Origin of the sequence: uncultured Shewanella sp., assembly GCF_947495455.1 — a bacterium.
GTDB lineage: Bacteria > Pseudomonadota > Gammaproteobacteria > Enterobacterales > Shewanellaceae > Shewanella.
Genome location: NZ_CANLZC010000031.1, coordinates 1 through 50,249 on the forward strand (window position 1 = coordinate 1; position 50,249 = coordinate 50,249).

The following is a 50,249-nucleotide window of genomic DNA, read 5'->3' on the forward strand; positions in this document are numbered from 1 at the left end:
AGTCGGGGATTTTTTATTTTCCCCCTTTAAAAAGACAAATAGTTTTACCAGAGTAGCTGGATCGGTGAACACAAGGGATTTTGTATCCCCCGCACTCTTGTTATAAAGAGCGCGTGCCAGTTCAAGTCTGGCCTCGGGTACCATCTCATTAAAGCCCTAGCATAAGCTAGGGCTTTTTTGTTTTAACTCTATAAAAAGACTAATAATTTTCTTGAGTGGTGGCATAATTAGACACAAGGGATTTAACATCCCTCGTCTCTTGCTTTTAAGAGGGGCATGCCAGTGCTTTTAAGAGGGGCATGCCAGTTCAAGTCTGGCCTCGGGCACCATTATTTCTAATAAAGAGTATCAAACCCTAGCATAAGTCGGGGATTTTTTATTTTCCCCCTTTAAAAAGACAAATAGTTTTACCAGAGTAGCTGGATCGGTGAACACAAGGGGTTTAATACCCCTTGCACTCTTGTTTTAAAGTGTGCGTGCCAGTTCAAGTCTGGCCTCGGGTACCATTATTTTTAATAAAGAGTATCAAGCCCTAGCATAAGCCGGGGATTTTTTGTGTCTGTTAATTGTGTAATACCAAATTGAGTAAATAGTAGCTCACATTCGAGTGATCGGATCGGTAGGCATAAGGGATTTAACATGCCTCGCATTCTTCGTTTTCATTAGGCCCAATGGCTGTCAGATCGGCTTTAATAACACAGGCAAAGTTTTTTGTCTTGGGTACGCAGATTTAATGATGGAGTTAGTGTCCCTTATTTTTGTTCACTTCGACGTATTATTACTCTCTGAATACTGAGTCCTTAGTGTTGGGTTTTTAGTATTGAGTCCTTAGCATTGGGTATTGGTTCTTTAGCTTACGATAAATGTGAGTTATTGATTTATCGCTTGTTATGTTAAAATCCCTCTGTTTTAACAACAAGGAAAGTATATAAAAATGAAAACAGTCAGTTTGTCAGAAAAAGTTGATACCCATTCACCGGCTGGTGCAGAAGTGCGTTTTATGGTGGAAGGGGCTACTGGTGGAATGATCCATTGTACTTTGCCTCCATTTCAAGTTAATAAGGCGGTTATTCATGCGACAGTCAATGAATTTTGGTATGTATTGAGCGGTCATGGAGAGATATGGCGTGATAATGGGATTGACAGCTCTGTAACAAAACTGAGTGCTGGAATGTCAATTAATATTTTGCCTGATACTGTTTTTCAGTATCGCAGTGTTTCTGATGAAGCATTAACCTTTATTTGCATTACTATGCCGCCATGGCCTAGTGATACAGAAGCAAGTTTTGTGGATAAAGGAAAGTGGGTACCGACAGTCTAATTTTTGTTTAGCCTTCTATCATTATGTTACTCGCTGCTGATCTAATAGCATTACTTTTCCGTCATTGATATTGAAACTCATTTTAAAAAGACAAAGAGTTTTTCCCGAGTGATGGGATCGGTGAACACAAGGGGTTTAATACCCCTTGCACTCTTGTTTTAAAGTGTGCGTGCCCGTTCAAGTCTGGCCTCGAGTACCATTATTTCTAATAAAGAGTATCAAACCCTAGCATAAGTCGGGGATTTTTGTGTCTGTTAATTATGTAATACCATATTGAGTAAATAGTGGCTCACATTTGAGTGATGGACTCGGGTATAATCTTTATAGTAACACCTGTCTAGTAAAGAGTATCTAAACCATTAATTTGGCTCCAATCAATGATTATCAGTGGATTGACTTGGCCTCGACATAAAGTCGGGGCTTTTTTGTTTTTTTCGTTTGGGCTGGCTATTATCGCAATTTCTTGTCGTTAAGACGTCACTGATATTGAAACTCATTCTAAAAAGACAAAGAGTTTTGCTTGAGTGATGGAAGTGGTGAATATAAGAGATTTAACACTCCTCACGCTCTTTTTTTACAGAGCGCTTTGACTGCGAGGGGATTCAGGCTCTAATTCCTTGAGGGTATAAATGCTGGGATTCTTACCTTTATCAGCCTCATTTTATACTACTTTTAAGTAACACTAGAAATTCGTATTCATATTAAGTTCAAACGTCAATCAGGGAATGTTTTAACCATATAATTTTTAAGTTATTTGTGAGAGTACCATGATGACATTACTGCCTAATTCGAATATTTTGAAATATTATCCGCTTCACTTAGCACAAGAAAATATTTATTTTGAATCCATTATTCTAGAGCATCATGAAAGGTATAATATTGGTGCTTATCAGTTTATCAATGAGCCATTGGATATTACTGTTCTACGTTTGGCGTTAGGTCATCTTATTGAAAATATCGATAGCCTACGTTTACAGTTATGCGTCGATAGTGAGGGAGTGCCGCGTCAGCAAATACGATTAGCCAAGAATGTTAGTCAAGACGTCGAATTTATCGACTTTTCAAATGAGAATGAAATAATCGCTCATGATCTTGCTATGGACTGGATGAATGCACAATACAAACGAGCGTTTGATCTTGACAGTGGAAAGCACTTTCAACTTGCTTTGTTAAGACTTTCATCCAAACGGTATTATTTATATTCGCGTTTTCATCATTTATTTAATGATGGCATAGGTGTCTCTATCTTTGGCGAGTATCTTCATCGAACCTATCATGATTTACTGAATCAAAATAGCCTAGACTGGCTGAAAGAGATCCCCCCTTATCGAACGCAAGTCGAGCAATCGGCCATATATCTCGCCTCAAAAAGATATCAGCGTGATAAAGATTATTGGTTGAATTTTATCAATGAACATGCTGCATTAAAGCTGAATAGAAAAGATAAAAAAAGTGATGAAAAGACGGTTTCTGTGGTTTTTCCTAAAGCAATCGGCCATTCATTAAGACATTTTTGTCAGAGTCATCACATGAGTTTGCTTTCTGTGCTCATGGCAACTTCCGCCTTATATTTCTCTGAGGTGTTAAACGTCAATGAGGTGGTTATTGCGACGCCTGTACATGGCCGTAGAGGTAAAGCAGGGGTTAACGTTGTCGGTATGCATTCAAATGTGATTTTTATTGCTTTGCCAATCAATCATCATCTTTCTTTTTTTCAATTTTGTCTTGAGGTTGAAAAGGCTTTTAAAAAAGGGGCGAAGCATGCACAGTTTCCCTTCAGCCATTTATCTCGCTTAAAAAAGGAGAGCTTTCATTCATTAAGCGATATACATGTGATTTATGATCCTCATCCGAAAGTTGAAAATGTATTTGAATCCCATTATTTAAGTGGTGATGAAAGTACAACGCCGATAACCATAAGGTTAATTGATTTTTTTGGGGATGCTCAATTAACCCTGAGGATCAATTATCTCACGTCATATTATAGTGAAACTGAGATCCATAGATTAGCTCAGACTTTTATCACCTTAATGCAGGGGTTCACAGAGGATTCTTCTCAGTTGCTTGACAATGTAGAACTCGTGTCTAAAGAGGAAAAACACACCTTATTGTATGAGTGGAATCAAACAGAGCAGCCCTATCCTAAAGATAAAACGCTGCAACAATTGTTTGAAGCGCAAGTGGAGAAAACACCTCAACATATCGCCCTCGTGTTTAATAATCAGTTTGAAGATAAGCAACTCACCTATAATGAGTTAAATAAACGAGCCAACCAACTAGCCCATCATATACGCGGTCAGTATCAAGCAAAATATCAAATGTCATTGCAGCCAGATACCTTAATTGCACTGTATTTTGATCGCAGCCTAGAAATGGTCATCAGCATTTTAGCTGTGTTGAAAGCGGGTGGCGCCTATGTGCCCATAGCGCCGGAATACCCAAAGGCTCGCACGGTATTTATACTTAAAGACACTAACGCGCCTTTTATGATAACCCAGTCGCACTATGTTAACCGATTAAGTCGCTGGGTCAATGAAGCAAGGCTTAACACCTGTTTGATACAGGCCGATGATGAGAGATTAGCATTACAAGCCATAAACAATTTAACCTTGGTGAACCAAGCGACAGATTTAGCCTATGTGATTTACACTTCGGGCACGACAGGTCAACCCAAAGGCGTGATGATTGAACATAGTGTTAGTGCGATACGAAACATCGCGATGTCCGTGATAAGCGGGACACAGGGAAATGTGTATTTATTTAAAACCAATTATACCTTTGATGCATCTGTTGCTGAGATTTTTAGTCATTTGTTTGGTGGTGCAAAATTAGTCATTACGCGTGATTGTTTCGATTTAGATGAAATCACGAGCTTAGTGGATAAATATGATATTAATGCCTGTCACCTTGTGCCTTCGCAGTTGCCTTTACTTCTAGAAAATAACGTTTTTGATATAGAAAACATAAAGCAACTTTATTTTAGTGGAGAAGCACTGACACAGAAGTTGTTGGGTTTACTGGATGTTAATTTGAACCGAGTGATTAATTATTACGGTCCGACAGAGGCTGGGGAGGCAACCTATTGTGAAGTGACAGAAAACATCAAAAGCAATAATCATTCTGTGATAGGCAAGCCCTTAGCTGAAGTCTCTGCATTTGTATTATCATCCCATCAGGTATTGCTGCCCATAGGGGCACTTGGTGAGCTTTATATCGGCGGCGCAGGTCTTGCTCGAGGTTATTTAAATCGGCCTGAATTAACGGTTGAGCGTTTTATTACTCATCCTTTTGCGACGGATGAGGACATTGAAAAGGGAGATAACCGTTTATACAGAACTGGTGATTTAGTGCGTTACCTACCTGATGGCAATCTGGAGTATTTCGGCCGCTTAGATAGTCAGGTAAAAGTTCGCGGTTACCGTATTGAATTAGGTGAGATAGAAAGTGCGCTGTGTCAGCTTGAAGGTATTAAACAAGCGATTGTGATAGATAAAGTAAGCGATAATGGCAAGTATCTAGCGGCTTATTACGTTCCCGTTCACGGTACCGATAATAGAGAAGCAGCACTTGATGATGACACTTTGCGGGTTCAGTTATTAAAGGCACTGCCGGATTACATGGTGCCAATGAGCTTTACGCTAATCGATGCTGTGCCGTTAACTTTAAATGGTAAGTTGAACCGTGAGGCGCTACCTGAGCCGAAGTTTATCAGAGCGGATGAATATGTGGCACCGCGTACTGAGTTGGAATCTCAGTTGTGTGACATTTGGCAAGCGGTGCTGTTTCCAGAAAAGCAAGGTCTTGAACGGATAGGCGTTCACGATAACTTCTTTCACATAGGTGGTGATTCCATCATTGCGATTCGGTTAAATGCTAAAGCGAGGCACCTGGCCAATATCGACATCCCTTTGGCACAGCTGTTTGCCTATCCAACCATTGCCCAGCTGGCAAGGGTATTGAATGAAGTCAGTGCCATAGACATTCCTTCTCGGACTGAGTGCGATAGACAATGTCTCTCTTTTGCTCAGGAACGCTTATGGTTTATTGAGCGTTTTGAGAGGGGCAGTGATGCTTATAATATGCCGTATTTTGTTAAACTTAAAGCGGAGGCGGATGAAGAAAGGTTATTGCGAAGTATCAATGTCATAGCTAAGCGCCACCCCATATTAATCAGCACTTACCATGAAACGATTCAGGGAGAAGGTTACACACAGGTATTAGCGCAAATGTTGGAACAAGGGTTTGAATATGATTCTCATCAGTTATCTGCTCAAGATGAAGCCGCAGAGGGCCGACAAAATGCACTTGACGTCTTAGTGAGTCAGCATATCCACCAACCCTTTAATTTAGTCAATGAGCCGCCACTGCGCTTACATCGATATGATGTGAGTACAGCGGGTGGAGGGTGTGAACGTTATTTGTTGTTCGTTTTGCACCATATTGCCTTTGATGGCTGGTCAATAGGGGTATTTGCTAAAGAGCTCTTTGAAAGCTATGCCGCGTTGGCTGAAGGCAAGCAATCAAATTTACCCAACTTATCGATAAGCTACAGTGATTATGCCCATTGGCAACGGGATTATTTGCAAGGCGAGGTATTAGCAGTAGAGCTTAACTACTGGCGTGAGAGGCTAGCTGGATATGAGACTCTGCAGTTGCCGACAGATTTTCCAAGGCCAAAGCAGATGGATTACCGTGGTGGGCAATTAACCCAAGGGCTCACGTCAGACTTATCAGGCCAGTTACGCGCATTGGCTCAGCAGCATGACACTACCCTTTATACTGTGATGCTCAGTGGTTTTTATGTGCTGTTAAGTCAGCTGAGTAATCAAAATGATCTTATCATTGGTACACCGTCGGATAATCGGCATCATCCTCAGACCCAGAATTTAATCGGCTTTTTTGTGAATAGCTTAGCGCTACGGGTGCAGCTTGAGCCAGAATTAAATATACAAGGCTTGATAAAGCGTGTGCATGAGTGCGTACAAGAGGCCAAGGTACATCAAGAATTGCCGTTTGGAAAGTTAGTGAGCGAGCTCAATATTGAGCGAGAATTATCAAGGCATTCACTATTTCAGGTGATGTTTAGTGTACAGAGGTTTGGCAGCGATGAGGCAGCGGTACAGGCCGCAGAGGCTTTATTTGAGCCCGTTGATACGGAGAATGTATTATTCACGCCAGCGAAATTTGATCTGAGTGTGTTTATTGATGACAGTGGCGAGTTATTAAAAATAACATGGGACTATGCCACAAGCTTGTTCAGTGAGCAGAGTATTCAGCGCTTCAGTGATATGTTTCAGCGAGCGTTAAGGGGGTTACTAATACCTTCGCAAACTGTGGGGGGGATGTGTTTACTATCAAAAAAAGAAAAGCACAGATTATTGCATGAGTGGAATCAAACAGAGCAGCCCTATCCTAAAGACAAAATGCTGCAACAATTGTTTGAAGAACAAGTGGAGCGCACGCCGAACAATATTGCACTGGTGTTTAATAATCAGTTTGAAGATGAGCAACTTACCTATAATGAGTTGAATAAGCGAGCAAATCAATTAGCCCATTATCTGCGCAGTCAATATCAAGCCAAATTCCAACAGCCGCTACAACCAGATACCTTAATCGCCCTATATTTAGATCGTAATTTAGAGATGATCATCAGTATTTTGGCAGTGTTAAAGGCGGGTGGAGCTTATGTGCCCATTGCCCCCGAATATCCCCAAATGCGAACGATATTCATGCTTGAAGACACGACGGCGGCTTTTGTTATTACGCAAGGGTATTATCGAACTCAGTTGGGTGACTGGATTGCTGACACTGAGCTAAGAACAGATGTGCTTGAGGTTGATGATGTGCTTTTAGCTTCTCAACTCGATACTAATCCAATGGTCATCAATCAGGCTTCAGACTTAGCTTATGTGATTTACACCTCAGGCACGACGGATCTGCCTAAAGGAGTGATGGTTGAGCATAAAAGTGTGGTTAATTTAGTCCATTTTATTGCGGATACTCATAAAATAATACGAGAAACTCGGGCTTTATTTTTTTCTAATTATATTTTTGATGCTTCTGTTTATGAGATATTTCCTTGTTTTTACGCAGGCGCCACCATGACGATAGTACCAAAGGAAATGCAAGGGGATACGGATAAATTACTGGCGTTGATTAACAATAATAGCATTACTAAAGCGTTTATTCCTACATCCATTGTTAACTTGATCGCTGAAGGTTTAGCTCACTCAAGTTTAGCAGTTCTTCACACAGGGGGAGAGGTGTTGGATCCTTTGCCCTGTTTACCGGCAGCATTAGTCTTTAATCAATATGGCCCTACAGAAGCTACAGTATGTGCGAGTCAAAAAGTGATTAGTGATCCTCAATGTGTAGGTATTGGGCATGCTATTGCGAATACTTTTCTTGTTATTTTGAATAAACAAAAAGCGTTAACTGCGATTGGATCACAAGGAGAGCTTCATATCGGTGGTGCAGGTCTTGCTAGAGGATATTTAAATCGCCCCGAGTTAACGGCTGAGTGCTTTATTAATAACCCCTTTGCTAGTCAAGAAGATATTGCTAATGGTTATACTCGCTTGTATAAAACAGGTGATTTAGTCAGGTACTTGTCAGATGGTGAGCTGGAGTATTTAGGTCGCTTAGACCGTCAGGTTAAAATTCGTGGATTTAAGATTGAGCTGGGAGAAATCGAAAGCGCATTGTGTCAGCTTGAGGGCATTAAACAAGCGGTTGTGATCGATAAAGAGAGCGCCAAAGCAATGGATAAGGGCAAATATCTTGCGGCCTATTACGTTCCAGCTCACGGTACTGATAATAGAGAAACTGTACTCGATAATGACACTTTGAGGACTCAGTTGTTAAAGATGCTGCCTGATTATATGGTGCCAATGAGCTTTACGCCAATCGATGCCGTGCCTTTAACGCTAAATGGTAAGTTAGATCGGCACGCTTTACCTGAGCCTGATTTGATTGATAAAAATGCCTATGTGGCGCCGCGCACTGAATTAGAAGCTCAGTTGTGTGACATTTGGCAAGCAGTGCTGTTTCCTGAAAAGCAAGGTCTTGAACGGATAGGTGTTCACGATAATTTTTTTCACATCGGTGGTGATTCCATCATTGCGATTCGGTTAAATGCTAAAGCGAGGTATCTCGCCAATATCGACATCCCTTTGGCACAGCTGTTTGCCTATCCAACCATTGCCCAGTTGGCAATGGTATTGAATGAAGTCAATGCCATAGTCATTCCTTCTCTGACTGAGTGCGATAGGCAATGTCTTTCTTTTGCTCAGGAGCGCTTATGGTTTATTGAGCGTTTTGAGAGGGGAAGCGATGTTTATCATATGCCTTATTTTGTCAAGCTTAAAGCGGATGTGGATGAAGGAAGGTTACTGCAAAGTATCAATGTCATAGCTAAGCGTCATCCTATATTAATAAGCACTTATCATGAAACAGTTGAAGGGGAAGGCTATACACAGGTATTAGCACAAATGTTGGAGCAAGGCCTGGAATATGATTATCATTCGTTATCGGTTCAAGGTGAAGCCGTAGAGGGGAGTAATAATGAGCTTGAAACCTTAGTTGAACAACATATTCGTCACCCCTTTGATTTAACTAATGAGCCATCAATTAAGCTTTACCGATATGATGTGAGTACAGCGGATGGAGGATGTGAACGTTATCTGTTGATCCTTCTGCACCATATTGCCTTTGATGGCTGGTCAATAGGGGTATTTGCTAAGGAGCTCATTGAAAGCTATGCCGCGCTGTTAGAGGGTAGAAAGCCTGATTTACCCAACTTATCGATAAGCTACAGTGATTATGCACATTGGCAGCGTGAGTATTTACAAGGTGAGCGATTAGCAGTAGAGCTGAACTACTGGCGTGAGAGGCTAGTTGAATGTGAGACTCTGCAGTTGCCGATGGATTTTCCAAGGCCGAGCCAGTTTGATTACCGTGGCGAGCAATTAACACAAAGGCTCACGCCAGCGTTATCAGGACAGCTACGAGCGTTGGCAAAACAGTATAACACTACCCTTTATACTGTGATGCTTAGTGGGTTTTATGTGCTGTTAAATCAGCTGAGTCATCAAAGTGACATTATTGTTGGAATGCATTCCGATAATCGTCATCATCCTCAGACACAAGACTTAATTGGTTTCTTTGTGAATACATTACCTTTAAGGGTGGAAGTTGACTTGTCGATGACAATTCATGAATTTATCTTAAAGGTCAATCAGTGCATTAGAATGGCTAAAGTGCATCAGGAACCCTTGTTTGACAAACTCATGACTGCGCTGAATATTGAGCGTGATATGTCACGACATCCCTTGTTTCAAGTGGTGTTTAGTGTACAGCAATTTGGTTCAGAAGAGGAGGTAAAGCAGTCGATAAATCAGTTAGTTGAGCCTGTAGTAAAAAGTGATAATGTCATTTTTTCGCCTGTTCAATATGATTTGAGGGTTATTGCCAATGACAGTGAGGAGTCTGTGTCAATTGAATGGGGCTATGCCACAAGCTTATTTCGAGAGCAGAGCATCCAGCGGTTTAGTGACATGTACCAGCGAGCGTTAATGGCGTTGTTGGTGCCATCGAAAATAGTTGGGGAGGTGTGTTTATTGTCGAAAGAAGAAAAACACATGCTATTACATGAATGGAATCAAACGCAGTTGCCAGCTTTTAATAATAAGAAGGTGAAAGATAAGAGGTTACAACAACTGTTTGAAGAACAGGTTGAAAGAACGCCGGATAATATAGCCCTTGTTTTTGAAGGCATTGAGCTGACTTATTATGAATTAAACCAAAGAGCAAATCAGCTGGCGCATTATCTACGCGGTCAGTATCAAGAAAAGTATCACATCCCCCTTAAGCCTGACACTCTCATTGCGTTATATTTAGACCGCTCATTTGAGATGGTCATCAGTATGTTAGCGGTATTGAAGGCGGGTGGCGCCTATGTGCCCATAGCACCAGAGTATCCCAAGGCTCGCACTGTGTTTATGCTTAATGATACAAATGCTCCTTTTGTGATAACCCAAGTACATTACCAAACTAAATTAAGTGAGTGGATCAGTGAAGCACAACTTAGCACTAGTTTGATACAGGCCGATGATGAGGGATTGGCGTCACAAGCCTTAGACAATTTAACCTTGATGAGCCAGGCAAGTGATTTAGCCTATGTCATTTACACCTCGGGTACCACTGGTCAGCCTAAAGGGGTGATGGTGGAACATCAATGTATTGTGAATCTTACTTTGCATAATTCAGTTTATTATAATATTTCAGACTTTGAGTCTGTTCTATTATTGAGCCAATATGTTTTTGATACATCAATTGAACAAATTGCACTTGCTCTGTATTCCGGTTCTCGATTAGTTTTACTCAACGCTTCTTCAGCTCATCTTTTAGATGATATACCAAAGTTAATTGAACAATTTCATATTACTCATATGGATGCTTCGGCTAGTTTATTACAAGGATTAACGTTAGATACAAACAATTCACTTAAACGTATCATTTCCGGAGGAGAAGTCACACCCTATGATTTGGCTAAAAAATTTGAGAGTAAATTAATAAATGAATATGGACCAACAGAAATCACAGTTGCAAGCCATCAGTTTAAATGCATTGATTTAACATATTATGAAATTAACACGACGCCAATTGGGCGGAATATCGCTAACATCTGTAGCTATATTCTCGATGAATGTAAGCAGCTTGTTCCTATTGGCACACTGGGTGAGCTTTATATTGGTGGGGCCGGATTAGCTAGGGGGTATTTAAACCGACCTGAGTTAACGGCTGAGCATTTTATCGATAACCCTTTTGCGACCGATGAGGATATAAAGAAAGGTTATACTCGCTTGTATAAAACAGGCGATGCTGTGCGTCATTTACATGATGGTAATTTGGAATATTTAGGCCGCTTGGACAGCCAAGTGAAAATTCGCGGCTACCGTATTGAATTAGGCGAGATAGAAAGTGCGCTGTGTCAGCTTGAGGGCATTAAGCAAGCGGTTGTGATAGATCAAGAGAGCGATAGAGGGAGTGAAAACGATAAGGGTAAATATCTAGCGGCTTATTATGTTCCAGCTCACGGTACCGATAATATAAAAATAGCACTCGATGATGACACTTTAAGGGATCAGTTGTTAAAGATCCTGCCAAATTACATGGTGCCGATGAGTTTTACTCAAATTGACCGTATTCCATTGACTTTAAATGGTAAGCTAGATCGCAAAGCATTACCCGAGCCAGAGTTTATTAGCAGTGAGACTTATGTGGCACCGCGCAATGAGCTTGAAGCTCAGCTGTGTGAGATTTGGCGGCAAGTGCTGTTTCCTGAAAAGCAAGGCCTTGAGCGAGTGGGGATCCATGATAATTTCTTTCGTATTGGTGGTGATTCCATCAGTGCCATACGCTTGAGCGCACAGGCCAGAGCTGTGACTAATATGGATATCCCTTTGGCGTTATTATTTCGCGCCCCTACCATAGCGCAGTTATCCCCATTATTAAATCAGGCCAATAGTGTCATCATTCCTCACTTGCCAGACAGTCAGGAGTCCAGTCTCTCTTTTGCTCAGGAGCGTTTATGGTTTATTGAGCGTTTTGAGAGGGGCAGTGATCTTTACCATATGCCCTATTTTGTCAGGCTTAAAACGCATGTGGATGAGGGGATGTTACTGCGCAGCATTAATCTGATAGCCAAACGTCATACTGTGCTGTTCAGTACCTATCATGAAACGATTGAGGGAGAAGGCTATACACAGGTATTAGCGCAAATGTTGGAACAAGGCCTTGAATATGATTATCATCAATTATTTGACCCAATAGAGGTCGCAGAGAGAGAGGTTGCAGAGAGTGAGCAAAGTGAGCTTCAAGCTTTGGTGGCTCGGCACATTCACTGTCCCTTTGATTTGTCCTGTGAGCCCCCTGTAAAACTCTACCGTTATGATGTCACTTCAAGTGAAGATAAAGTCGAACGATATCTGTTGATCATGCTCCATCATATAGCGTTTGATGGCTGGTCAATAGGGGTCTTTTTTAAGGAGCTCATTGAAAGCTATGCCGCGTTGGCTGAAGGCAGGCAGCCAAATTTACCAAACTTATCGATAACCTACAGTGATTATGCCCGCTGGCAGAGAGAGTATTTACAAGGCGAGGTATTAGCGGATGAGCTTAATTATTGGCGTGAGCAGTTAGCGGAATATGAGACTTTGCAATTACCGACGGATTTTTCAAGGCCTGAGCAGTTGGATTATCGTGGTGGGCAATTAACCCAAAGACTTACGTCAGATTTATCAGGCCAGTTACGAGCGTTGGCAAAGAACAACAACACTACCCTTTTTACTGTGATGCTCAGTGGGTTTTATGTGTTGTTAAGTCAACTGAGTAATCAAAGGGATATTATCATCGGGACACCTTCAGATAACCGACATCATTCTCAGACTCATGACTTAATTGGCTTTTTTGTGAACACCTTAGCAGTAAGGGTGCAAGTTGAGCCAGACTTGAGTGTGCAAGCGCTTATTGAGCGAGTGAGAAGTTGTGTTCAGGATGCGAAAGTTCACCAAGAATTGCCGTTTGAAAAGCTGGTGAGTGAGATAGATGTTGAGAGAGATTTGTCTCGCCATCCAGTTTTTCAAGTCATGTTTAGTGTGCAGCGCTTTGGTGCAGAGGAGATGGCGGTACAGGCCGCAAATGCTTTATTTGAGCCCGTACAGAAAGAAAACGCATCATTTACTCCTGCGAAATTTGATTTAAGTGTATTTGTTGATGACAGTGGTGAGTCATTACCAATGACATGGGAATATGCCATAAGTTTGTTTACTGAGGCGAGCATCCAGCGGTTTAGTGGTATGTACCAGCGAGCGTTAATGGGGTTACTGGCACCTTCGCAAACCGTGGGGGATATGTGTATATTATCCAAAGAAGAAAAGCACATGCTATTGTATGGCTGGAATCAAACGCAGGCACCTTTCCCTAGAAATAAGACGCTGCAGCAGTGCTTTGAAGAGCAAGTGGCGCGTACGCCGCATAATATTGCGTTGGTTTATGGTGATGAAGAATTAACTTACCTTGAACTTAATCAAAAAGCTAATCAGCTAGCTCATTATTTGCGCGGTCAGTATCAAGAAAAGTATCACACCCCCCTTAAGCCTGACACTCTCATTGCTTTATATTTAGACCGCTCATTTGAGATGGTCATCAGTATTCTGGCAGTGCTGAAAGCGGGGGCAGCCTATGTGCCCATAGCGCCAGAATATCCGCAAAAGCGCACCGTGTTTATGCTTAAAGACATCAACGCGCCTTTTGTGATAACCCAGTTGCACTATCAGGCTCACTTAAGTGAATGGTTAAATAACGATGCCGCCGAGTGTGAACAGCTAGTCGTGAATGATGAAATCGTATTGTCAAAAGTAACAGATAATTTACCCCTTATAAGTCAGGCAAGCGATTTAGCTTATGTGATTTACACCTCTGGCACCACAGGTCAACCTAAAGGGGTGATGCAGCCTCATTATAATATCGTACGCTTATTTAGCATTGCTCAGGAGAATTATCATTTTAATCAGAATGACGTTTGGTTAGCTTATCATGCTTATATTTTTGATTTTAGTGTTTGGGAGTTATGGGGGTCATTACTTTACGGAGGAAAGTTGGTTATTCCTAAAAGAGAGGTGACAATAGATTTCAAACAATTAGTTCAACTTTGCCAACAGAGAAAGATCACAGTGCTTAATCAAACACCGAGTGCCTTTAATGCCTTTAGTGATGAAGTTCTCTTGAGTCATGTGCAGCTACCCTTTTTACGTTATGTGATTTTTGGTGGAGATAAGCTCACCTTTAAAAAACTTACACCTTGGCTGAATATATTTGGTGTTGAAAGTCCCAGGTTAATCAATATGTACGGTATTACGGAAACGACTGTTCATGTGACTTATAAAAAGGTTATCCATGAAGATTTAAATAAAATTAATTCCATTTATTCCTCTATTGGTCGTTCGTTGAGCGACATGAAAACTTATATATTGGGGTCTGCATTGCAATTATTGCCAATCGAAGTTGTTGGTGAGCTTTATATCGGCGGCGCGGGATTAGCTAGGGGGTATTTAAACTGCCCTGAGTTGACCGCCGAGCATTTTATTGATAATCCCTTTGCTAGTGATGAGGACAAAAAGAAGGGGGACACTCGCTTGTATAAGACAGGCGATGCCCTGCGTTACTTACCCGATGGTAATTTGGAATACTTAGGTCGCTTAGACCGTCAGGTGAAAATTCGTGGGTTTAGAATTGAACTGGGAGAAATCGAAGCAGCCTTATGTCAGCTTGAGGGTATTAAACAAGCAGTTGTAATAGTTCAAGAAAGTGATAAAGAAAAGGGTGATGGAAAATACCTAGCAGCTTATTATGTCCCTGTTGATACAGTTGACAATATCAATGCCGGACTCAATCGTGCCAATTTGTATGCTGAATTATCTCAATTTCTGCCTAATTACATGGTGCCGTTTAGCTACACTGAAATTGATCATATTCCCTTAACTTTAAGTGGTAAATTAAACACAAAAGCATTATTTGAAATTAAAAATGAAGTCATAACTGAGCTACCAAAGACTGAGCTGGAAAGAAAAATATCTAGAATTTTTTGTGATATATTGAATGTTGAAAATATAGGAGTTCATGATAACTTTTTTGCTTGTGGCGGTAATTCATTTTTAGTGACAAAATTAATAAATAGGTTTAAATTAGAGTTAAATAAGGATGTTACGCTTGATGAGTTTTTTTCTTGTCCCACGATAGCAGGAGTCAATGATATAGAATATTTACAGATTTCTAGTAGAAAAGCAAAAGTTATTACTTTAGGGAAAAAAGAAGAGGAGAGGTGTATCTTTTATTTTCCATTCATTGGTGGTGTATTCCCATCAACAGTTAGATACGGGGTTGTAGAGTTATCTGATAAATTTGATAAGTTAGCTTTTAATTGTGTTTTGGCACCTGCTGTTGCCCCTTACCTAGTTGATTATTCTGATTTAGATGAAATATTTAACATTGAGAAATTTGCAAGTGAAGTGAAGATTGAAAGTGTTTTGTCAACATGTGTTAATGAGATAAAAAATAATTGCTATAATGATGAGTATAATCTTGTTTCTTTTTGTAGCGGATGTATGTTGAATATAATGGTCGCTAATAGTTTAATTAAAGAAAAAAAGAAAGTTAATAAGGTTATTTTAATAAATCCTATGAATATTTTTTATTTTTCTTATGAGAAAAGTGAGGTTTCCTCTAATCTATATGAGTATTTCTTACGTTTTTTATGTAAGCAATTTAAAATAGATTTTGATGTTTCTATAGTTGAGGATGAGTTGTTTTTTAAAATACATAAATTAAATGTTGATGAAATTTTTAGTTACCTTTTTTCAATTAAAAAAAATCATGATTACTATCATGGTTATCATGATGATATTTATGACTTTAAAAAGTATCTTACTTTAAAATATATCGATAGTAGAGTTATAGATTTTTTGGCTTATAATTATGTTGATACGCTTGAATATCATGGTGATGTTGTGTTACTTTTTAGTCAGGATGATTATAATAAAATAAAGGCCCATGGTATGGATGATATTTTATCGATACTTAAAGGTAAAGTAAAAATTGATATTTATGAAGGTGATATTACTACAATTTTTAATCCAGGCAATGTTGCTTCCTTAGTTAACAAAATAGAGTTTGAAGTTTTAAGTTAGGTGATAATATGGGAATTAAAAGCCGTTATTCAAATATTTATTTTTGGTTTTCTTTAAGTGTGTTAAGTAATGTTTTAAATATTGGATTGATTATTCTTATTACTAAAGCTATAACCTTGGTTGAATATTATGGAGTGTTTTTGTTTTTATGTTTGTTTTCATTTTTTTTATTATTATATTTCACTACTAATTATTTTTCATCAGAAAAGGTAAATGAGTATTTCAGCGGTTTAGCCGCTTTATTACGTATTGAATTACAACGTTCAGTAACAAATATGAAATATGAAGAGATGTTTTCAGGTGATAGTGGTAGTGCCAAGGTATTGTTAACTAGGGATGTCGGTAATGTTGAGTCTGCCTTGAAAGATTTTCTTGAGATTGCTAATTCTATTTTTATATCATTTTCATTGATAATTTATATGTCACTCTTTTATACAGAGCAGGTAATAGTTTTGATAATTGGTATTAGTATTATATTGCCAATAATATTTGTTATTATCAATAACTCAAAAGTGAGACATAATGAAACTAGAGAAGCATTTAAAAAAGTGAGTGAAGATATTGATGATTCTATAAATGGTTTCAGAGAGTTAAAGCAGGATGTGAAAAAAAAGAAGTTGTTTTTGGATTGCGTATCTAATTCAAATATATATCATTTACATCGTAAGCAGCAATTTTCTTGGTTGTACGAAAATAAATTATCCAACATTTTTAATGTGTCAGTCTATATATTGATAGTGGTAGTGATGATTGATTTTGAAAAAGGACATAATAATGATTGGGTTTTTATTATGTTAATGTTTATGGTTATATCCCCTATTTCTATTGTTATTGTTAAACTTCCTAGAATAATTGAGGCTAGAATGTCTTATTTAAATATAAAGGAGTTTATTGATAATCATGAAAGTGATGATAATATTGATAGTAATGTTGAAAGTCACATTATATTAGACAAAGGTGTTGATAAGTTAACTTTTAAAGATATATGTTATCAGTATAGTGATAACAGAGGCTTTTGTTTTGGCCCTTTATCTATAACCTTAAATAAGGGAACCATTAACTTTATTACTGGTGGTAATGGAGAGGGGAAATCTACATTAATAAATTTGATGTCTTTGTTGTTAAAGCCAACATCTGGAGTAGTTGCTCTTAATGATGTTGAAATAAAATATGATGATTTTTGTTTATTACAGCAGAATGTTAGTGTTGTTTTCCAAAACCCATATATTTTTGATAGTTTTTTCTATTTAGATATGAATAGCGTTGGTAATGACTTTAACAACCTCATTGATATATTTGGGTTAAAAGGTAAAGTATATATAAAGAATGGAGAGGTACATGGCGTAAATACTTTGTCTTTCGGTGAAAGAAAACGATTATCTCTTATTTGCGCTTTATTAGAGGATAATGATGTTTATATTTTAGATGAGTGGGCTGCAGATCAAGATCCTTATTTTAGGTGTGTATTTTATACTGAAATATTACCAAGTTTAAAAAATGAAGGTAAAATTTTAATTGTTGTAAGTCATGATGATGATTACTTCTACTTGGCAGATTATATTTATAAAATTCGACAGGGAAAAATAATCAGTGGTGATACCTAGGTGGGGGGGCAGTGTAAGTGTCATTGGGGCTCTTTCAGTGCGAGAGCGTACTAGCCTTAAAATTGAATAATTGAGTTTCAGCTCACCACACTGCTGTATTTCAGCCTAACCATCTTGGCCACTGGTCATGGCTGAAAATACAAGGAATAACACATCGACTAAATTATGGCGCTGGTTCACATGAGAACGAGGATCGTCAAGAAGTGACAAATGATGGAATAAGAACAAAATGATAAAAAGTGAGTTAATTTGATGATCTGGTTATCATCATCGCAAAAAGTTCACTTCTTTTTAAGAGTGTGATCCCGCCCTGTTGGAAGGTACCCATAGCGAATGAGATCGAATTTCGTTAACAGTTCTTGCAGCATTTTATTATCATCAAGATATATATCTTGAATTTTTTTAGTCAGAAGATCATCTAATATAAATTCAGTGCTTCTAGCAAAACCCAAATGTCTAAGAAAGAGATCGAGGTTGAGGAATACTGACCCTATTCCATATTTAAGGGCATAACCTAACGCTGCGACATATTGCTTTCGAGCTCTAGCTATTCTGTAAGCATAGGGCACGCATGCATGCCAAGCATGGCCCATCCTTCCAAATACTGTTGTTTTTCTTTTTATAAATATTTTTTGGGAGCCGATGCGTTTACTATTTACATTTACTGCTTTTGTATCGAGTGCTTTTACATTGATTTGATTTGGATCTAATTGGAATGTATGACATATGTATTCTGCAATGTCATGATCAATAGATAATAACTCGTAAGGTGTTAACTTTATGGTCCAATCATCATTGACCATCAACTTGTACAATGTATAGCATTCAAAATAAAACATGCCGCCAAATAAACTTCGATTAGGTGACATTAAATAGCTATCTACATATGTGCTTAACGTTCCACCTGTCGTAGCAGTATAGGCGAAAGCAGACGCTGCAAGTTCGGCTTGGTTACGTATTGTTAATGATAATACCTTGTTGACAAAAAAACTGTTACCCAGTTTTTCTTCTAAAAGATTACCTAAAGCAAAAATGAGTAGCGTGTTTAATTCACCAAGGAAGTTATCGTAATCACTAATACATTCGTCTGATAACATGAGTATTTCGGCATTAGGTTTCTCCATGATCATTTGCCTTAAGCCTTCAGCATATTGTGCTAATAATTTGAATGAGTTGACACTTGGATTTGGATAGCCTCCTGTTACTTCATGGCGATATGGAGCAAAAAGTTTATAGTGTAACTCTTTAATGGGAGCGGAAAACCAATTACTTTTTTCTGTTGCTGGATAAAACTTGCCCACAAAAATAACATTTTCAAGTTGTTGGCCTATTTTTTGTAGGAAAGTGGTTGCCGTTTTCCCTCTTCCTACATGAAACACTAATTTAATTTTTCTCACTTTACCTCCACTATTTGTCTTGAACACTTAGTGAACTCGTTTCGCCTCCTTAAGCGACATTTTCTGACTCTACTTTTAACTCAGGTTCCTTATCAGGGTTTAACATCATAGGGACAATAGGAGCACAATTTCTAGCTTCCCCGGCTCATCACGCTTCTCATGACGCGTTTGAGGTGACACAAAATAGAACTTACTGTGCTTTTAGTTTATGATTGAAGGAGCAACAGGAAGAATGTTCCATTGTACGTTACCTCTATTTCAAAGTTAATAAGGCTGTTATTCATGCGATAGTGATTGAGTATGTATTGTAGAGAAGCTTTTTCGCTTAAAATTGTAGTTTAATTTACCAGCATTATTATTCAATAAAGTCTAAAATTTTATAAAAATAGTTAGGAATAAATTAATTATGCATAAAATAGCAAATTTATACTCTCTATTATTATTTTTTTCTTTTACAAGCTTGTGAAAAAAACAAGGGGGATGATATATTAAAATATGAGTTACCCTCGGATATCTCCGAACACAACCCCTGTGATTGCTTAGAGACTAACTGATCTGAATTTGTTGGATAATCTTTTGGGTATATTTTTTATCAGCTCTGATATTGAATGTGGAATAAAGGCTAACTATTCATGTTTTGTATGACTTTATCAGGAAAGCCAAAGTATTGCTGATTACCATCAGCATCGAGTAATAAACAATTGCTTGATGCTGCGATAAAATTTTGGCTATTAGTGGTATAAATGACAGTGGCTTGAGCGAGTTTTCCAGTTAAGAGTTTATTAATGTAGCTTGTATGGGCTTGTTCAACACCACAGAAAGGTTCATCTATGATGATGACTTGCGCATCACAGGCACCTAATCCAAGTGCCAGTCTAATGCCTTGACGATGACTACTGGATAATTGTTGTATAAAGGCGTTATCCAATAGGGTGTCGAGCCCTTTTGGAAGACAAGTATTAAGATCTAAAATTTCAATGATTTCACACATTTGTTTTTCTGTTATTAGACCATTATGCAGGATGAAATTGGATGCTAAGCTGCCTTCAAAAAGCCTTAATTCAAATGGAATATAATTAATCGCCTTTCGGTATCGATAATTGTTAAATTGCTTAATATTGTAACCGTCCATATAAACAACACCTTGATATTTATCTTCTAAGCCTGTGAGGATAGACAGTAAGGTGGTTTTGCCCGAGCCTGAAGGTCCAGTAATGGCTATTTTATCACCTATAGAAAATTTAAAGCCAAGATTGGTTAAGCCCGTTGCAGCATATGAGTGCCGGTGAGTCAATCCGCTGGCCATTATTTCGCCATTAAAGCTACGAATAGGAGGGCTTTTTTCAAGAAAGCTTTGGTCATCATTGAGTGACATGAGGGCATTAATTTGTTTTGCTGAGGCTTGAATGGATTTAAATTTAACAATAGCATTATAAATTCCCATAATAGGCGTCAGTGCTTTCCAGACTAAAATCACAATAGCTAACATTGCGCCTGCATCAGATGTCCCATCCATTACGCCTAATACTGCTGTGACAATGCTGGCCGTCCCTATTATTTGTATGAGTGCTTGACCCATACTTTGAATTTTACTGTTTGTTAAAGATACACCTTCTCCATCTTTTAGGCTTTGAGAGTGTGCAGCAAAAAAACGGGATTGGATTATTCTTAATAAAGGTAAGCCTTGCATGCTGCCTATGCCTCTTAAAAGTTCATTCCATTGATAAGAGACCATAGTATTTGCGCGAGAGCTTTTAGAAGTGGCATGAACATAAATGTAACGCGCATAAAGACAAAATAATAACATGATGAAAATACCAATGATGACGGTTAAAGCCGCCGCACCGGATAGAATAGTAATAGCGATAATAAAAACAATAATAAAAGGCATATCAAAGTAACTTAATGTCGACTCTGCTGTGACCAGTTTTCTAAATTGATCAATGTCCCTCAATCGAGCGAGTTGACTCGATACGCCTGCTGAAGATGTCATTGAATAGGGAAGCCAGAGTAATTTTCCTATGACATTTTTTGATATGTGAAGCGCTAAATCTTTGCCTGATGTGGTGAGTATATTCATTCGTATACGTTTGAAAAAAAACTCTGCGATGGCGAGTAAAATAGCAAAAAACCCTAACCAATACAGTGTATTGACTGAATCAGCTGTAAGTGCGAAGCTGTAAACGCTCATAATGAAAAAAGGTTGAAGGGCCCCTAATATATTAACAATAAAGCTTAGAAAAATCAGGCTTTTAAATTCATTGTTATACCGATGAAAGGCATATTTAATCCAATTGGATTTATCTTGGGACTCAGGTGGTGCTTCTCTAAAAATCTGAGAATATTCAGAAATAATACATACAGTGCAAGGTGTTGAGTCGAGGGGATGTTTGATCAATACATTATTGTTGTAATCAAATAAGTAGGCAAGATCATTTTCAATATTAATTAATATGCCTGAAATATTTTGAAATGCGACAAATGCAGGGTAAGCCACATTGTTTAATGCTTTCATATTGTTAAGCTGGATGATTTCGCATTGATAACCTAAACGGACTAAGGTTGCTTCAAATGATCCAATCTCATTGTCTGTGGGAATAAAGGCATCTGAAAGGATATCAGGGGTACCTTCCCATTGTAATGAAATTAAGCTAAATGCAATGCCTTTTATTAAGGGAGACTCTTGATAGCGAGCACTCATTTTTGGTGTTTCAAAGTCATTGAGTCGTTGCTCTACATCTCCAAAATCGATAAGAATACTCATATTAATATCCTTGGTTAATATGAATGTATTGTGTGGAAGGATCTTGATAGCTTAATTTATTAGAAATAATGATGAAAATGAGGTTACTTTTTTTAGAGAGTAAGGTTGTTGCTAATACTTTTTCAAATTCTTCATCATAAATCATATCAATATCATCCAGTATAATGATAGATTTATGACTAAGCAGTGCCCTAATAATGAGTAGAGAATAGTTGACTTTTCTAGAGAAGGGATGTTGTTGATGGCCTGATATTTGAGTGTAGAAACCATCCTTTAGTGCATCTATTTCGCTTTTTATTTTCAAATTTTCACATAATGTGAAAGCGGCATCGTTCAAATAATTTCTAAAGCAAGTTAAATTATCAATGATACTGCCTTCAAGCAGAGCACTGTGAGCATCAATTTTGATCGTTTGACTTTTCCAACTATCATAGTCTAATGAAGAGAGTGATTTATCATCAACAGAAATTTGAATCTTGTTATCGGTTCTTTCCATGGTTAAGCATTGTGCTAGGTATGATTTACCACAATGGGTGTCTCCATGCAGAATATATAAGTTTCCTTTAGTAAAGGTTAACAATGGCTTATCTTTTAATTGTATGCCTATAGTATTAACCGTAAACGCTTTAATATTGATGGTTTTTTCTTTTTTAAGATTGAAAAGTGTATTGATCCTAGTGATATTGAGTTTATTCACTTCCCATCGACTGAGTGTCCTCATGACTTGCTGATAGGGAGAAAAGTACCGATTAGTTAATAAAATAATGGCCGCCATCACGCCTTGAGTCATTTCTTGTTCAATAACGGATAAAGCCAACATGACAACGACAAGCGCGATGGATAACTGTTGTATAAAAGAGAGAATAAGCCCTAATAGTGAATCGAGCTTTTCAAAGGAAACACTTTGCTCTTCTCTTTCATTAATCATCACATTCATGAGGCTTTCAATACGATATTCCATTGTTCGACTTTTAATATCTAAAGGGCTGGAAACAATTTCAATGATTTTTGAGTTGGTCTTACCTTCAATATTTGATCGTTTTTCTAAAATATGGATTTTCTTTGATGAAATGATGATAGAAGTTAGAATAAGGATAATTGAAGAGGTGAGTAGAATAACACCTGAACCGATATTGATAATACCGATAATGAGAATAGTGATAGCACTTGTGAGTGAGTTAATAATCGCTTTGACTGACTCACCGCCAAAAAAACTCTTTAATTCAGGTATGATAGCGATTCTTTCTAAGTATTCACCAGGTGAATATTGGCTATATTTGTTAATGTTAGAATGACAAATGTTTCTAAATATATCATTGGTTAAATCACTATCAAAATATTTCATTATTAAAGAGGTTATCATTTCTTCTTTATTTTTTAGGTAATAGTCAAAATATATTGCACTAATAATAATAAATGACAGTAGAAATAGAGAGTCTTTAGATTGATTAGGTAAAATGCGATCAAAAATAATGAGTATTGAAAAAGGCAATACCAATCCCAGAAAGGTGGTGATTATTGTAGAGACGAAGAGATAAAATTTGTCTGCTCTGCTGATTTTTCGAGTAAACCTCTCTGTTTTCATATGATACTCTTATTTTATCAAGTGAAGAGGGATGGGAGAGGAAGATAAGTTATCTGACATGGGGACCATATCATGCATTATACTTTTGATATAATGCATATTAAGGAGACCAATGACTTCATTGATGTTTATCATCTCAATAATATAGTTGTACCTTGCACTTTCATAATCTCTAATACTGTTAAATAGCTTACTTTCTGCAGATAATAGATCGGTAATGGTTCTTGTTCCTAATCGGTGGGCTTTTTTTATACCATTGTAAGAAGCATAGTTGGCTTTAATGATTAATTTGTAACTTTCTAAAGAGCGAGAATAGTCGTTAATATTAGCAATATGATTATTGAAGGCTTGTAGGCTGTCTTCTCCTGATTTTATTAAATCGACATGGCTTTTTTCAAACTCAATATTGTTTTTCTTAAGAGTATATAAATCCCTTCCTCCAGCAGACAAAGGTAGATTGAGGTTAAGGGAATAAACAATAGACTCACTGACACCAAAATCAGGTGGGCTATTGGATGATGGGTTGTTGGTATGATCTTTTCGGTAGTTAATATCTCCGGTTAAAGTGGGGCTGAATGTCGATTTTGTTTCTTTAATTTTTTGTTTGCTTTGCTTTAACGCTTTCTTTGAGATTAAAATATTGGTATTAAGGGAGAACATTGTTTTTTTCAAAAAAGATTCTCTTGATTTTGATATCTGAGGGAAAGTCGCTAGCTTATTTAAGTCAAATGAGGGCGTTGCTTGAATTTGCAGTATATTACTAATATTATTCAGTATTATTTTCTTTTCTTTCTTTAGTGTCAGTAATCTATTTTTAATATTCTCTCTTTGAGCGATGACTTCGTAGATTTCACTTTTTGCAGTATTACCCAATTGAATGTTTCTTTCCATTTGATTGAATCTTGCAATAGATGATTCAAGTTCTGTATCCGTTGCTTTGATTTGTGAGCTATTTTTTAAAAATTCAAAATATTGAGTCGCAGCTTGTTTTATGACATTTTGCTCAGTTTTTATGGTTTGGATTTGGCTAATATCAATATTAATTTGAGTTGATGTTATTGCATAAATATCATTAAGGTTAAAAATGTTTTGGCTTAATGATAGACTATAGCTATTAGAATTATAGTCATTGACTAGATGTTGGTCTGTTCTTTGAAATTCTTTATTTTCATTCCATACCGTATCAGCATTAAGCGATAAACTGGGTAAGAATTTTGATCTATGTATGTCAGCATTAAATTGGGTTGCTTCATAATCTTTTTTAGCACTTTTTAACGATAAATTGTTATCAACAGCAATATTGATGAAGTCGGTTAAACTTGAGGCTGTTACTTTTTGTAAAGGTAAGATAAATAAAATGATGATGTATTTAATTTTCATTTAAGACACCAATTTATTTTTTATGTGAATGTATTTTTTTATTGTTTTTAGTATTTCATCACTCTTATAAGGTTTACTGATGACAAAGTTCATTCCTGCTTCAAGGCAAGATTTATGTTCAGATCGACTGGTGAGTGCAGTGGCGCCAATAATAATAGATGGTGTTTTTTGTTTTATCTCTTTTTCATATTGACGAATGAGTTTAGTAGCTTGAATACCGCCCATTCCTGGCATGATGCAATCCATGAAAATAATATCAGTATGATGGCTTTTCACCCATTCAACAGCTTCTAATCCTCCACTAACGATTTCTGTATCATATTCGCACTGTTGTAATATTCTTTTGAGTAAGAATTGCTGTATTCGATCGTCTTCGACGATTAAAAATTGCTGCTGAATGTCATCTTTTTCTTTTTCATCTTTTATCACATCAACTAGCTGAGGGATGAAATCATCGGGAACTATGGGGGTGTAGAAAATATGATCAACATAGGGCTCTGTTTCTTTGGCTACTTTGTTAGAAGAAACCGTTAGAAAGAGTTTGGTTTCTTTCTGTTTTTGTCGTGATATTTTGTCATATAATGTTTGGCAAAAAGAGGCAAGCTGAATGCCTTCAATAGTATCAGTGATAATAACGGCATCATATAAGGCTAATGTTGATAGAGACTTAAAAATATCATTCGGTGAGCGTGCGATTTTTACTTTGGCATCATGGGTTAAGAAGATGTTTGACATGATATCGATCCTTAGCTCAGATCCCGCACAGATCAGAAAAATCTTATCTTTTAATAATGGATTCTTTTTGCTGTAAGAAATAGGGGTAACAGAGAATTGAGCGACAAACTTTTGTTGCCTTCCTGATTGATACCAGCAAGTGGTAAATGATCTGACTTTATCAAGGATAGATAAGGACCATTCATCATTTTTTAGTGCATTTTTTTGGGTCTGCTCCCAGTGAAGATGGTCTATTTTGTCAATATTAACGTTTAATGTGGTTAAAAAAATCAGCTCAATTTTGATAATGGCTTCTGAAATATCAGTTGCTGACTGAGTGTCGACTTTCATGAGAATGTTTTTGTTATTTTGAGCGCTGATCGCGTTTGAAAGCTGTAGAAATAATATCCAAAACAGTTTTGTTGGGTTACCAATTAATTCATTGGGTAAATTATTTTTGATATCACATTCAATACTCAAACTTTTTTCACTATTCTTATTACTGAGATGAATGATGATCTCTGTGAGTAATTCAATAAAAGAGTAGTGTTCTGTTTTTTCTTTTATGCCTTGAGCGAATAATTTATTATAGTTTTCAGCCAGATTAGATAATGTTCTTGTTGCGGTAATGACGTCTCGGGCAAAGTCAACAGACTTTTTATCTTTTTCGTTGATGAGTAATTGTATCCCCCCTTTTATCGTATTAGTGATCCCTCTGATTTCATAGCCAATCATAGAATAGAGTTGTTGAGATAAATCTGTATTACGTTTACTACGCTCTATTAAACCATATAATGCTTTTAGCTTGGAGTAGATCCTTCTTTCTTGGCTGCTAATATTGAAGTCATTAAGAACAGAATCAGATGAGCTATAATCAAACTTGTTTATTTTTGACGTTATCTTGTTTAATTTTTCATCTTTTAGGTCTAGTTCTTTTTTGAATCGTCTGTTTTGTAATTCTTTCCTTAAAATAAAATAAAGAGTTATGGCGATAAATGCTAGTAGTATAACAAGGATAAATACCTTGTCTTCTTGGCTTTTATGGATGACTTGGGTATTGATATTTTCTATGATGTTTTTATGTTTTTTTTGCATTTCAATGAGAATGGGTATCAATTTTTCTATTGTGTTACTGGGAAGCTTGTTAGAATAATACTGACTGAGTATGATATTGAGTTTTTCATATTCAATAGCGCCGACTAAACTAACGACATCTTTATCCTTAGATGCCATCAATTTGAATTGTTGCAGCTTTTCTTTTATTGTACTGAATTCTTTAGGATCGTTATTACACGCCGTCATTTGACATTCGATAAGGCTTAATAATAAGTTTTCAGTATTGGTAATGAGACTATCAGATGTGTTTAATAATGATTGTGTGGTTTCATTTTTAATCTCATTGTTAAATAGTATGGTTGAGCTAGTAATAAACGCAATTAATGAAATTACTAATGTGATGATACTAAAGGTAAAATCTTTGATTATTTTCATATTTCACCTTTCATCGAATGTATCTTCAATGGCTGACATGACAGGTTTTAGTGCATAGTCTATAACAGTTCTTGAACCTGTTTTGATTTCTGCGGTAAATTCCATATAGGGGGATAAATTGTATTTGATACCCGACTTTATTAAATACGGTTGACTAATGAGGATATTGGCCAGATAAAATTCAGATTCTTTTTCTTCATAAGAAGAACGACTGATAGAGGCAATGGTTGCCGAGATCCCGCCATATTTTGCAGAGTTATAGGCATCAAATTTAAGCTTGACTTCTTGACCTACCTCAACAAATCCCATATCTTTTCGAGGAATTTTTGCTTCCCCATGGAGAGTATTAGTCAAGGGGGAAATGTCGGCAATGCTGTCACCCGGTGGAATAACTGCTGATTTAAAGTTGTAATGAATTTTATCAACAACACCGTCTACAGGGGAGTAAACTATGAGTCGATTGACTTTATCTGATAGCTGAGGTTTTTGTGTCTGTTTAATCTGTAATTGTTTGGCATATTCATTTATTTTGGTTTGATATTCTGCATTTCTGTTAGAAATTAAATCAGTGAGTTGCTTTTTGAGTCTTTTTTGTTGAAATAACTCATTTAATTGTGCTTCTTCTAAGTTTTCTATTTCTCTTAACATATTCATTTCTTGTACTTGCATATTAAGTACATCAACATAAGAAGCCATTTCTTCTTCGTGTAATTTTTGTTTAATCAATAGTTGCTTTCTGATCAGATCGAGTTGTCTTCTCGAACTCTCTATTCGTGTTCCCATAGAGTGAATAAGCTTGTTTTTATGCTCAATGTCATGTGTTATTAAACCCTGATTTGAATTGTTTTTATCGTACTCAAGTTGCCACTTTTTTTGGTAATTACTCATAATGGCTGGGTATTCACTGTATTGGGAAAAATCGGGTGTGAGCATGTTTGTCAGTGCTCGGTAAGTGATCAATGCTAATTCCAATTCTACAATTTCGAGCAAGTTAGCATTGAGAGTAGAGTTTCTTTCTAATGATTTTAGCTTGGCAATGGCTTGACCTTCATAAACCGTATCGCCTTGTGAAACCATGAGTTGCTCTAATATCCCTCCTTCTAAGTGTTGTACTTTTTCAATATCTGAATCGAGAAGAAGCTCACCTCTCGCTGAAACCACAATATCTAACTCTGCTTGTGAAGCAAATATGATAATGATGACTAAGGCGATAAACACAAAGAGTAATGACTTGTGTGTAGTCGTCATGACACTTTTGAACCGTATTTGATTATTTTTTTTATGAATTTGACTTGGCTGAGTTAAGGCTTTTTTTAAATGTTTTTCTATTTCACTCATCTGAGTTACCTCGAGAGTATAGATTAACTTTGTAGTATTTTATCTATTTGCTGATTAAGCCCTTCTATTTTATGGCAAACCGTTTCAATCATATCTGAGGGAGGAATATCGCCTGATTTTGAACTGACCTCAATTGTCTCAAGTAAATCACATATTTCTTCTTCGAAGAAATTAGAGATGACGCCCTTTAAAGAATGCGTGACTTGGAACAATCCATCTAAATTTTTATCTTCGTAATTGGATTTTATTTTTAAAATATCTTCGCCATGTTCTTCCTTGTACATATTGAGTATGATGTCAACCATGTCAGTATCATTGTCTAATGAATCTAAGAATTGTTGATAATGTTCCATAATTCCTCCGTGATATTATAGGTCGATGAGAATAGTATATTGTGATGATTGCCACTTCTATATACTGTAGACTAATAATGAATAACTTGTTATTGGAACCATTGAATTTTGCGGCATTTAATCGAAGCTTAACAGTAAGCTATACTGTAGCAATATGTTTTTTTGCTTATGGTTTTTCTAATGAATTAGGATCAATATCAAGAGAATTAGGATCAATATCAAGAAATTTTTTATGGTCAGTCATGTATGTGAGCTTTTTTCAAATAAATAATCCTGTTTAATCCCTTATCTCGCTTGTAATTCATTTCATCCTAGTCTTTGCTTAAAACCATGTAATCGTAAACTCGCATCAATAGTGTTTGCATGGAGGCTATATCATGGCGACAGATCCTAAGGATCCTAAACATCCCTTAAATAATGCTGAAGAGCAGATCGTGACAGATGATGCTGCGGCATCGTCAACCAATGCTAAAAACCAAGAAGAGAGCGCAGCGATAGCGGCGGCTACAGCCAGTGGTGAAGCTCATTTTGCTGATGATAAGCGTAACGCATTGAATGAAGGGGAAACAGGGGCAGGTCATGGAGATGACGTAGCGTCTTCAGCAAAGAGGACTTTACAGCCAGATGAAGAGGTAAAGGCTAAAAGTGCTGATATTGCACAATCAAAGGTGATAGATAGCCAAAAGCTAGCAGAAGAAAGAGAAGAACCCATATCTTCGTCGAATATTGGTGATCAAAGTGTGGGTGGTAAACCATTGGATTCGGCCCTTGACGCTAATGATGCTAATAACATTCAGACTGAAGGTAACAATTTGGCTTCGAGTATAGGCGACTCTGCTGTATCTGGAGCAGGTGGTCAAGATGAAGCCAGTGAGCAATCGCGTGTTGAGGATGAATTTGATACAAAAACGACGACAGAAACCTTTGAAGTTGATGTGTTAGATACTGTGGATGATGATGCTAATGTGAATTTAGAAGATGAATTTGATTCACAAACCACATCGCAAGTCATAGAAGTTCAAGTGGATGCAGTTAATGATGGACCTACAGCAGATGATCTCGATCTTGTTATGCAAGAAGATGGTCGATTATTGATTACAGCTGAAGCATTATTAGCCAATAGTCATGATATTGATGGTGACGACTTGTCTATCTTTGCAGTTCAGTATGACGACAAAGATGGTGTATTAAAACCCATTCCAAATACTGATGATTATTACTTCTTGCCCAATAAAGATTTCTCAGGTGATGTGAGATTAACTTATCAAGTGTCAGACGGCACAGAAACGGTTTCTGCTAGGATCAATATTCATGTTGAAGAGATAAATGACACGCCTATTATACTCGGTTCTTTGGCTTACAGTATGGATGAAGATGGTCATCTTCATCTCTCACAAGCACAATTATTACATAATGCTGAGGATATCGAAGGCGATCACTTAGTCGCCGAGAACCTAAGCATTGGTGACTTTGGTACTGTGATAGCAAATAAAAATGGCAGTTTTACCATTGTCCCCGATCAACATTATAGTGGTGAACTTGAGCTGCTTTTTGATGTTTCTGATGGCGCTAGTCGTGTTCAGCAGGTGATGAAGATTGATGTTGAAGCTGTTGCGGATGCGCCCGAGCTTGAGATAACAGATCCTGATGGCAATGACCTCAGTAATTCTAAAGTTACTATTGATCCTGACGATACTTTTGAGTTGAATATCGGTGCGGTTCTTGTCGATCAAGATTTGTCTGAAACCCTCACTGTGACCCTTGATGGAGTGCCAAAGGGTTCAGTGATTAATGTTGATGGTGACGCTTTATTGCAAAATCAAGCAAATGGCCTGCAGTCCTTTGAAGAAACCCAAGTGACCATCACATTTGAAGGTGAAAGTGCGGGATATCAAAATTCAGTTGGTGTGTATAAGGTTGATGAAAGCGGCCATCTAAAAGATGTTGAAATCATTTTTGACAATGCCTCAGCACAAGGCAGTGGTGGGGCGCTCATTGCGGGAGAATCATCCTTTACCTTTAATATTGGTGAAGGAGAGCACTTTAATTTATTTACTGTGCCAAATGGCGCGAGAACCGTGAGTAAACTGAGCCAAAATGACGGTCAGTTTGTTTTTAGGAATGACGACGGGACGCCAGCGACGATGGACTCTATTTCACCTCAGCTGGTATTTATCTCTGATGAAAAAGAAGTGGTGGTTACGGGGGCGGCGGGAGATGCTGTTTATCATGGTGGAGATAGCCGTAACCTTAATGCAGACAATATTGTGCATACGCGAACAGAATTAAATGAAGATAATGAAATCATTTATGGATTTGAAGATCTCTTTGGTGGTGGTGACAGAGATTATGATGACTTTACGTTTAGCATAGATATGGGAGCCGTGAATAATCAATTGTATGCAGGCGAAATCATGGTCGATGAGAGTGAGTCTATTCAACTTCCCACGAGCGCAATCAGTGAAACAATTCAAATTTCCTTGCCCGATGATTTTAGTCGAGAATTTGATATCAGGGTTGAGGCAACAGCAAGGGAATTATCCAATGATGATACAAGTACCGTGTTTCAGACTGTTCACGTGGATGCGCGTGAGCATGCACCAGAAACTGAGTCTAAAGGGGCCACAATTGATGAAGATGGCGATTACATTTTTACCTTAGATGACTTTCCTTTTGTGGACCAAAACGAGGCGGATACGTTAGACAGTATTAGCATTGTTGCGCTTCCTTTAAATGGGAAAATGCAACTGGGTGATGAGCCGATTAGTGACAATCAAGTGATTTCACGTGCCGATATTGAAGCAGGATTACTCAGTTATCACAGTGAACTCAATTTTAATGGTGAAGTGAATTTGACTTACACTGTCTCTGATGGTGAGCTGCATTCTCAACCTCAAGCATTTACCATTAATGTGGATCCGGTTAACGATCCTGTGATAGCAAAAGCCGATAAGGTAGAGACCCTAGAAGACACTAAAACAGTCTTTAAAGCCAAAGATTTACTGCGTAATGATGAAGATGTTGATGGCGATAAGTTGCATATTACTGATGTACATGCCAGCCGTGATACCCATGGGAAAGTCTCTCTCAATAAAGAGGGGGATGTGGTGTTTATCCCTGAGAAGGATTTCTTTGGTGAGGCAGTGTTTGAATATACGGTATCTGATCTTGCGGGCAGCACAGATACCGCGAAAGTGACGATAAATGTCACGCCTGATAACGACCCTGTGATTGCTAAAGCCGATAAGGTAGAGGCTCAAGAAGACAGCAAAACGGTGTTTAAGGCCAAAGATTTACTGCGCAATGATGAAGATGCCGATGGCGATAAGCTCTATATTGCCGAGGTGATCCCTGGGCGTGATACCCATGGGAAAGTCTCTCTCAATGAAGAGGGTGATGTGGTGTTTATTCCTGAGGAGAATTTCTTTGGTGAGGCAGTGTTTGAATATACGGTATCTGACAGTATGGGCAGCACAGATACAGCGAAAGTGACGATAAATGTTACGCCTGATAACGATCCTGTGATTGCCCATCAGGACTGGGTGGATAGCCAAGAAGATACAAAAACAGTCTTTAAGGCCAAAGACCTGCTGCGCAATGATGAAGATATTGATGGCGACAAGCTGCACATTACTGATGTACATGCTGGTCGTGATACCCATGGAGAAGTCTCTCTCAATAAAGAGGGCGATGTGGTGTTTGTGCCTGAGAAGAATTTCTTTGGTGAGGCAGTGTTTGAATATACGGTGTCCGATGGGGCTGGCAGTACAGATACAGCGAAAGTGACGATAAATGTCACACCTGATAACGATCCTGTGATTGCTAAAGCCGATAAGGTAGAGGCCCAAGAAGACAGCAAAACGGTATTTACTGCTAAAGAGCTGCTGGCCAATGATTTTGATGTGGACAAAGATCAATTGTATATCACTCATGTAGATACTGGACCGCAGACCCATGGCGAGGCCTATTTAAATGAGGCGGGGAATGTGGTCTTTATTCCCGAGAAGAACTTTTTCGGTGAAGCAGTGTTCGAATATACCGTATCTGATCTTGCCGGCAGCACAGATACCGCGAAAGTGACGATAAATGTTACGCCTGAAAACGATCCTGTGATTGCCAAAGACGATTGGGAGGAAACCCAAGAAGACACTAAGACAGTCTTTAAAGCCAAAGACTTACTGCGCAATGATGAAGATGCCGATGGCGACAAGCTACACATTACTGATGTACAGGCTGGCCGTGATACCCATGGAGAAGTGTCCCTCAATAAAGAGGGCGATGTGGTGTTTGTGCCTGAGAAGAACTTTTTCGGTGAGGCGGTGTTTGAATATACGGTATCCGATGGGGCTGGCAGTACAGATACAGCGAAAGTGATGATAAATGTCACGCCTGATAACGACCCTGTGATAGCAAAAGCGGATAAGGTTGGGGCTCAAGAAGACACCAAAACGGTGTTCACTGCCAAAGAGCTGCTGGCCAATGATTTTGATGTGGACAAAGATCAATTGTATATCACTCATGTGGAGACGGGACCGCAGACCCATGGTGAGGCCTATTTAAATGGGGCGGGAAACGTGGTCTTTATTCCTGAAAAGGATTATTTCGGTGAGGCGGTGTTTGAATATACGGTATCTGATCTTGCGGGCAGCACAGATACAGCGAAAGTGACGATAAATGTTACGCCTGAAAACGACCCTGTGATAGCAAAAGCCGATAAGGTAGAGGCCAAAGAAGACAGCAAAACAGTCTTTAAAGCCAAAGACTTATTGCGCAATGATGAAGATGTCGATGGCGACAAGCTACACATTACTGACGTACAGGCTGGCCGTGATACCCATGGAGAAGTCTCTCTCAATAAAGAGGGCGATGTGGTGTTTGTGCCTGAGAAGAACTTTTTCGGTGAGGCAGTGTTTGAATATACGGTATCTGATGGAGCGGGCAGCTCAGATACAGCGAAAGTGACGATAAATGTTACGCCTGAAAATGACCCTGTGATAGCTAAAGCCGATAAGGTAGAGACCCAAGAAGACAGCAAAACGGTATTTAAAGCCAAAGACTTACTGCGTAATGATGAAGATGTCGATGACGACAAGCTGCACATTACTGATGTGTATGCCGGCCGTGATACCCATGGGAAAGTGTCCCTCAATGAAGAGGGTGATGTGGTGTTTATCCCTGAGAAGAACTTTTTCGGTGAGGCGGTGTTTGAATATACCGTATCTGATGGAGCTGGTGGGAGTGATAAAGCCAATGTGACTGTGTTAGTGACACCAGAAAATGATCCTGTGATTGCTCGTGATGATTATACCATGAATGCTGAGCCATTAATTCGTCTTGATGTTGAACCTGAACATGGTGTCCTGCAATATCAAGATCATGAGGGTCATTGGCAAGATATGGAAGTGGGAGTGGAATATTCGGCAGATTTACAAGTTCAATTTAAGCCGGATATAGAAGATATTCTATCTCATACTGTCGATACTCAAATAGGCACATTTGGTGGTAAAGCGACAATGTCTGATTGGGGGGAGTTAGCTAAAGATGGTCGAAGTGTCACTTGGAGTGATGATGATGTGAGCGTGACATTGAGCACAAATGATAGGCTGAAAATATGGAATAATGATGGTGGAGTGGACAGTATAGGCCGCGGAATTGCGGATGACGATAGCCGAGGTTTTAAGACGCCTTCTGAATCTGTCAGAATTGATATCGAAGGAGCAGATTATAATCAAGCTGTTGTGCATCTTAGTGGCCTTGGTGAGAATTTCACTGAAAATGCCAGTCATCCAACTGCGATTATTATTAAAGCATTTGATGCCGATGGCAATGTCATTGGCGAGCAAGGGGGGTATAAAGAGAATGATGGTGGAACCACCGGTGATTATGTTTTTGTCACTGAGCATCCAATAGATCATTTTATTGTGACATCTGATGCGATGAGTGGTGATTATGTCATTTCAGGCCTCACATTATCTAGAACCGCCTCAGCCGAAGTACAATTAACGACGATTTATGCTGATGGCCAAGAAGAGATCAATTCTACAGCTTTAAACATCACTCATGAGCATGCCGATGAGAGTATCAACCTTACCGAAGCACTTATTCCTCAGTTTGAAGAAGTAACTGAAATACCAATAACAACAGTTGAAGATGGTCAACTTGTTCTATCTTCGAAAGATTTATTAAAAAATGATTTTGATTTAGATGGTGATCCCTTAAGTATTATCGATGTGCATGCAACTGATGACACTTTTGGTGAAGTGATGATAGATCCTCAAGGGCAAATTGTCTTTACACCAAGGGCAGATTTTCACGGTAAATCAAGTTTTGACTATACAGTGACTGATGGGCATGGCAGTGTTGATACTGCAACTGTGTTTGTTACCGTTAATTCAGAAAATGATCTTGTGATCGCCACTGCGGATAAGGTTGAGGCCCAAGAAGATACCAAAACAGTCTTTAAAGCCAGAGACTTATTGCGCAATGATGAAGATGCCGATGGTGATAAGCTCTATATTACTGATGTACATGCTGGCCGTGATACCCATGGAGAAGTGTCCCTCAATAAGGATGGCGATGTGGTGTTTATTCCTGAGAAGAATTTCTTTGGTGAGGCGATCTTTGAATATACCGTATCCGATGGCGTTGGCAGCACAGATACAGCGAAAGTGACGATAAATGTCACGCCTGATAACGATCCTGTGATTGCTAAAGCGGATAAGGTTGAGGCTCAAGAAGACACCAAAACGGTATTTACCGCCAAAGAGTTATTGGCAAATGATTTTGATGTCGATAATGAGCACTTATATATTACTGCTGTGCATGTTGGGCCTGAAACCCATGGTGATGCCTATGTGAATGAATTTGGTGACGTGGTTTTTATTCCTGAGGCAAATTATTTCGGTAAGGCAGTCTTTGAATATACGGTATCTGATGGCGCTGGCAGTCAAGATATCGCGGCGGTCACTATAAAGGTGAGTGAAGTCAATGATCCCGTTATCGCGCTTGATGATTGGGTGGAAACCCAAGAAGACACCAAAACCGTCTTTACTGCCAAAGAGTTACTGGCCAATGATGCTGATGTGGACAATGACGACTTAAAGATCATTGATGTGCACCTTGGGCCTGATTCACACGGTAAAGCGTATGTGAATGACTCTGGCGATGTGGTCTTCATTCCTGAGAAAAATTATTTTGGTGAAGCGGTGTTTGAATATACCGTATCCGATGGCATGGGCAGCAGTGATAAAGCGGCTGTAAATGTCCATATCAGTGAAGAGAATGATCCTGTTATTGCCAAAGATGATAAGGTCGAAGCCAAAGAGGATCATATTACTGTTTTTGCAGCCAAAGAGTTGTTAGGTAATGACTTTGATGCCGATAATGAATATTTACATATCATTGATGTGCATGTTGGGCCTGAGACTCATGGTGATGCCTATGTCAATGAATTTGGTGATGTGGTTTTTATTCCTGAGGCAAATTATTTCGGTAAGGCAGTCTTTGAATATACGGTATCTGATCATGCTGGCAGTCAAGATACCGCAGCGGTCACCATAAAGGTGAGTGAAGTCAATGACCCCGTTATCGCGCTTGATGATTGGGTGGAGACCCAAGAAGACACCAAAACCGTCTTTACCGCCAAAGAGCTGCTGGGCAATGATTTTGATGCCGATAATGAAGGCTTGCAAATCATTGATGTGCACCTTGGGCCTGATTCACACGGTAAAGCGTATGTGAATGACTCTGGCGATGTGGTGTTTATTCCTGAGAAGAATTATTTTGGTGAGGCAGTGTTTGAATATACCGTGTCCGATGGTATGGGTAGCAGTGATAAAGCGGCTGTTAATGTCTATATCACTCCAGATAATGATCCTGTTATTGCCAAAGATGATAAGGTCGAAGCCAAAGAAGATCATATTACTGTCTTTAGTGCGAAAGAGCTGGTGGGCAATGATTTTGATGCCGAAAATGCTTATTTACAGATCACTGATGTGCATGTTGGGCCTGAAACTCACGGTAAAGCTTATGTGAATGAATTTGGCGATGTGGTCTTTATTCCTGAGAAGGATTTCTTTGGTGAGGCGGTGTTTGAATATACCGTATCTGACGGTATGGGCAGTGCAGATAAAACCAGTGTGACGGTATTAGTGACACCAGAAAATGATCCTGTGATTGCCCGTGATGATTATGGATTAGCCCCTAAAGAACCTATGATCAGGTTGGATGAATTGCCTGAATATGGCGTGATGCAATATCTTGATGGTGTTGAATGGAAAGAAATGGAAGTTGGAGTCGAATATTCGGCGCATACTCAAGTGCAATTTATCACTAACACTGAAGAAGTAAGAGAGATAACAAGAGATATCAGGGTGGGTAGCTTTGATAGGAATGACGATAACAGTACGTTCAGTGGCACCGTTAGTGTAAACGATTGGGGGAAAGTTTTCGGTGACCACGCTGTTTTTGAGACGGATGACGGAGTAAAGATCACAACGAGTGTTTCAAATGGAGTGTTAACTCCCTGGAATGGAGAGGGACATGTAGGCTCAGGAATAGGAAATGGCACAGACAATGGCCTCAGTAATGATGAGTTTTTGAAAGTGAAAGTGGAAGCTGAAGCGATTAATCAGGTGACTTTTTCGCTAGATGGATTAGGCAGTTATTTTGATAAAGAGAGTAGCCATGCGACAGAAGTAATTATTACGGCATATGATGCTCACGGAAAAGTGATTGATTCACAGGGTGGTTTTAGGGATTCAGGAAAAGAATTTGATCAATATCAGTTTACGACTGACAGGCCCGTCGATCATTTTACTTTAGGGACTCAAGGCGGGGATGGTACCTATGTTGTGCAAAGTATGATTGTATCAAGAACGGCGACAGATGAAGTGAAAATGACCACGATACAAGGGGATGGGAGTGAACTTCATAATTTTGTACATTTAGACCTCAATCATGATACTGCTGATACTCCTTTAGACCTGACTGAACAACTTATTGAAATTGATAACACTATTGATATTGCTCCTTTTACTGTTTCTGAAGATTCAGCGTTAACATTCACATCAAAAGAGTTATTAAAGAATGATTTTGATCTCGATGGTGATGTACTCAGCATTGTGGAAGTTAGAGCAACAGATGAAACTCATGGTGAAGTGCATATGGATGAGCATGGTAATATATTGTTCACGCCTGCTCCCGATTATCATGGCCCAGCTAGTTTTGAATATACCGTGACAGATGGCAATGATAGTTTTGATACTGCCACCGTGTTTGTTGAAGTGACGCCCGTTAATGATGCACCTGAAATACAGGGTCAAGTTGATGATCCTCAAACTGGCAATAATAAGACGCTTTTTGAACCGAGTATTAATGAAGATGGGCAATTTATTTTAACTGATGCCGATATTTTAGAACATGTCACCGATATTGATGGTGATCTTGTCAAAGTGACAGAGGTGTCTTACGGCCATAATGACGGTGAACTTTTGATGATAGAGGAGGGGGTTTACCAGTTTACGCCTAAGCCGAATTGGAATGGTGATGTTGAACTTGACATTAGCGTGACTGATGAGGGAGGTTTGTCAGATCATGGTCATGTTCGCTTCACTGTTGAAGCTGTTGCGGATGCGCCCGAACTTGAGATAACAGATTTTGATGGCAATGACCTCAGTAATTCTACAATGATTATTGATCCTGACGATACCCTTGAGTTGAATATCGGTGCAGCCCTTGTCGATCAAGATTTGTCTGAAACCCTCACTGTGACCCTTGATGGAGTGCCAAAGGGTTCAGTGATTAATGTTGATGGTGACGCTTTATTGCAAAATCAAGCAAATGGCCTGCAGTCTTTTGAAGAAACCCAAGTAACCATCACATTTGAAGGTGAAAGTGCGGGATATCAAAATTCTGTTGGTGTGTATAAGGTCGATGAAAGCGGCAACATAAAAGATGTTGAAATCATTTTTGACAATGCCTCAGCACAAGGCAGTGGGGGGGCACTCATTGCGGGAGAATCATCCTTTACCTTTAATATTGGTGAAGGAGAGCACTTTAATTTATTTACTGTGCCCAATGGTGCGGGAACCGTGAGTCAACTGAGTCAAAATGACGGTCAGTTTGTTTTTAGGAATGACGACGGGACGCCAGCGACGATGGACTCTATTTCACCTCAGCTAGTATTTATCTCTGATGAAAAAGAAGTGGTGGTTACGGGGGCGGCGGGAGACGCGGTTTATCATGGTGGAGATAGCCGTAACCTTAATGCAGACAATATTGTGCATACACGAACAGAATTAAATGAAGATAATGAAATCATTTATGGATTTGAAGATCTTTATGGCGGAGGTGATGAGGACTTTAATGATTTCATTTTTAGCATTGATATGGGAGTCGTGAATAATCAATTGTATGCCGGTGAAATCATGGTTGACGAGAGTGAGTCGATTCAACTTCCCAGTACCGCAATAAATGAAACGATTCAAATTAGCTTGCCCGATGATTTTAGTGGTGAATTTGATATCAGGGTTGAGGCAACAGCAAGGGAATTATCCAATGATGATACAAGTACCGTGTCTCAAACTGTTCATGTGGATGCGCGCGAGCATGCACCAGAAAGTGAGTCTAAAGGGGCCACAATTGATGAAGATGGCGATTACATTTTTACCTTAGATGACTTTCCTTTTATGGACCAAAACGAGGCGGATACCTTAGACAGTATTAGCATTGTTGCGCTTCCTTTAAATGGGCAAGTGCAACTGGGTGATGAGCCGATTAGTGACAATCAGGTGATTTCACGAGCCGATATTGAAGCAGGATTACTCAGTTATCACAGTGAACTTAATTTTAATGGTGAAGTGCATTTGACTTACACGGTTTCTGATGGTGAGCTGCACTCTCAACCTCAAGCATTTACCATTAATGTTGAACCTGTCAATGATGCGCCAAATGCACCCGCATTGACAATTGATGGTAAAGAAGACCAAATTGTGACTATCGACCCTGACTTTATTCTTCAGCAGGTAACCGATGTTGAGGGTGATGATATCACACTTAAAGGATTGTCGGTCAGGCATCCTGAGAATGCGATATTGCAGCAGCAACCCGATGGCATGTTCCACTTAATCATGCCACCTAATTTTTTTGGCGCTGTGGAATTAGGTTATCAAGTGTCAGATGGAAAAGAGGTTGTCAATGGTTCATTAAATGTTGATATCATTCAGGTCAATGATAAACCTTTTACAGAGGGAAATGCACACCTGACGACCCATGAAGATGGTGCATTTACCTTTAATGAGTCAGACGTGTTGAATTTATTTGGTGATATTGATACCGACAACCTTGTGATCTCTCGAATTATTACAGCGAAGGGAGAAAAAGGGGGTAAATTAGTGGATAATGGTGACGGTAATTGGACATTTAGCCCAGCACCAAATTTTGCGGGCACCTCTGATATACACGTCATTGTCACCGATGGTGAGTTTGAAACAAGCCTGAACATGCCCATTTATGTTCGTCCAGTGGCGGATGGGGTGGTGATCACCACAGCTCACGAAGGGCCTTTAATCTTTGATGAGGACAGTACAGGGCACTTAAATTTAAATATGATGATGGTTGATGATTCAGAGATCTTAAGCCATTTTACTATCACAGGTTTTCCTGTTGGCTTTGAAGTATCGGATGGAATTAATACCATTATCATTACTGAAGTCGGTCAGGTACTCAATGCAACAAAATGGGATGTGGGTGCCCTTGAATTAACCCCACCGGATAATTTTTCCGGCAATTTCTTTTTAACGGTTTCAGCCACAACTGTTGATTATGGCGATGAAGCTTCTCAACCTGTATCAGCACAAGCAAGTATTCCATCAGGTGATTTTGAAATGGAACACGATGAACCTTTACTGCTGACGACGGCAGAGTTACTTGAAATGGCTGACTCTGTTGATGATAATCAAGAAGCACATGTTCATATGGTGAGCTTTGCTAAGCCCAATCAAGGCAATATTGTCGATAATGGGGATGGGACATGGCTAGTCAATGCCGCTAAAGAGATCACCGGAGAATTAGATATTATTTATGTGGTTGAACAAGGTGGCATATTACACGATGCACAAAGTTCTATTGCAGTGAAAGGAGAAGATGGCATTCATCAAGGGGTAACAGTTGATGCTGTCGTCACAACCGATGTCGATGAAGGCAATCAATTATCTTTTAATGATGAGGATATGTTGGCTCAGTTATCAGGTGATGATTTACAGATTGACTCTGTGTTCTTATCGGAAGGAAAAGGCTTACTAGAAGAGCATGAAGAAGGAGGCTATACCTTTACTCCAGCAGAAGGTTTTACAGGTGTAGCCCATATTGCTTTTGTTGCATCAGATGGTGAAAACAGTAAAGAAAGCCATTTTAAGGTCAATGTGCAATCGAGTTCACAAGAACAAGCTTTAGTCATGTCTGATGACGGCTCAATTATTTTTAGTATGGCGCAAGTTGTACAAGAATTAGGGTTAGAAACCGCCGATTTGGTGAATGAGCTCCATTATAAAGGAGACTTTGGCACATTAATCGATAATGGAGATGGTGATACTCATACGTTTTGGCCCATGACAGGTTTTGATGGGAAATTACCCATAGAAGCGCAACTGCATAATGGAGAGGCTTCAAAAGTCGAGTTTGCTATTTCTCTGCAGGAGGAAGGTGATGGTGATCTTGATACTCCCCTTAATGTCCCTGATGATAATGTTGATCTTAATGTTCCTGCAGAAGAAGTGCGATTAGATGAGCCGTTCGTACCTGATTTCACTGCGGCTCCTGGTGGTGAGGTGAGAATGAAGGTTCCTGAGGAAATCCTAGCGGATCAAGAAGACATGGATTATGTACTTATTTCTAATTTGCCCGAGGATGCTAATGTGCTGGGTGGGATTGAGCAAGATGATGGGAGTGTGATGATGACAGGGGATCTATCACAGTCAGTTATTGTTCATTTTGGCGATCATTTTTCCGGTGAGCTTGGAGTCCATTTTCAGGCCTATGATGGTCTTGATAAGCCAATATCTGATGCAAGTCATGATGTTAATATTAAAGTGAGTGAAGAGTATGCGCTTGGATCTGGTCCAATAGAGAATGTCCCCGATATTGATATGATAACCGATCAGCCGCAAGGTTGGACTCAAGCTGATGCAAGAGACAAGGGGGTTGATGTGATGGATGATAGCACGGGCTTTGAGAATGACCCTATGGAGAGAGACTCATTCCAAAATGATGTTGATGATAATTTAACCTAAGATGATAGTTTTTGATTTTTTTGGTGCTATTACCTTCTGATTTTAATGAGTGGATCATTATTAGCTTATGGAAAGGGGGGGAATAATCTGAGTTTTTTCTTGAGTTAATCAATAACTCAAAGTTGTTACTTAACCTGAACTCGGGATATTGAGTGTCAACAATTTGAGGTAACCCATTCAATATTAAAAGATTGAATGAAATTGGGTCATTCTTTATTTTCGGACTTGGCTTAATATTGCAATTTTTGTCGATATCAAGGCGGGATTTCGTATCTAATAGCGGGCTATTAGTAGAAAGCACAACACAGATAGGGGCAAAAATAGTGCTATTAAGGGGCGCTGCTTATCCCGAGTTCAGGTTATTTATATGTTCAACAGCGGAGATATTGTGATGCATATAATCTTCAATACTTCGATACTTCGATACTTTGATACTTTGATATTAGAAGGTCATCCACTCTTTTCCAATAATAGCAATATCATTGATACAAGTAGATGAAGACAGATTTGTAGAGACATTTCTAGAGACTATTTCTAAAGGCTATGGCTGCTATTTTTTATAGCAAAATTCCTATTCGTCAAAAACTTCTATTTATCTATCAGTGTAAAACCTCTTGCTTTTTACTAGACATCAAAGGCGTTTTGACTAGCATTTTTCGATTTTGTTAAAAATTACCTTCTTTTTTAGTTAAGTTTGTTATAAATTAAAACAACTGTTTAAATCTAACGTTTGAGAAATTTTTGTCATGAATCCATATAGCGCCCCTTTAGCAGATATGCAATTTTTACTTGAGCGAGTCTTTGATGCGCCAACCACATGGTCATCTTTGCCTGAATTGGCTGATACGCTTGATATTGAAACGGCTTTGGCTATTTTGACGGAGTCGAGCAAAGTGAGTCGAGAGTTAATTCACCCCTTAAATCGCAATGGAGATGAAGAAGGTGTTGTTCATAAAGGCAATGAGGTTATTACTCCCAAAGGCTTTAAAAATGTCTATAAAGAGTATGCTGAAGGCGGTTGGATTGGATTATGTGGCGATCCTGCATTTGGCGGAATGGGAATGCCAAAAATGTTAGGTGTACTGGTCGATGAAATGGCTTACAGCGCATCGAATGCTTTTACTTTATATGGCTCCTTAACTGCTGGGGCTGCATTATGTATTCATGCTCACGGTAACGAAGAGATTAAAAGCACTTATTTGCCCTTTCTATATAGCGGTGAATGGACTGGCGCCATGGATATGACTGAGCCACAATCAGGCTCCGATTTAAAAGGTATTCGAACAAAAGCGCTGCCGCAATCAGACGGTAGTTACCATCTCAATGGCAGTAAAATTTTTATTACAGGAGGGGATCATGATTTAACGGATAACGTGATCCACTTAGTGTTAGCAAAATTGCCTGATAGTCATGGCCTCTCATTATTTTTAGTGCCCAAAATATTGGTGGATGACAAGGGTCAACTAGGAGAAGAAAATGGGGTCACTGTGGGGGCCATCGAACATAAAATGGGCTTAAAAGCATCATCGACTTGTGTGATGAATTTTGATAATGCTACAGGCTATTTAATTGGTGAAGCCAATCGTGGCTTAATGTGTATGTTTACTATGATGAACTACGAGCGATTGGCCATTGGTATTCAAGGGCTAGGCACATCACAAGCGGCGTATCAAATGGCATCTGAATACGCTAAAGAACGCAAGCAAGGGGTTGCTGCAGGCTCATCATCTCATATAGAAAGTCATCCCATCATTGTACATGGCGACGTGAGAAGAATGTTGTTAACAATGAAATGTTTAACAGAAGCGGGCCGAGCGCTATCAGTGTATACTGGGCAACAATTAGATTTAGCGAAATATGCACAAGGTGAGGTCCAAGATAAAGCATGCCAATATGTTGGGTTACTGACGCCTGTTGCGAAAGCATTTTTAACTGATCGTGGTTTAGATACTGCCATTATGGGGCAGCAAGTCTTTGGTGGTCATGGCTATATTCGTGAAACGGGCATAGAGCAGTTAGTCAGAGATACGCGTATTGCCCAAATCTATGAAGGAACAAATGGCATACAAGCCATCGATTTTCTTGGACGCAAAGTGACGGCAGATAATGGAGAGGCGTTACAAAGCTTTATTAAAGAGCACCAAAGTAAAATAAGCCAGATGTTAAATGTGCCGCCACATTATAAACAACGAGTGACTGAATTATTGAGTGCTTTATTGGATACCACGATGAAAGTGAATGAATATAAAGTCTCATCTCCCGCTTTAGTCAATGCTTGTGCGGTCGACTTCTTAGATGCATTTGGCTATATTTTATATGGTTACTTTTGGTTGGCTATGGTTGATGCGGCAAAAGATCATTCTGATGAAGAGTTTAAGCAACAAAAACAACATCTGATGACATTTTACTTTGATAAAATGATTGCTAAAGCTGATTTTCACTTAAGTCAAGTTAATAGCGGCGATAGTGCGACTATGACCATGCCTGAATCTCTATTTTAGTTAAAGCGCAAAAAGAGCAGACGCAGGACGCAGACAGTTATTATGCTTACTGTCTGCATCATTTTATGGCTTAGACTCCTTGATTTAGATGTTATTCTATCTTGTTATTGCCTTACCAATAAGTTAGATAATGTGACGTTAAAAGGCATGGGTTTATCTTCCTGTGAAGACGGAATGATCCCATTTTCTAAGCTCACAAAGAGCAAGGTCTTGCCTGATTGCGTTTTGATAAACCCCGCAAGATTATTCACGCCTTGCAGTGTGCCTGTTTTTGCTATTATTCGTCCCTTTAATTTTGTTGAATGAAAGCCTAGGCGCTGTTTCAATGTTCCTTTCTCTCCCGATATGGGCAGTGCCTGCATTAAATCTTTGAATCGACTATCCGTTGCGATCAATTTAAGAATAGAGGCAAGTTGAGAAGCCGTTAATAAAGAGTAACGTGAAAGACCTGAGCCATCCGTTATAGTGGTGTTGGTGACATCAATGCCGAGAAAAGTCAGTTCATCTTTTAATGCGGCTATCCCTTGTTTGAATGAGCCCTGTTGATTGTTTTTTTGTCCCATTTTTTTGACTAAACTGTCTGCAATAAAGTTATTAGAATCAACGAGCATAGTTTCTATGAGCTGATGTAATGGTTTTGATGAGTGGGTGGATAGTAAGTGCAGATTGTGCGTTGTTTGAGTCTGTTGAATGAATTGACCTGTTAACTGGATCCCTAAAGCAGTCATGATTTGCTTTAAGGTTTGTTGGGCATAAGTTTGGGGATTTGAAACGGCTATTTGCAATTTTATTCCTGAGGGTTGAGAGAAACAACCTGTGATATGAAATTGATTTTCAGGTAATGCAACGAGCTCTAAATCGCAGGTGTCGTCTGGAGAGAAAATAGCACTGTTGATAATGTGCACTGGACTGGGACGCTCAAAGTGTAATTGAGTGGATGCAATGGTTTGACTTGGAAGCAGTTGGGCTTTAATACAATTTTGATCTATGGCAAACTGAGAAACAGGGGCGGCATAGCATAAGGATAAATCTTCCCAGCTCCAGCCTGGCGCACGCCATTTTTCCTCATCCTTGCTTTGTAAGTAAAAATGACCTTTGATGGTGTTGAGGCCCCTTTTTTTCAGAGAATCTAATAGCGTATATAAATCTTGCCTTGTTAGGCTAGGATCGCCATCAAAGGTAATAAAAAGATTGCCGTTGAGTGTACCATTAATGATGGGAGCATCACTGTATATTCTGGTTTTAAAGGTAAAATCTTCTCTAAGAGAAGACGTGGCAGCCACGGCTGTGAGCAGTTTCATGGTACTGGCAGGTAAAAAATGTTTTTGTGCATTATGCTCAAATAACACAGGAGAATATCCTGTTTGATCTTGGTTGGTGATGTCTTGAATAAATAGTGCTGTTTGAGAGCCTAATGGTAAAATGGAGTGAATTTTTTCCGCTAACGATTCATCTGCGACACATGGAAGCGAGAATATCACGCTTAACAGTATTTTATTGCCCAGGTTGAATCTTAGATCCCGTATTTTTTTTAGCATTTTTGATCACTTATGAGTCTGAATTTTTGTCATCATCTTTTTCCATTATTCGATATAAACGAAATGTGATAAAGAGAACCAAAATGAGAAAGAGAGGAAATAAGAAAATGCCTAGTAGGGATTTAAAATGAAATAGCCCCCATGCTGCGAGAAGCGATAGGAGTACAGTGATAAGTGCTTTTATCGTCATAATGCTATTAATTGAAAATGTTTAGGTTGATGTTTTAGGGGCTGTTGATCTTTATTTGACCACGAAAGTTCAACAGACCCTAGTGCTTATAATACAGTTTACTCGAAAAATGAATGGTCTTATGTTGCGATGGGGATGTTTATCAAAAATATATTTTTTTCTTAAGCCATTAACAATCAAATGTTGATTTAATGTGGTGTTAATAGTCGTTAAATAGAATGAATTGTTTTAAATTTGTATATTTTAGCCAAAGTGAAAAACTTTGGCCTGAGATGATAATTTTTATATTATTTGATTTATGATGGGGTGATCCAATAGCGATAGAGATTCAAGAAGCTTGAGCCCTCACATTGTTCGAGCTTACCATGTTAGAAAGGGCATCGGCTAATGCTAATCTATCATGTAAGCCTATATGGTGTTTACTCCTTAAAGGATAAAAATAAGTATTCTCTTTTTGTAATGGATGATCGCCATGACAGAGAATTTTATTGACGATTTCTACACCTAGCAATTGATGACACCAATCCAATTTATCTTCAATATTACAATGACTGATAGGGGATGGCTCTTTGGTGAGATTATCTATCAAGATGATTTCAGCTTTAGATTGAGCGAGTGTTTCTGCAAATTGTGGTAATAATAAAGGGGGCATAATGCTGGTTAAAAAGCTGCCAGGCCCTAATATAATGAGCTCAGCATGTTTGACGGCTTCGCAGGCTTCTTTGGTTACAGAAACTTGCGGTTCAAGGGATAAGGCTATCGGCGTATCAGTCATGTTGTCTACATTGAGTTCACCTAAAACACGATTGCCAGATGCCTCTATTGCGACGAGATGAGTGGGCTGCTCTGACATTGGAATGACCTTTGTTTCAATTTTGAGTAAGCGGCGAATTAAATTAACCGCTTCCAGTGGCCGTACGCATAATTCATCAAGCGCGAGTAAAATAAGGTTGCCTAAATTATGCCCAGCTAACTCCATTTTTCCTGAAAATCGATATTCAAATAATAGTGTGCCCATTGAGGGGCGCTCTGCTAATTCTGAGAGACAATTGCGCAAATCTCCCCAAGCAATACAATCTTGATCTGCGCGTAGACGGCCCGTGGATCCACCATTATCGGTTGTTGCAACTATGCCAGTAAGGCGGTCGCCTAAAAATGAGAGAGATGAAAGGACACGCCCAAGCCCATGGCCTCCACCAATAGCGACGACATGATTAAAGCGATTGAGAGCATTATGTTTCATGAATGCCTAGCCTTTTGTGTGTTTTAGTCGTTTTTAAAACATAAAGAAAACACATTATACATGTTTGTTCGATGTTTTCGCGATGAAATATTAACTAAGCTAGCATATAATAGGCTGAATTTGTCTATTTATTGAATAGACTAGGGCCTGTTGAGCTTTTTGAGTGTTTCTGCGACAGAGTGTGGCTTATTGGTATCAAGCAGAGCTTATGCGGTGTCGTTTATTCTTGGCTTAGGTTCAAAGGTCGCTTTACCTCCTTTCATTCATGAAGGGGTCATAAATAAGCGATAACGCAGTAGAAAGGCGCACCAAGTGCTGTTCGTAGGAAGCAGCAAAAAGCAAAATATGTTTTACTCTTTGGTGGAAGGCCTCAGTTTAAAGAACGAGGGCTTAGAATGACGAAAGGTTAGCCTTTCAATGTGATTAAAGCACATTTATCACGTGCTTAACCTCATCACAAAGAGCAGTAGTGAGCAGTAGTTCTTAAGTTAAAGTAAGGAGTTGTTGTGAAAACAGGAAAGCTAGGACGTATTACAATTGTATTGGGTTGTGTCATTATTCTGTTTGTTATTGTGCGCTTAATGTTTATTCCTTCTTTGTTAATTGAGGAACCGAGAAGTCAAAAGCTGGAAAAAAATGCAGTGCCTGTTTCTAGCATTCCTGACTTTGCAAAAATGGCAACGGTGAGTGAAAAAAAGAGGGCATTTTTTCACTATCTGAGTCCTTTGGTCCATCAGCAAAATGCCATTATTAATGACGAACGCCAGTTTTTATTTTCGATTCGCTCTGAATTGACACAAGGTAGAAGTTTGACAGAAGCCGAAGAATTTAGGTTGAATCAAATTACCGAGAAATATCAGTTTACTTTAAGAAGTCTGACTCTTCCTATTATTGATTCATTGCTGGTTAGGGTGGATACCATTCCTGAGCCTTTAGTGCTTATTCAAGCTGCGAAGGAATCGGGGTGGGGCAGTTCACGTTTTGCACGTGAAGGGTTTAATTTTTTTGGGCAATGGTGTTATAAAAAAGGGTGCGGTTTAATACCTAGATCCAGAACTCAAGGGCTTTCTCATGAAGTGGCTGTTTTTTCAAGTGTTGAAGCCTCAGTTGCAGCTTATATGCGAAATTTAAATACGAATGCTGCTTATCAATCATTTCGTAAAATTAGAGCGGATTTACGCTCGCAAGGAGAAACACCGACAGCGAAAGAATTAGTTTATGGATTGATTAATTACTCAGAACGTCAACAGGCTTATATTAATGAGTTACTTGGCTTATTACGACATAATAAAAAATATTTAGTGGACAATTATGAAACGAAACCAGCAGCCTAAAGGTTTTTTACAAAAAGGCTTACTCTTGAGTTGTGTTACTTTTACGAGTATCGCAGCGAGTGCGGCGTCTTTTTCATTGGAATATCAAGGATTTTATCAAAGGTTAAAAAAGGTGGAACAAGGTCACTTTCAATTAGTTGATATGGCTTTTTTCGTGCCAAATAAGCAAGAGTGTAGAATTATGAGTGGCAACATCTCCACGGAAAAGCATTCTTACCCTTTGACTTATAATAATGAACAACAACTCTACCTGCCTTTTGATGCTCGATTAAAGTCAGATAGGGCATTAATTAATATGGAGATTGAGGGTGATGTAAAGCATTGCGGTATTATGATGCAAGTGCGTGTAAAGCATCCTAAAAAGGCGTATAAAGCTGATAGTATTAAGCAAATACAAAACGAAATGAACGGGCTTCTCAAAAGCATGCAAGGTTTTCCAATGAAGTATTTCTTTAAACCTATATCTGGATTGAATATTGAATTTGATGAACCAACTCAAGTTTCTATCGATGGCATTCAAGTTTTTGTAGGTGAGAAATTCCATTTGGGACATAAAAAGATTGAACAGTTGTCGACCATGACATTTAGTCATGAACCTAAGTTAATGAGCCCCTGGTTTGAAAGTGATAAGTCTTAGGCGAATGGGTAAAGCATTCTCAATGGAGTGAGAATACTTTACCCTTAAAATTAAATATCGCTACCTACATTCTATATTTAATTTTAAGGGTAAAAAATAAAGTCTTTCATGTATTGAAAATGGGCAGCATTGGCAAATACAAGGGCCCAACGGTTGTGGAAAAAGCACACTGCTTGGTCTCATTTTTGGGGATCATCCTCAATGTTATAGTAATGACATTCACATATTTGGCCGAAAAAGGGGAACAGGTGAAACCATTTGGGATATTAAAAAGCAAATTGGAATGGTTTCGTCTGCATTACACTTACAATATAGAGTGAGTTGTAGTGCAATGCAGGTTGTATTATCTGGATTTTATGACTCAATAGGCTTATACACAGAGCCGACTCGTAAAGAAAGAGAGCAGGCTAAAGCATGGTTAGCCATTTTACATATGACTCAGTATGAAACAAGTAGTTTTAGGCAGCTTGATTATAGCCAACAACGGCTACTTCTCATTGCTCGTGCACTTGTCAAACAACCTAAGTTATTAATTTTAGATGAGCCATACCAAGGGCTCGATTATTTTGGTAAAAGGCTCATTCAAACCTCTGTTGACTTTATTGCTAGGGAAAATTTAAGCCAACTTCTCTATGTTTCTCATTATGAAAGCGATCATATTAATAGCATTCAAAATACTTTAGTGTTTGTTCACGATAAAGAACTTAATTGTTATCGAACAAAAATAGTGAATTAGCAAATCATATTGAAGTGGTCAACTAATTCTGGCCACGGATTTATGTTCGCGCTTAAATAATTGTTCGGATCTGTTAGGTGTTAAACC

17 protein-coding genes, 2 tRNA genes and 2 pseudogenes are annotated in these 50,249 nt (G+C 38.7%); 10 read left to right on the forward strand and 11 right to left on the reverse strand.

What is annotated here, in order from left to right:
- The first annotated feature begins 46 nt into the window (after positions 1-46).
- The 5 genes from Q0791_RS10350 to Q0791_RS10370 all read left to right on the forward strand — a co-directional run bounded on the left by Q0791_RS10350 (position 47) and on the right by Q0791_RS10370 (position 17,672).
- A tRNA-Gln gene (locus Q0791_RS10350) sits at positions 47-143 on the forward strand.
- 266 nt (positions 144-409) lie between these two features.
- Positions 410-506 (forward strand) — tRNA-Leu (locus Q0791_RS10355).
- 428 nt (positions 507-934) lie between these two features.
- Entirely contained in the window at positions 935-1,321 is a 387-nt protein-coding gene (locus tag Q0791_RS10360) for a cupin domain-containing protein (protein ID WP_299005768.1), read from the forward strand.
- A 767-nt stretch (positions 1,322-2,088) separates the two neighbouring features.
- Positions 2,089-16,068 carry a non-ribosomal peptide synthetase gene (locus Q0791_RS10365; protein WP_299005771.1) on the forward strand — a complete coding sequence of 4,660 codons (13,980 nt, stop codon included), beginning with the start codon at positions 2,089-2,091 and terminating at the stop codon, positions 16,066-16,068.
- 8 nt (positions 16,069-16,076) lie between these two features.
- Positions 16,077-17,672, forward strand: a complete 1,596-nt coding sequence (locus Q0791_RS10370; RefSeq protein ID WP_299005774.1) for an ATP-binding cassette domain-containing protein — start codon at positions 16,077-16,079, stop codon at positions 17,670-17,672.
- Between the two features lie 108 nt (positions 17,673-17,780).
- Here Q0791_RS10370 and Q0791_RS10375 read toward each other — a convergent pair.
- The 8 genes and pseudogenes from Q0791_RS10375 to Q0791_RS10410 all read right to left on the reverse strand — a co-directional run.
- Positions 17,781-17,900 (reverse strand): annotated as a pseudogene (locus Q0791_RS10375) (ISAs1 family transposase); the annotation flags it as partial.
- Between the two features lie 53 nt (positions 17,901-17,953).
- On the reverse strand, positions 17,954-19,069 hold the full coding sequence (locus Q0791_RS10380; RefSeq protein WP_299005777.1) for a hypothetical protein: 1,116 nt from the start codon (positions 19,067-19,069) through the stop codon (positions 17,954-17,956).
- Between the two features lie 622 nt (positions 19,070-19,691).
- Positions 19,692-21,833, reverse strand: a complete 2,142-nt coding sequence (locus tag Q0791_RS10385) for an ATP-binding cassette domain-containing protein (protein ID WP_299005779.1) — start codon at positions 21,831-21,833, stop codon at positions 19,692-19,694.
- A gap of 1 nt (position 21,834) precedes the next feature.
- On the reverse strand, positions 21,835-23,418 hold the full coding sequence (locus Q0791_RS10390; RefSeq protein ID WP_299005781.1) for an ABC transporter transmembrane domain-containing protein: 1,584 nt from the start codon (positions 23,416-23,418) through the stop codon (positions 21,835-21,837).
- Positions 23,419-23,427: 9 nt separating this feature from the next.
- Positions 23,428-24,798: a TolC family protein gene (locus Q0791_RS10395; protein WP_299005784.1), complete on the reverse strand. Its 1,371-nt coding sequence runs from the start codon at positions 24,796-24,798 to the stop codon at positions 23,428-23,430.
- Positions 24,799-27,003 carry a response regulator gene (locus Q0791_RS10400; protein WP_299005787.1) on the reverse strand — a complete coding sequence of 735 codons (2,205 nt, stop codon included), beginning with the start codon at positions 27,001-27,003 and terminating at the stop codon, positions 24,799-24,801.
- Between the two features lie 3 nt (positions 27,004-27,006).
- Positions 27,007-28,341, reverse strand: a complete 1,335-nt coding sequence (locus Q0791_RS10405; protein ID WP_299005792.1) for an HlyD family type I secretion periplasmic adaptor subunit — start codon at positions 28,339-28,341, stop codon at positions 27,007-27,009.
- A gap of 23 nt (positions 28,342-28,364) precedes the next feature.
- Positions 28,365-28,694: an Hpt domain-containing protein gene (locus tag Q0791_RS10410; RefSeq protein WP_299005794.1), complete on the reverse strand. Its 330-nt coding sequence runs from the start codon at positions 28,692-28,694 to the stop codon at positions 28,365-28,367.
- A 377-nt stretch (positions 28,695-29,071) separates the two neighbouring features.
- On the opposite strand from Q0791_RS10410, the gene Q0791_RS10415 reads away from it, so the two are divergent.
- Both Q0791_RS10415 and Q0791_RS10420 read left to right on the forward strand, forming a co-directional pair.
- A complete protein-coding gene (locus Q0791_RS10415; protein ID WP_299005796.1) occupies positions 29,072-41,983 on the forward strand; it encodes a tandem-95 repeat protein in 12,912 nt (4,303 codons plus the stop codon).
- Between the two features lie 746 nt (positions 41,984-42,729).
- Positions 42,730-44,484, forward strand: a complete 1,755-nt coding sequence (locus Q0791_RS10420; protein ID WP_299005798.1) for an acyl-CoA dehydrogenase C-terminal domain-containing protein — start codon at positions 42,730-42,732, stop codon at positions 44,482-44,484.
- Positions 44,485-44,588: 104 nt separating this feature from the next.
- On the opposite strand, the gene dacB is transcribed toward Q0791_RS10420, so the two are convergent.
- The 3 genes from dacB to yvcK all read right to left on the reverse strand — a co-directional run bounded on the left by dacB (position 44,589) and on the right by yvcK (position 47,455).
- On the reverse strand, positions 44,589-46,022 hold the full coding sequence (gene dacB / locus Q0791_RS10425; RefSeq protein ID WP_299005800.1) for a D-alanyl-D-alanine carboxypeptidase/D-alanyl-D-alanine-endopeptidase: 1,434 nt from the start codon (positions 46,020-46,022) through the stop codon (positions 44,589-44,591).
- Between the two features lie 10 nt (positions 46,023-46,032).
- Complete coding sequence (locus tag Q0791_RS10430) at positions 46,033-46,212, reverse strand: hypothetical protein (RefSeq protein WP_299005802.1); 180 nt, start codon at positions 46,210-46,212, stop codon at positions 46,033-46,035.
- Between the two features lie 328 nt (positions 46,213-46,540).
- Positions 46,541-47,455 carry a uridine diphosphate-N-acetylglucosamine-binding protein YvcK gene (yvcK, locus tag Q0791_RS10435; RefSeq protein ID WP_299005805.1) on the reverse strand — a complete coding sequence of 305 codons (915 nt, stop codon included), beginning with the start codon at positions 47,453-47,455 and terminating at the stop codon, positions 46,541-46,543.
- A 506-nt stretch (positions 47,456-47,961) separates the two neighbouring features.
- Here yvcK and Q0791_RS10440 point away from each other — a divergent pair.
- From Q0791_RS10440 to Q0791_RS10450, 3 genes and pseudogenes are all read left to right on the forward strand, one after another.
- Positions 47,962-48,789, forward strand: a complete 828-nt coding sequence (locus tag Q0791_RS10440) for a glucosaminidase domain-containing protein (RefSeq protein ID WP_299005807.1) — start codon at positions 47,962-47,964, stop codon at positions 48,787-48,789.
- Positions 48,767-49,426 (forward strand): DUF2987 domain-containing protein, encoded by a 660-nt coding sequence (locus Q0791_RS10445; protein ID WP_299005809.1) that lies wholly within the window; start codon positions 48,767-48,769, stop codon positions 49,424-49,426. The genes Q0791_RS10440 and Q0791_RS10445 overlap by 23 nt, the downstream gene beginning before the upstream one ends.
- Positions 49,427-49,538: 112 nt before the next feature.
- A pseudogene (locus tag Q0791_RS10450) lies at positions 49,539-50,162 on the forward strand (ATP-binding cassette domain-containing protein); the annotation flags it as partial.
- Positions 50,163-50,249 lie beyond the last annotated feature (87 nt).

Coding starts and splice junctions, on each gene's coding strand:
- Q0791_RS10395 (WP_299005784.1), bottom strand. CDS start 24,798: ATGAAAATTAAATACATCATCATTTTATTTATCTTACCTTTACAAAAA.
- Q0791_RS10445 (WP_299005809.1), top strand. CDS start 48,767: ATGAAACGAAACCAGCAGCCTAAAGGTTTTTTACAAAAAGGCTTACTC.
- Q0791_RS10360 (WP_299005768.1), top strand. CDS start 935: ATGAAAACAGTCAGTTTGTCAGAAAAAGTTGATACCCATTCACCGGCT.
- Q0791_RS10385 (WP_299005779.1), bottom strand. CDS start 21,833: ATGAGTATTCTTATCGATTTTGGAGATGTAGAGCAACGACTCAATGAC.
- Q0791_RS10370 (WP_299005774.1), top strand. CDS start 16,077: ATGGGAATTAAAAGCCGTTATTCAAATATTTATTTTTGGTTTTCTTTA.
- dacB (WP_299005800.1), bottom strand. CDS start 46,022: ATGCTAAAAAAAATACGGGATCTAAGATTCAACCTGGGCAATAAAATA.
- Q0791_RS10430 (WP_299005802.1), bottom strand. CDS start 46,212: ATGACGATAAAAGCACTTATCACTGTACTCCTATCGCTTCTCGCAGCA.
- Q0791_RS10365 (WP_299005771.1), top strand. CDS start 2,089: ATGATGACATTACTGCCTAATTCGAATATTTTGAAATATTATCCGCTT.
- Q0791_RS10420 (WP_299005798.1), top strand. CDS start 42,730: ATGAATCCATATAGCGCCCCTTTAGCAGATATGCAATTTTTACTTGAG.
- yvcK (WP_299005805.1), bottom strand. CDS start 47,455: ATGAAACATAATGCTCTCAATCGCTTTAATCATGTCGTCGCTATTGGT.
- Q0791_RS10405 (WP_299005792.1), bottom strand. CDS start 28,341: ATGAGTGAAATAGAAAAACATTTAAAAAAAGCCTTAACTCAGCCAAGT.
- Q0791_RS10415 (WP_299005796.1), top strand. CDS start 29,072: ATGGCGACAGATCCTAAGGATCCTAAACATCCCTTAAATAATGCTGAA.
- Q0791_RS10400 (WP_299005787.1), bottom strand. CDS start 27,003: ATGAAAATAATCAAAGATTTTACCTTTAGTATCATCACATTAGTAATT.
- Q0791_RS10390 (WP_299005781.1), bottom strand. CDS start 23,418: ATGAAAACAGAGAGGTTTACTCGAAAAATCAGCAGAGCAGACAAATTT.
- Q0791_RS10410 (WP_299005794.1), bottom strand. CDS start 28,694: ATGGAACATTATCAACAATTCTTAGATTCATTAGACAATGATACTGAC.